The organism is Fusibacillus kribbianus, assembly GCF_030053595.1.
Lineage (GTDB): Bacteria > Bacillota > Clostridia > Lachnospirales > Lachnospiraceae > Lientehia > Lientehia kribbiana.
The window spans coordinates 1-44,560 of the sequence record NZ_JASGBQ010000024.1 but is presented as its reverse complement, the minus strand read 5'-3'; the positions used below and the strand labels follow the sequence as shown (position 1 = coordinate 44,560).

Sequence of the window (44,560 nt, the reverse complement as noted above, 5' to 3'; positions counted from 1 at the left end):
AGGCACTATCAGCAACCTCAATAAAAAGGCATATGAGCATATCGAAACTTGGCGTACACGCCCATTGGTCGGCAGCTATCCGTATGTCTATGTGGATGGCGTCTATCTGAAACGCAGTTGGGGTGGTGAAATCCAAAATGTTTCTATCCTTGTTGCCATTGGAGTCAGCAACGATGGCTGCCGTGAAATCATCGGTGCAGCTGAAGGGATGAAAGAAGACAAGGAGAGCTGGCGATCCTTCTTTGTATGGCTGAAAGAGCGAGGCTTAACTGTAGTCCGCCTGATCATCGGAGATAAAAATCTCGGAATGCTTGAAACCATACCAGAAGTATTTCCGGATGCCCATTATCAACGCTGTACTGTCCATTTTTACCGGAACATTTTCTCTGTTACTCCACGTAATAAGATGAAGGCTGTAGCCATGATGTTAAAGGCCATTCATGCCCAGGAGAGCAAGGAAGCAGCACGTGAGAAGGCACGACAGGTTGCTGAAAAACTGAAGGAAATGAAGCTTAGTTCTGCTGCCAAAAAGCTACAGGATGGCATTGAAGAAACTCTAACCTACATGGACTTTCCAACACAGCACTGGACCAGAATCCGGACCAATAATACCATTGAACGGCTGAATCGAGAGATCAAACGCCGAACCAAAGCAATCGGCGCTTTTCCTGACGGCCAAAGTGCTCTGATGCTCGTATGTGCCAGACTGCGCCATGTAGCCGGAACCCAATGGGGAACCAGACGTTACATGAATATGGATCACCTTTCCAAACCAGAGGATGACCTGCTGTCTGATATCATAGCCGGTTAACTGCCATCTGCTGAACGGCAGAAATTAAATTTGCGAAAAACTATTGACACTATCGTTTGTCAACAGGTCCACTTTGAAACGGTCTCACAAAATAACGATGAACCCTTTCAATAGGAAAAGGTGGGTTCATTTGAACCCACCCCTCAAACGTGCATAAATACTAGCATTTTGGAACTCTTAGAAATCCATTTCCTTAATTAGACTAAACTTTCGGACTCGTATATTACCTTTTCTTTGAATTATTTCATCCTCTGCCTTTTCTATGTTGTTACTTTACTCTTCATAATACGTTTAATAATATTCTTAAATCGATGCATCCAATAACCTTTTGGCCAAATCAACTATTTTTTCATTTTCTACGCTTTCTGCCTTTTCAATAAAGTCACCTGCAGAAGAACATTCTTTATTTTGTATAAATTCCAGCACCTCATCATCCATCGGGCAAATATAAACCCTTTCATCCTCATTTGGTTTTTCCTGCATTTCTTTAAAAATACATATTTCTTGTGCAAAATCTTCAAAACCAAATGCCTGTAACTGTTTAATCAATTGTTCCGAATCACTATAGACATCTTCGATATACAAATACCCTTTCAAAAGAAGAATGTCTTGCAAGCCTGGAGATAAAGGCGCATTAAGAATGATTTTTGCACCCGGTCTCATATTGACGAAATTAACATAGATTGATTTTGCAATCTTCTGAGTATCTACGTCAAAATATTTGTATACTGTCTTATCACCATTATAAGAAAAAACAATTGTATTACATCCATCCTCTGAAACACCTGCAACCTCTTTCATTTTCTGTTTAACTTCATCATAGCATCTCTGTCCCAAATTTCTAACGTGTTTCAATTCGCCATCAGACATATGCGCCAATTCAGAAAAAGTATTAATTCCTGCTCTTTTCAAACAATTATATGCCCTAACAGATAATTCTAGTTCATCTAAATCATAATCAATATTTTCTTTAATATCTTCTTTAGTAGTTATTGAAACACCATATCTCTTCATAATTTTTTCTATATAGAAGCTTCGATTCTGTCTATTTTCAACAAGTGAAACTATTTCCTCAATCAATAGGTCAGATAATCTTGATGAATAAAAGTCATCGTATTTTTCAAGAAGAATCTTATACATATTTCTTCCAGTCAGACTTTTTGAACGTGAAGGATGCCGTAATTTTCTAAATGCTTTAGCCTCAACCTCCGACACTTGTTCACAAGTTAAGCTTAAAATACTCGCAACTTCTTCAACAGTTTTTTCTTCTAAATTATTAATTCCAACTCTCAAATTAATAACTTTTTGCTCTCTATCCGTCAAAGTTTCTAAAACACTATACATTATGCCTTCACCATATTTTAAGGCATCATTGACAACTATTATTCCGGTTTCTTCATACATTTTTAGCAACAGATTTATATATGGCGTAATGTCAATCTTAACAATCTTATCTGAATAAAATGCAATACATTGCTTCTTCTCCATTTTTGTCCCTCCCGTTGTCTTAGTCCACAAATTTAATATTACCACTCTGTTACTTGCATATTTAACACCTCTTTCTGCTATAATAACGCCACTGACCCGTCTACTGTTCCTCTTAGTTTCTCTACTTCTTCTTTATATTTATAAAACTCTTCTTTAGTTATTATTATTCCTTTATCTCCAATTTCAGTGTCACTATATGATGCTCTTATCATACAATCAAAATAATCAGATGGAAGAGAATTAATATTAATATGCGGATTTCTTTTTTTAAAAGATTCTAATGCTGAATCATAAAAATACCATTTACGAAATACAGGCTCACCTTTTTTGTAATCAAATTCACATGATAATTTTGCTAGTTGTTTACCAGTTTCATGTTCAAACCAACACCAAATGTTATTACATCTTGGATTTCTTTTTGATATTGTCAATATTGGTTGACACATTTGTCTCAAAGATATCACTGACTATGCAGCCAGGTCCAAAGATTGATAGTATCTCTGGCGCTTGATGCTCGGAGGAAGCCCACCGTTAGCAGAGCAGATCCTCCTGTTATTCCAGTAACTGATGAAATATCTCCAAATGAGAACCTTCAGTTCCTCTGTGGTCACAGTTTCCGTATTGTAGCGGTCATAGAGAAGCTCACTTTTCATTCTGGCCCACATGCTTTCGCATCGGGCATTATCGTGACACCTGCCACCAGCACTGTTCATGCTTTGAATAATGCCGTATTTTGCTAGAGCCTTACGATAGGCTTCACTGGTATATTGTGTTCCTCTGTCAGAGTGTACAATAGCCCCTCGCAGATCAGGGTATGCCAGATAGGCATTATCCAGGGTATGCTCACACAAAGTTGCTTTCATGTTGGTTTCCATTGCCAGGCCAAGGACACTGGAATCAAAGCAGTCAAAGATAGCTGAAACATATAGTTTTCCATCTTTAGCCTTGATTTCTGTGATGTCAGTTACACATTTTTCAAGTGGCTTATCGGATTTGAAATCTCGCTTCAGAAGATCATCTGACTTACGAGCTTCCCGATCAGCTTTGGTAATACCATTCGGCTTACGCTTTGGTCGATGACTAAGACCTATTTCATCCATGACCCTGTAGACGGTTCGCTCACTAGGAATTTTGAGTCCTTCCGGTTTCTTAAGGAGAAGTGCCTGATACATGCGAATACGCCCATAGGTATCATTGTATTCATCCTCCGTATGGATTGCTCTTATAGCATCAGCGAGGTCCTGATATTTCCAGGGCCGGTCTTTATTAGCAAGATATTTGTAGAACCCCTGGCGGCTGACACCAAGCATCCGGCAATAGAATGAGAGTTTTCCCTTAATCGCGCCGTCTTCTGTTTTTATGGCAATGAACGTCATTCTTTGGTTTTTGCCGACTTCCGACGGCTGGCTGCGAAAAAAGCACTTGCTTCCTCGAGAAATTCATTTTCCTCTTTGAGACGCCGGATTTCTTTATCCTGATCCTTGACGCGTTTGCGGAGCATAGCAAGTTCCTCAGCGAGGCTCATTGCACTTTCTGGAGTATGTGCACCGTTGCCAATATCCAATGTGCCGGCTCTAACTGCTTTTAGCCATGTATGGATGGTTCCTTCTGGAATACCTAATTCTTTGGCTGTCTTAGCACCGCCGATTTCTCTGGCAAGTTTGACAGCCTGGACCTTATATTCGTGGTCGTATTTACGTTGGGTACGCGACATTGAGAGTTCCTCCTTATTCTCTATATTATACATGAATTCTTTGAGAATAAGGTGTCAACTTTATTTATACAACATCACTCTTTTAAGACATAATCCTTAATCTCCTTATAAGTCGCCTTACTCTCCGCACTCGTCACATCAAGCTCATCCAATTCTAACTCCACCTCAACATAATCGTCCGCTTTCCGTTGGGACAAGAGAACAACAGTCTCCACATGACTAGTCCATGCAAACATATCTACCGGCCACGCCTCCTCGGCCCGATATCCCCGCTTCACCAGATACTTAAGGTCCCTGGCCAGAGTCTCCGGATTGCAGGAAATGTAGACGATCTTTTCCGGTGCCAGCTTCACCACAGAGGAAAGGAAGGCCTCGTCGCTTCCCGCCCGGGGCGGATCCATAAACACCACGTCGGCATGCCCGCCCTGCTCTGCCATCTCCACCATGAATTTTCCGGCATCGTTCTGATAAAAGCGGATGTTTTTGACTCCGTTCCGTTTGGCGTTGGCAACGGCATCACGGACGGCATCGGGATTCAGCTCCACGCCAATGACCTCTCCGGCTTTGTCTCTGGCGGTCAGGCCGATCGTTCCGATCCCGCAGTAGGCATCGATGACCCTCTCTGTCCCGCGAAGCTTCGCCAGTTCCATGGCCTTCCCATAAAGGCGCTCCGTCTGAACAGGATTCACCTGATAAAAGGATTTCGGAGAAATGCGGAAGATCTTGCCGCAAAGAGTATCTTCAATATACCCTTTTCCATAGAGGACGATCTCCCGGTCGCCCAGCACCATGCTTGTCCTCCTGTCATTGACATTCAGCACAACCGAGGTGATCTCCGGATGAAGCTGACGGAGAGCCTTCACAAAATTGTTTTTGGACGGAAAGACCGGTGATGCAGTCACCAGTACCACCAACACCTGGCCGGAGGCAAAACCCCGGCGGATCAGAACATGGCGGAGAAGGCCATAGCCACTGTCCTCATCAAAAATCCGGATCTTAAAGGACTTCAAAAGGCCGCGGATATCACGGATAATGGCATCGGAAATTTCGTCCTCAATCATGCAGCTATCAACCGACACGACCCGGTGGCTGTTCTTTTCATAGACCCCGGAAATAATGGCGCCGTCCCGGCGTCTGTCAAAAACCGCATGAACCTTGTTTCTGTAATGATAAGGGTTCTCCATACCTATAATCGGGCGCACCGGGCACAGGTCTTTCAGAAGCTGATTGACAAGCTTCTGTTTTTTCTTTAACTGCTCTTCGTAGGAAAGGCCCTGATAGTCACAGCCTCCGCACTTTTTGGAGACCGGGCACAGCGTTGTCCCGGGAACCGCTGCAGAGCGCTCTTGTCGGACTTCCTTTCCCGTTTTTTGTCTCAGCTCTGTTTTCCCCGTCGGGTTCTGTCTCCCGCCTTTCCGGCCTCCGCCCCGCTCCGCCGCAAACTTTTTCTCGTCTTTATTTTTCATCGCACACCTGGAAGATATAAAATTTTAAATAATAAGAGTCCTCTGCTGCCCAGAGGATCGGATGGTCCGGAGCCTGGGTCCTGTATTCCACCTGACGGAGCCGTTTGTGAACATTGCGCGCCGCCTGACCGATGGTCTGGGTGAACAGTTCATAATCCATAAAATGGGAGCAGGAGCAGGTTGCCAGATAGCCTCCGTCCTTAATGAGCTTCATGGCCCGCAGATTGATCTCCCGATAACCCTTCACTGCATTTTTGATGGAGTTTCTGGATTTGGTGAAGGCCGGCGGATCCAGGATCACCACATCAAACTTCTCTCCCTTTCTCTCCAGCTCCGGCAAGAGTTCAAACACGTCGGCGCAAACAAAATCCACCCTGTCCTCCAGATGATTCAGCGCCGCATTCTCCCGTGCCTGGGCCACTCCCAGCTCAGAAGCGTCCACCCCCGTCACATGGGCCGCCCCGGCCAGTCCCGCATTTAAGGCAAAGGAGCCGGTATGGGTAAAGCAGTCCAGCACCCGTGCGCCGGAACACAGCTTCCAGATTGCTTTCCGATTGTATTTCTGATCCAGGAAAAATCCGGTTTTCTGTCCCTCTTTCACATCAACCATATAGTGGACCCCGTTCTCCTCGATCTCCACCTTGGTGTCAAAGGGATCGCCGATAAAGCCCTTCGTCCGCTCCATTCCTTCCTGCTCACGGACTTTTGCGTCACTTCTTTCATAGACGCCGCGGATCCGAATGCCGTCCTCTGCCATGAGGGCCTTCAGTTCCTCAATGATCAGTCCTTTAAACCGGTCGATTCCAAGGGCAAGGGACTGTACCACCAGCACATCGGAAAACTTGTCCACCACGATTCCGGGCAGAAAATCCGCCTCTCCGAAAATCACACGACAGCTTCCGGTATCCACAACCTTCTTCCGGTATTCCCAGGCATTTTTCACCCGCATACGAATAAACGCTTCATCCACCTGAGCATCCTTGTTTCTTGTCATCATACGGACGATCAGCTTCGATTTTCTGTTAATAAAGCCCCTTCCGAGGGGATAACCGTCAAAATCGTGAACCTCCACGATATCTCCGTCCTCAAAGGTTCCGACAATACTTGCCACCTCATTATCGTAGATCCAGGGGCCTCCCGCCTTCAGCGAACGGCCCTCTCCCTTTTTCAATGTTAAAATTCCGTTTCCCATTTCGTTCCTCCCGGTTCTCTTACAATCCTTCCCCATCAAAGGCAGGAATAAAGCTCTCCTCGGCGGTCTCTCCCTCCTGAATGAAGCCATGTTCCACACCGATGGAAATAGCATGATCGATCAGTCTCTCATATTCCCGTTTTGTTACCCGGCGGTTGAGCTCCGGCCAGTCCCGCACGTGGGGAAGCGGCGTATACTGATTCATCAGACTCAGATACACCCGGTTTCCATACGTCCTGTAAACATAATCCACCACTGCTCTGGCATTCTTCAGATGACCCGGAAGCAGAAGATGACGGACGATCACGCCCTTTTTCATCATTCCCGTGTCATCGAACACTGCCTCGCCGGTCTGACGCACCATCTCCTCCAGGGCAGCCTTAGCCACCTCCGGATAATCGGCTGCCCGCGAATACCTCGCTGCCGCCTCCGAATCCATATATTTAAAATCTGTCAGGTAAATATCCACAATTCCTTTCAGAGTCTGCAGGGTTTCCACCTTTTCATAACCGCTGCAATTATACACAATAGGAATACAAAGCCCCTGCTGCCTGGCCATTTCCACTGCCCGGATGATCTCCGGAGTATAATGAGTCGGCGTCACCAGATTAATGTTGGCCGCCTCCTTCGCCTGCAGCTCCAGAAATATTTCTGAAAGCCGCTCCACAGAGATCCATCTGCCTGACTCTGCATGAGCAATATGATAATTCTGGCAGTACACACAGCGAAGCGGACAACCGCTGAAAAACACTGCACCGGAGCCCTTTTCCCCGGAGATGCATGGTTCCTCCCACATATGAAGTGCTGCCCTTGCAGCATAAACCCCATTTTCCCCCGCGGTTTTGCAGACACCGGTCTGCCCCGCGCTCCTGTCTGCGCCGCAATTTCGCGGACAAAGCCTGCAGCCTTCCATTTTCATCCCTCTTTTCCAGCTTTTATTATACTGGAAAGCCGATGGGTTTACAATGGAAAAGTACCTGCAGACTCTGCCGAACTGCAGCCCCGTCCGTGTGTTCAAAGGTCATTCCGGACGTTGGACAACAGCTGCAAATCGCAGAAAAAAGCTCATCCGGAGAAATCGTCCCGGTACCAAGGGCTTTATGCTCATCCCGTTTCCCATTGTTGTCATGGAGATGAAGATGACCGATCTTCCCGGCCAGTCCTGTCAGCCATTCCGCGGGGGTCTGGACGGAATATGTATTTACATGGCCCACATCCACACAGGCTGTAAAATATGGGCAGTCCGCTTTATCGAGGATCTCCGCCACAACCTCCCAATGAAGATCCAGCACATTTTCCAGATGTACCGCTATGGTTCCATCACATTGTTCCAGAAACTCCTGCCAAAACTCTGCTGCCTTGTCCGGCCATCCTATCTCGTAGCAGGTATCCGGATTAAATCCGCTGTGAAAAATAATTCTTTCAGCGTGAAGATCCTTAGCGCAGGCGTATGCCTGACGAAATCTGGTCATGGTCGCCTGCCGGATCAGCGTATCAAAGCTCCCCGGATTCAGATCCAGAAAGGGCCCATGAACAGAGACCGGCCGCCCGGTCAGATATGATCCCAGCCGCTCCCGATACGCAGTCAGCGCAGCCTGTCCATGATCCAGATTATCTCCTATTCCAAATTCGATCGTCTCAATCCCCAGTCCCGGTGTTTCGTCCAGAATCTCCTTAAACTCCTGATCCGGAAACAAATGGGAAATGTAAACTGTATTCATAAATTTTTCCCTCACGACTTCTTTGGTTTTTCGCGGCTCAACATAGATATCCAGAAGAATCAGCGACACGCTGTCCTTATACTGTTCCAGAAGCTCCAGCGCCTCCAGGCCGTTATCCGCTTCCAGGATCTGATATTCCACGGACAGGATCTCGCTTAAGATCTCCCGATTGAGTTCATTATCTTCCACAATAAGGATCTGTTTCTTCTGTACCATGATACTTTTTCTCCGATCTTCCAACTATTTCCGTTAATTTTTCCTGCGCAAAAGGCTGTCACCTGTTTTATTTCCCTGCTTTTTTCCGCCTCTTGAATTGATACATATTCTGATCTGCGGTTTCTTTGACTGTCAGAATGTCGTCCCCTGCCGTAAACGACGCGGAACCGATAGAAACATAGGGAAGATAATTCTGCATTTTCCTTCTGCTGTTCAATTCATTTATCAGTTTTCTGTAATCTGCTTCTGCATCCGCATTTTCCTTTAATAAAACACAGAACTCATCCCCGTCGATCCGGTAACAAAATCCGTCTTTTGAATAGGCTTTTTTAATGGACGCTGCAATCTCTTTCAGACATTGATCTCCAATTAAGTGACCATAATTATCATTTATTTTCTTAAAATCATCAATATCAAACACAATCAGGGTTCCGTTTTGTGATAATGCATCTGTCTTGTTCAGATAACTGTTCTGGTTCAACAGGCCGGTAAGTCCATCCAATTGCTGCCACATTCCGTTGCAATATGTTAAGAAAAGAATTGCCAGGAGCGAGACACACAGCCATGTTACATGGGCAAGAAAAATCGGAACTGCCGGCGTCAAACCAAATCCCAGATAGTTTGCAATGATATTGAGCCATCACAGGGACACCGGCCCTTTATCCATCGCAACGGTAACTACCTCCAGAACAGAAATCACAATAATCAATACGAAAGACCGGATAAACCACTGTTTTCTCTGTTTATTTACTGTCTCATTATATTTTGTAAGAATACACATGATTCCCAGCACAAAGACATCAATGATTGTGATAATTAAAAAATAATAATCCATTGGCTCCTACTCTCAATTCTGTTCTCTTCCGGCATTCAAAAATGCTACCGTTTCCACATGCACCCCCTGGGGGAACATGTCCACCGGCTGCACCCGCTCCAGCCGGTATCCCTCCCGGCATAAATATTTGAGATCCCTGGCAAGAGTCGAGGAGTCGCAGGACACGTAAACGATCTTTTCCGGATTCATTTTGACCATGGTGCACAGCAGCGTCTCATCGCAGCCTTTCCGGGGTGGATCTACCACAATGACATCGGCCGAAGCGCCCTCGTGGTTCTCATACCATTCCGGCAGCACCTCCTCCGCCTTCCCCACAAAGAACTCTACATTGGAAATCTCATTTAATGCCGCATTTTCCCTGGCATTCTCAATGGCCGCCGGAACGATCTCCACGCCGTAGACCTGCTTTGCCCTCTTTGCGAGAAACAGAGAAATGGTACCGATGCCGCAATACAGATCCCACACAGTTTCCTGCCCGGTAAGGCCGGCAAATTCCAGAGCCTTTCCGTAAAGCCGCTCCGTCTGCACCGGATTCACCTGATAGAAGGACTGGGGAGAGATCCGATAGGTCAGATCCCCGATCCGGTCAGTGATATAGGGGCTGCCCGCCAGATACACCATTTTATTGCCCAGGATCACGTTGGTCTTTTCCCGGTTAATGTTGAGGGAAACGGATGTCATCCCCTCAATCTTCATCAGCTCCTCCGCCAGCCGCCTGCTGTTTGGAAGATTGTTTCCATTGATGACCAGACAGACCATGATCTGCCCTGTATGATAGCCCACGCGGATCAGCGCGTGGCGGACAAGCCCTCTGTGCATCTCCTCCTCATAAGGCTCGATCCCGTACTCCTCCATAAAGGAGCGGATCGTTTCCAGAATCTTCCGGTTCACAGGTGCCCCCAGAAGGCAGTCCTCCGCCTCAATGATCGAATGGGTCCGCCCCGCATAAAATCCGTAAATGATCCTGCCGTCTTTGGATCGTCCAAAGGGAAACTGTCCCTTATTCCGGTAACGGAACGGCCCCCGGATCGTAGGATCTGCCATTTCTCCGTTTCCATACGGTGCAGTCTCCTCCATGCCGATAATGGGCTCCATGGGAAGCGTTTCCGGCTGAAAGCCGCCGATCCGCACCAGGTGGTTTCTCACCTTATCTGCTTTAAAGGCAAGCTGCCGTTCGTAGGACATGGCCTGAAGCTGACAGCCGCCGCAGGGCGCAGCCACCGGACAGCCCGGCTTTACCCGGAAGGGCGACGGTTCCAGGATCTCAACAAGGCGGCCGTAACCGTAGGTTTTCTTTACCTTGACCGCCTTTCCCCGGATCCGGTCTCCGATCACAGCGTCTTTAACAAAAAGGGTATAGCCATCAACTCTGCCTATCCCCTCGCCCTGCTCGCTCATATCTTCAATGGTCATTTCAAATATCTGATTTTTTTCCAAGCTCGTTACTCCCTTTACTCTGCACATTTCTGCCGCACAGGCTGCCCTACAGCTCCGTCGTCATCCTCACATTGGAATCCAGAAGCCGGTTGAAGCCCAGCCAGTCGTGATTGCCCGCATTGCTGTCAAACAGCTCCGTCAGGGTCTGCATCTTTGCATCTGTATTGTCAGCGAAGTTTAACGCCACCGCCTCCGCAAGGGCCGGCTTCTTCGGCGAACCGTATTCAAATTCTCCGTGATGGGCCAGAATGCAGTGCTTAAGCTCCGCTGCCGTCTTTGCAGGGAAGCCGGGGATCCGCCGGATCTTCTCATCCACCATCAGCGTTCCGATGACGATGTGGCCCAGAAGCTGGCCCTCATCGGTATAGGCATTTTCCGGAAAATCCGAAAGCTCCCTGGTCTTTCCGATATCATGGAACAGGGCGGCAGCGATCAGAAGATCCCGCTTCAGGATCGGATAATGCACGCAGTAAAAATCACAGAGCTTCACCACACTGAGGGTGTGCTCCAGAAGTCCTCCCACAAAGCCGTGATGAACAGTTTTTGCCGCCGAATGGCTGCGGAATTCCTTCACAAACTCTGTATCATTCACAAAAAAGCTCTCAGCCAGTGTTCTCAGCTTTTCATTTTTAATACTCTTCACAAAGCCCAGCAGCTCTCCGTACATCTGGCCGATGTCCTTGGAGGATACCGGCAGATAATCGGCAGGATTGTATTCTCCCTCCGATGCCACCCGGAGGCGCCGGATGTTGATCTGGAGCGCTCCCTGAAAGCTGGTAACGTCCCCGTCAATTTTAATATAGGACAGTGCCTCAAAATGATCGATTCCGGCGGACAGATCCCAGATCTTTGCATCCACCGTACCGGTCTTATCCTGCAGCGTGAGAGAATAATAGGTCTTTCCCATTTTCGTCTTGGCAATCTGCTTGGTCTTGCACAGATAAACCTCAGAAACCCGTTCACCCTCACGCAGAATTTCAATATATTTCATGTCTCTCTCCTTCTGTCTTCCCCGGTCAGTCCCGGCTACCTGGCTCCCAGCTTCACCGGAATTTCCATCTTTGTATAGCCGTCCCGGCCCTTTCGCTGCACATATATCATAACGACCGACTCCGGAACCTTTCCTTCCAGGAAGGATTCGATCGTATTCATATTGCGGATCTCTGTATCGTCGATTCCAACCACGATATCTCCGCTCTGAAGGCCGGACTCGTAGGCCGCTCCCTCAAGAACCACCTCCGCCACGTAGACTCCTCTGGGAATCTGTTTTTTTGCACTGATCTCCTCGGTGACCTCCTGGCCGATGATTCCCAGATATGCCAGCCTGGATCCGTTGGACAGCCGCTCAATACTGCTCTTCAGATCAGAGATCCCGATGGCCGCCGTATTCGTTCCCGTCGTCTTCGAAGTGATCATGCCCACGATCTGCCCCTTGGTATTGATCACAAAACCAGTGGCCTGACTGTCCGTGGACACATCTGTATAAAGCATGCGGACCTCCATATCCTCCCGCGGAACACCGGAACGGACATAAGTGATCATGCCGTAGACAAAGGAGCCCACGTAACCCTTGGGGCTTCCCACCAGGATCACAGGCTGTCCCGCCCTCGCCTCAAAGGAATTTCCGAGGGGAACAACTTCGATCTTTTCCCTGGTTTCCTGATCCACGCTGGCCAGGGGAACGCTGACAATGGCAATTCCCGTCCGCTCATCCACAGATTTTACCGAAGCCTCCGTACGGCTTCCGTTGCAGAAGGTTACCTGCACTGCCATTTCATTGTTCCGGGCCTGATAACCGGTCAGGATCAATATCTCATAAGAACTGATATTCCAGATAACGCCGGAGGCTTTTCCCTCCGTCTCAATGGGATTGTCAAACAGATCCATGGTCTGCGTGATGGTGGTCACTGTCACGATTCCCCGGTTGGCCTGGGAAGCGATCTCTCCAAGAGCCTGATACAGGCTTTCATAATCCGCGATTCCCCACTGATACGACTCCACCGCCGATTCCACAACTTCCTTGATATCTTCCTTCGTCTCCGTTTCCGGCTCCGTTTCGGGCGGCGTTTCCCTCGTCGGAGCTTCCGTTGTCTCCTCGTCACGTGGAAGATGGATGGCCGTCTCCGGCTCCTCCTTTTCAAACCATTTCTCCGCATGAGGCTTTAAACACACAAAAACCACACAGGAAACTGCGCCGAACACCACTGCGCCGACGATCAGCATCACAATGCGCCGGATCCAGTTTCTCCTGATCTCTGCGCGCCCCAGCACCCGTTCCCGCACGAAAACCGGCGGATTATCCTCCTCAGAAAAAGCCTCCGATTCGGACCCGTGCTCTTCCTCCCGGGACTGCTCCTGTCCCCGAAGCTCTTCGTTCTCCTTATGATGTTCCTGATTGTGATGTTCCTGATTGTGATTTCCCGAATCCTTTCGATTCCTGTTTTCCAGATCTGCCATACAACTTCTCCCTGATAACAGACGACAACACAACTGCATGGGCCATTTGCCCGATTGTATTCATTATACGTGATATCCCCCTTATTTTAAAGTATTTTCATAAATTTTTTCAAAAGACACCGGTATCAGTGTCGGCGGGGCAGCACGGTACCCTCTGTACACTCACGCCAAATTCTGGTATACTAACAGTCGAGGAGAATTGCTTATGAACAAAAAAGTTTTGCACACACTGGAATTTGAAAAAATACAGGAAAAGCTTACGGATTATGCCTCCAGCCTGCCGGGAAAGGAGCTTTGCCGGAAGCTGGAGCCCATGACCCATATAGACGATATCCGTCTGGCCCAGCGGGAAACCACCGATGCCCTGACCAGGACCTTTCACAATGGTTCTCTGTCCTTTTCCGGTGTCCGCGATATCCGCGGCTCCGTAAAACGGCTTCAGATCGGCGGCATTCTCAGCATGTCCGAGCTTCTGAATCTGAGCAGCCTTCTGACTGCCGCAGCCAGAGTCAAGTCCTACGGGCGAAGCTCGGCGGCTGACGGTTCCGGCGATGATGTCTTCACTGATTCCCTGACGGAAGCCTTCAGCCTGTTGGAGCCGCTGACTCCGCTGAATCAGGAGATCATGCGGTGTATCGTTTCCGAGGAGGAGATGAGCGATGAGGCCAGCCCCGGACTGAAACGTGTGCGCCGCGCCATGCGCCTTGCCGGTGACAAGATCCACAGTCAGCTGAACTCCCTGCTCAACACCAATCGTTCCTACCTTCAGGATGCGATCATTACCGTGCGGGACGGCCGCTACTGTCTGCCGGTAAAGGCCGAGTATAAGGGGCAGGTGCCCGGTATGATCCACGATCAGTCAGCCTCCGGTTCCACCTATTTTGTGGAACCCATGGCCGTCATCCGCCTGAACAACGAGCTCCGGGAGCTGGAGGGCGAGGAGCGCAAGGAGATCGAAGCCGTGCTTGCCTCCTTAAGCGCCATGGCAGCGGAGCAGACGGTTTATCTGGAATCCAATTACGAGCTTCTCGGACGGCTTGATTTCATTTTCGCCAGAGCCGCCCTTTCAGCCCATTATCAGGGCACAGAGCCTGTTTTTAACGAAAACGGTTATATCCATATCAAGGACGCAAGACATCCGCTGCTGGATGCCAAAAAGGTGGTTCCCATCACGGTGACCCTGGGAAGGGATTTCGATCTTCTGATCGTCACCGGGCCCAACACCGGCGGCAAAACAGTCTCCTTAAAGACCGTCGGCCTCTTTACCATTATGGGCCAGTGCGGGCTCCACATTCCCGCCTTCGAGGGCTCGGAGCTTGCTGTCTTTGAAGAGGTCTTTGCCGACATCGGCGATGAACAGAGCATCGAGCAGAGCCTCAGTACCTTCTCTGCCCATATGACCAACATTGTCTCCATTCTGGAAAAAGCCGACCAGAGATCCCTGGTTCTTTTTGACGAGCTCTGCGCCGGAACGGACCCCACCGAAGGGGCTGCTCTCGCCATTTCGATCCTGACCTTCCTTCACAATATGCAGGTACGGACCATGGCAACGACCCATTACAGCGAGCTGAAGGTGTTTGCCCTCTCCGCGGACGGCGTGGAAAATGCCAGCTGCGAATTTAATGTGGAAACGCTGCGGCCCACCTACCGGCTGCTCATCGGCATTCCCGGAAAGAGCAATGCCTTTGCCATTGCCGGAAAGCTGGGGCTTCCCGAATTTATCGTGGAGGATGCAAGAAAACGGATCGGCAGTGAGGACGCCGCCTTCGAGGATCTTCTATCCGATCTGGAAAAGAGCCGGCTGGAGCTGGAAAGGGAACGGCTGGAGCTGGAAAGCTATAAGGCTGAGGCCGCCATGCTCCGTGATAAGCTGGCCGGCAAGCAGACCCGATTGGACGAAAACAGAGAAAAGATCCTGGCAAGGGCCAACGAAGAGGCCCGCCGCATTCTTTCCGACGCCAAAACGACGGCCGACGAGACCATACGCAACATCAACCGTCTGGCTTCCCAGTCCGGTGCAGGCAAAGAACTGGAAAAGGAACGGAAGAAGCTGCGCGACCATCTGAACAAGGTCAATAATGATATGGCTGTCAAGGCACAAAAGCCGAAAAAGGATTACCGTCCCGAGGACTTCAAGATCGGGGATTCCGTCCGCGTCCTTTCCATGAATCTGAACGGAACCGTCAGCACCAGGCCCAATGCAAAGGGTGATCTGTACGTACAGATGGGGATTCTCCGGTCCCAGGTCAACATCCGGGATCTGGAGCTTCTGAATGAGGATACCATTTCCACCCCTGCCGGAAGCTTCGGCGGCGCAGGGAACGGCAAAAAGAACCGTTCCTCCGGCAAAAAGGGTGGTGCAGAAAACAGCGGCTGGACTTCAGGCGGCGGATATGGAACCATGACCAAATCCTTCTCGATCTCCCCGGAGATCAACCTCATCGGGAAGACCACGGACGAGGCCATTCCCGAGCTGGACAAATATCTTGACGATGCCTATCTGGCCCATCTTCCCCAGGTCCGTGTCATTCACGGCCGCGGTACAGGCGCACTGAAAAAAGCCGTGCACCAGTTTCTCAGAAACTGCCGGCATGTGGCCTCCTACCGGCTTGGAGAGTTTGGGGAAGGCGGCACCGGCGTTACCATTGTAGAGTTTACTCAGGACAAATAGGAGGGACATCATGGCAGCGAAACAGAAAATACTGATTGTAGACGATGATGAGAATATTGCGGAGCTTATCTCTCTCTATCTTTTAAAGGAATGCTACGAAACGCAGATCGTTCATGACGGGGAATCTGCACTTCAGGCCTTTCCCGTCTTTCAGCCGGATCTCATTCTGCTGGATCTGATGCTTCCCGGCATCGACGGCTACCAGGTCTGCCGGGAGCTTCGCAAGGACACCTCCGTCCCCATTATCATGCTCTCGGCCAAGGGCGAGGTGTTCGACAAGGTGTTGGGACTGGAGCTCGGCGCCGACGATTATATCATCAAGCCCTTTGATTCCAAGGAGCTGGTGGCCAGAGTCAAGGCTGTGCTCCGACGGACGGCAGCTGCCGCCCCTGCTTCCCCCGCGATTCCCGAACAGCACGGCCAGTACGTGGAATATCCCGACCTGATCGTAAACCTGACCAACTATTCTGTCATCTGCATGGGGCGTTCTGTGGAAATGCCTCCCAAGGAGCTGGAACTTCTTTATTTCCTGGCCTCCTCTCCCAACCAGGTGTTTACCAGAGAACAGCTTCTGGATCACATCTGGGGCTATGAATACGCCGGGGACACAAGGACCGTGGACGTCCATATCAAACGGCTCCGGGAGAAGCTGGACGACCATCCTGCATGGCAGCTTTCCACCGTATGGGGAATCGGCTATAAATTTGAGGTAAAACGATGAGAGTTTCTCTTTATGTAAAGGTTCTGTTCGGCTATCTGGTCTTCGGAGTTCTCGGCTTCATAACCATTGCCTTTTTTTCATCCAATATGACCCTCCGTTATCTGGAAAGCGACAGAGCCGACCAGCTCTACAATGAGGCAAGTGTCATTGCCTCCACCTGCCGGCAGCAGTATTCCGGCTCCGTGATCGACATCGAATCCCTGAGTCCTCAGCTTGCCTCCATCGCCTCCCATTTCGATGCAGACATCTGGATCGTGGAACAGCAGGGAAAAATCGTGTACCGGAGCGACAATGAGCCCACAGACACCGTGATCGAAGAATTTGACCCCTCTGAGCAGGGACGGGGCCGTTATGTCATCGGCCATTACTACCATATGTTTGAAAATTCAGTACTGACCGTCACTGCTCCCATTTCCGCCAACTTCAATACGTATGGATATGTGGTCGTCCATCAGTCTCTGGACGGAATCTATTCTGTGCGGGATCAGATCCTGAATATCATTTACACGACCTTCCTGATCATTTTTCTTCTTTCTCTGATCATCCTCTGGATCTTCCGCACCTATATTTTCCATCCGATCCGGGAGATCACCGCAGCCGCCAATGAGTACGCCGCCGGAAATCTGAAATACGAGCTGACTCTCCATTCGGAGGATGAGATCGGCTATCTGGCTGACACTCTGAAATTTATGGCTCACGAACTCAGCAACAAGGAGGAGGACCAGAGGAAATTCATTTCCAATGTGTCCCACGATTTCCGTTCTCCGCTGACCTCCATCAAAGGCTATCTGGAGGCCATGATCGACGGTACCATTCCTCCGGAGCTCCACGAAAAATACATGAAGCTGGTCATTTCCGAAACAGAACGGCTGACCAAGCTGACTGCCAGTACCCTGGCCCTTCAGACACTGGACTCCAAAGGCAATATGCTGGATATGACCACCTTCGATATCAATCAGATCATCCGCAATACCGTAGCCACCTTTGAGGGCATCTGCAAACCGAAAAAGCTGACCTTTGACCTGCTTTTCGGCGAGCGCGCCTTTTACGTTCAGGCGGACATGGGCAAGATCCAGCAGGTGCTGTATAATCTGATCGACAATGCCATAAAATTTTCAAAGCCCGCGTCTACCATCTGGATCGAGACCTATGAGCGCCATGAAAAGATCTTCGTTTCCGTCAAGGACAGCGGAATCGGTATTCCAAAGGAAAGCCAGAAAAAGATCTGGAACCGGTTTTATAAATCCGATTCCTCCCGTGGAAGGGATAAGACCGGCACCGGTCTGGGCCTTTCCATCACCAAGGAGATCATCGCTGCCCACAACGAAAACATTGACGTGATCAGCACGGAAGGCATCGGAACAGAATTTATCTTCACCCTGCAGAAGGCCCCCACCCACCGGAGCTAGGATGCCGCAAAACCGATATCGGCTGATCAAAATACCCGCGAAAAAGCCGGCCATGGAATTCCGTACGAATCCATGTCCGGCTCGTTTTATTTACCACTCAAAGCTTCTCGGCTTCCCTGTAAGCTGCATATGGGAAAAACTGTTCTGGCGCAGTGCCTCATAGAGCACCACCGCCACCGAATTTGCCAGGTTCAGAGAGCGGATCTCATTTAACATGGGGATTCGGATGGCCGTCTCCGGGTGATCCTTTAAAATCTCCTCCGGGATACCGGCGCTTTCCTTTCCAAACATGATATAGGCACCCGGCTCATAGGAAACCTCCGTGTACACGTGAGGTCCCTTTGTGGTTGCCATGTACATTTTTTTCACCGCCTCAGGATTCTTCTCGAGAAAATCCTGATAACAGTCATACACCGTCACATCCAGACTGTCCCAGTAATCCAGCCCCGCCCGCTTCACGGCCTTTTCATTGATCTTAAAGCCCAGCGGTTCAATGAGGTGAAGACGACTTCCGGTGGCCACACAGGTCCGGCCGATATTGCCGGTGTTGGCCGGCATCTCCGGCTCCAGAAGCACAATATTCATCGGAGCAGGTGTCATTTCTGTGCCTCCAGCTCTTTTACAAACCGGGAAACTCTTCCCAGGGCTTCCTTGAGTGCTTCCAGAGAGTAGGCATAGGAGATCCGGATAAAGCCCTCTCCGCAGGCACCGAAGGCGCTTCCAGGCACAACTGCCACCTTTTCTTTTTTCAGAAGCGTCTCTGCAAACTCCTCAGAGCTCATTCCGAATTTCTTGATGTTGGGGAACACATAGAAGGCCCCCTTGGGTTCGAAGCAGGAAAGTCCCATTTCCCGCAGGGAAGCGAGCACAAACCTTCTTCTCTGATCGTAGGATTCTCTCATCATCGCTACATCGGCATCGCCATTTCTCATAGCCTCCACCGCTGCATACTGGCTGGTGGTCGGCGCACACATGATGGCATACTGATGAATCTTCAGCATCTGCTCCAGAATCAGTCTGGGAGCAGCCGTGTAGCCCAGTCTCCATCCGGTCATGGCGTAGGCCTTGGAAAAGCCGTTGATGAGTACCGTTCGCTCCCTCATACCAGGAAGAGCCGCAATGGTCACATGATCTCCGCTGTAGGTGAGCTCCGAATAGATCTCATCGGTGATGACCAGCAGATCCTTCTCGATGACCACCTTCGCAATGGCCTCCAGATCCTCCTTCTCCATGATCGCTCCGGTGGGATTGTTGGGGAAGGGAAGAATCAACACCTTTGTTTTTGGTGTGATGCTGGCCAGAAGCTCTTCGGCAGTCAGACGGAATTCATTCTCCTCCTTTAACTCGATCACGACCGGTACCGCATCCGCCAGTACGGCGCAGGGATAATAAGATACATAGCAGGGAGTAGGGATCAGCACCTCATCCCCGGGATTGATCATGGCACGCAGCGCCAGGTCAATGGCTTCGCTGCCGCCCACTGTCACCATCACTTCATGGTCCGGATCATATTCCACCTGACAGCGGCGCTTTAAATAAGCTGCGATCTCATATTTCAGTTCCTTTAATCCGGCATTGGAGGTATAGAAGGTCCGGCCCTTTTCCAGAGAGTAGATTCCCTCTTCCCTCACATGCCAGGGAGTGTCAAAATCCGGCTCGCCAACGCCCAGGGAAATGGCGTCCGGCATCTCACTTACAATATCAAAGAATTTCCGGATGCCGGAAGGCTCCAGACTCACTGCTTTATCTGATAAGGGATTTCTCATGGTGTCACCAACATCCTTTCATCTGTATTCTTCTGCTCCAGTATGGTTCCGTGGTCTTTATACTTCTTCAGCACAAAATGGGTCGCTGTGCTGAGTACCGATTCCAGAGGAGACAGCTTTCCGGACACAAACTGCGCCACATCCTTCATGGTCTTCCCCTCCAGGATCACCATAAAGTCAAAATCTCCGGAGATCAGATATACGGCATGGACCTCATCGTACTTGTAGATCCGCTCCGCAATGCTGTCGAAGCCCATTCCCCGCTGGGGCGCAACCTTCACCTCAATGAGGGCCGTCACCTTCTCGTCTGTCACCTTATCCCAGTTGATCAGTGTATGGTAACCGCAGATGATCCCCTCCGCCTCCATGGCGGCAATCTCGTTTACCACAGAAACCTCATCCTCGCCCAGCATGACTGCCAGGTCCTTCACATCGATTCTGCTGTTCTTCTCTATGGAAGCCAAAATTTTCTTTCTCATTTTTCTTTTCCTTTCCCTCTATTTTATACCGAGCTTTTCGATTTCATCCGCTCCGGGCCGGTTCAAATACCGGCAGTTTTCTCCGTTCAGGATAATGCGGTCATTGGAGTCTGTGATCTTGCCGATGAACGCAGCGGGAATCCCCGCCTCCTCAAACCGGCAAAGCAGGTCGTTCCCATTGTCTGCCGTGAAAAGTGTACAGCCTCCTGACAGAAGCTCATACGGATTCAGCTCCAGCACCTCGCAGACTTCAATGGTCTCCTGCCGCACCGGAATTTTTTTCAGCCAGACCGTAAGTCCCACCTGATGTTCCTTCGCCATATTCCACAGCGCTGTAAAAATGCCGCCTTCCCTCACTTCCTGCATGGCTGTTTCACCATGCCGCCGCGCGACTGCGGCCTCCGGACTTGCCTTCAGATATTCCCGAAAGCTTTTTGCCGTATCCAGCAGATCCTGGGGAAGGGTCTTTCGAAGGCGCGGCTCCTCAAGCTCCACCGCCCGTACGGTACCCTCCAGCGCTATGAATCCTGTCATGACAATATCCTGTCCTGGTTTCATACATATCCCTCAAAATTCTTGCTTTCTTTTTCTGGACAAAAGAGGCCTCCGTCCCCTCAAAGGGACGTGGCCTCTACAGTATATCATACTTTTTTTAAGTTTGCATCAGGATTCTTTATCAGATTCCGTTTCTAGGAAGCTGTCCCTGTACCGGGATCAGCTGCAGGATCCGTCGGTGCAGGATCTGTCGCCGGAGCCTCTGTCGGCGCCGCAGGATCCGTCGGTGCATTGGGATCTGCCGGTGCATTGGGATCAGTCGGTGCATTGGGATCAACAGCCGGCGCATCCGGTCCTCTCACGACCTTTCTGGCAGAAGCCCTGTACTTATCGGTGTGAAGCTTGATCTTATCCACAAGAGCACCGTCTACCCACACTTCCTTGTAGGCTTCCGCAACAAGGGCCGGATAGGAGGTTGCCTGAACCACCTTTTCCGTGCCGGGTGCCATGTTCGGATCGACGGTCACCTCGTCGGGCAGGTAGGACTCGCTGATCGTCACACCGTAAAACTTAAGCGTCCGGTTGGACGGTCTTGTCTCCAGACCCCAGATGGTATAGGTGGTGCTGCTCCTGCTGGCAGAACCTTCAATATAAATAGGGAAATCAAAATCGTTGGTCAGCTCCAAGTCCTTGGAACCGCCGTCGTTGACGGTGGCATCCAGGCCGTAATCGGTGTAACCCACAGTCATGGAATGGTTGAAACGCTTGGATACATGGACCTCCGCCCGAAGAGCCGCATTGTAAAGAGTCGTGGCCAGCTGGCAGATGCCTCCGCCGTATTCCATCACATATCCGCCGTCCTGGTATGCGATCTGTTCAGTATAACCGTTCTCCGCAGAGAAGGGAGAAAGGGCAGCATGCATGGACCAGCTCTCTCCCGGCATGATCAGGGTGCCGCTGGTAAGCTCCATACCTCTGCTCAGGTTCTTGAACTTTTCAGTGCTGGCACTGCTGTTTACCGTGAAGCTTCCCAGCTTATCCTGAACCATGGACAGAAGCTCTGTCGTCCGCTCAGGCTGGGTAATCTCCGCCACTGCCGCCACCGTGGCATCCTCCTTATTCCAGCTTCCCAGTGCCTTCATGATGGCGGTTACAGTCGCATCCTTATTTACCTTGATACCGGTCTTGCTCTGACTCACAGAAAATCCGTCTCCGCTATGGGTCAGTTCTGCATTCACCGGCTCCACAGCCAGATCCGCCGTCTTTTCCGTAATAAAGTCCGTCACAGAATTTTTATCAAAGGCCAGCTTCAGATCATATTTTTTGTTGGTGACCTGAAGATCCTTTTCTGCCTTGTAACGGACGATGAGGTTTCCGCTCTTTCCGAGCGATACCGCCTCCATCACGCTTTCAGCAAGGCCCTGAGTTCCGAGACCGAGCTCCGACATCTCCACGACAATAGGCTCCACATCATCGGCGCCCTCAAGAGTCAGGGTAAACTTCTTCTTTCCAAGCTCCTCCACTCTGGAAAGCACAGACTCAAGAGCCTGCTCCGCTGTCATCCCGCTGACATCGATATTCTCAATGTATACTCCGTCGGCAATGACCGCATCCGCAGGCAGCGGGCTTATTTCCATTGCCTTCTTTAAATCAGCCTGAGGATCCTCCGCCTCCTGCGCAGAAAGCGCATCCAGCGTATCAAGGGTCACAACCCCCTCGGAAGCATCTGTCTCTGCGGCTGATCCTTCCGTTTCTCCGGTCGCAAACGCCATCCCCGGCATCATCACAACTGCCAGAAGCGCAAGCGTCAGCACCCACGCACATTTTTTCTTCATATTCGGTTCCTTTCCTCAATCAAACAGGAATTATAATCTCCCATCATGTTCTATTTATTGTAACATAACTTTCAGGAATTTCAAGTGCCGTCACAGAATCTTAAAAGTATCACAATAAAATTCATATTTTCAACATGTCTGTCTTTACAGTACTGCGCTGAGCACCACGGGTACCACCATGGCCAGAACAAGAACAATGACCACTGCGGCTGCAAAAACGCGCTTTGTTTTCTTATTTCTCATATTTATCATAATCATTTCCTCTCTTTCCGACTGGTTTCCTCCGGGTGAGACATTTAACCTGTGCATTCCCCGTCAGCGGATCCCTCTCTTCATAATCAAACAGCCAGTATTCTTCCTCTTCTGTAAAAGGCGGAAGAAAGACCTCTACATGCTTCGTCCTCATAAGACTGCCGGCACTCTCCCCGGGGAATTCCGCAAACAGCCGTTCCCGGATCCCGTCCCGATACTCTTCATCCGGCAGGGCAAACTCCGGCCGCCGTTTTGCGTGTTCTCTCAGATAATAATCAAGAGTCAGGATCTGGCGGAACCGGTCCGGATTCAACGTGGTATGCTCCGCAGCGAAATCCAGAAGGAACTGATAGAGAGCCGCCCGAACATGCTTCTTTTTTCCCATTCCCCGCGCTGTATACTCCCGTCCCAGCGCCTCATACATAAGAAAGGCTCTGCCGAAACAGGGAAGCAGGGCTTCCATGGAATGCAGGAACTGGCGGCTGTTATAATAGATTTCCACCATATCCTCCACCTGCTTGAGCCGGATCACGTCTTCATGAGACAGCCAGGGTGTCTCAAGGACCTCAAAGGGAGCCTCTGCCTGATACAGAATATGATACTGCCCGGCCTCATCATACATGGGAGACCCCTTTAATACCTTCAAAAAGCCAAGCTGAAGCTCATTCGGCCTCAGGTCGTAGACATCATCAAAGGATCTTCCAAAGCTCTCATAATCCTCATAGGGAAGACCGGCGATCAGATCCAGATGACAGCAGACATTCCGCTTCTTCTCAAGTCTCAGAACTACTCTTCTCAGCTTTTCCGGATCCGTTTTCCGGCGAATGGTTTCCAATGTTCTTTCGTTGGTGGACTGGACACCGATCTCCAGCCGGATAAGACCCGGCCTCATGGTCTCCAGCAGGGACAGTTCTTCCTCATCCAGAACATCCGCCGCAATCTCAAAATGAAAATTGGTTACGCCGTTGTCATGATCCCTGAGAAAGGTCCAGATCTCCATGGCATGGGATTTTTTACAGTTAAAGGTCCGGTCCACAAGCTTCACCTGCGGTACCTGCTGCTCCAGGAAAAAGGATAATTCCCGCTTCACCAGCTCCATGGGCCGGAAACGGAGGGTTTTGTCCACAGAGGACAGGCAGTAGCTGCAGGAAAAAGGACAGCCTCTGCTGGTCTCATAATACAGGATCCTGTTTTGAAATTCCTCCATATTCTCATACACGAAGGGAAGCTCGGCCATATCTGCAAAGGGCGCCGGCGGTGTGATCTCCACCCCTCCGTCTTCTCTGCGGTAGGCGCATCCGTCGGGATAACCGGCCGGCCTGAACGGTACGGCTGACCTGCTCTCTTCTGCTGCCGCACGAAAGCCCAGAAGAAGGGCCGGAAAGCTTCGTTCTCCCTCACCGTATAGGATCCCGTCGGCTTCCGGGATCTCCGAAAGCCTTGCTTCGCAGTCAAAGGACACCTCCGGTCCGCCCAGCCAGATGGGAGTCTGCGGGCAGAGCCGCTTCAGATTCTTTACCAGGGTCTTTACATATTCTATATTCCAGATATAACAGGAAAAGCAGAGAATATCCGCCTTCTTCATATAAATATCGTCCAGGATCTCTGCAGCCCGGTGGTTGATGGTATATTCTGCCAGCTCAACCCTCACATCTGCAGCCGCTCCCCGGCGGCACAGTTCTCTTTCAGCACAGGCCCGCAGGCTGTATACAGCCAGATTGGAATGGATATATTTTGCATTGATCGCCACCAGCAGGCATGTTAAAGGCTTTTTTTCCATGATCACAAATCTCTTTCTCTTCGTCTTTCCCTCTCAATTATAATGATTCGTTTTTTATCCGTCAACACCCGGAAACAGGCAAAAAAAGAGAGCCGGCGCCCTCAGCCTCCGGTATGCTCTGCAGCATACCTTATGCCAAAGCGTCGGCCCCTCACCGGCTCTGCCGGTTTTGATCTCATCCCTCGATCGCGATATATCCCTTTTTCTCAACAGCAGCCGGATCCTTCTTTGCCACGGACAGCTTCAGGATTCCGTCTCCTCAGCTGTCTCCGGTACCGCTTCCGGGTGAATTGCCGTAACAGTCACTACCACTGCTTCCGGATCTGTGGTCAGGTCGATGTCCTTATCCGCAGCGATATCCAGATCCTTTACTCTGATTGCATCGCCGATCCTCATCTCTCCCACATCGATCCGAACCTTATCCACAAGCGCTGCCGGCAAAGCCTTGTATGCGATCTCGCTCAGGTTCAGCTGAAGTACACCTTCCGCCAGCTTTTCATGATTGAGAAGAATCACCTCTGCCACAGAGTGTACCTTCTCATTGCTTACCAGCGCCTGAAAATCAATTTCATCGATTCTTCCGGCATTGGGATTGTATGCCACATCCTTGATCAGTGCATCATAAGGTGTTCCGTCCACCTCCAGCATGATCTGGCTTCCCTTGCCGTCCGTTTTCAGAAGCCGTTCCACATCCTTCTTCTGCATTTTGATCGGAATGGAAGTTTCAATTTCCCGTCCGATGACATTGCCGATGACGTAACCCTCTCTTCTGAGTTTCTTTGCTTTGACGTCCATGCTTCTTTTTTCAGCTTTTAAAGTATTCATTTTATCTTTTCCTCCAAAAATCTGATTTGCTTAGCAGCCTTCCACAAAGAGGTTTTGTTAAGTAGTGTTGTTTTGAACTTCGGTTGTCCCTTATGTTCTATTCGTAATATAACGCTTATTATTATCACTGTCAAGAGGCGAGTGCTAATTTTTTGTGAACTTTTTGTGTTCACTTTTTGTTACAAACCTGAGATTTTCTGATATACTGAAGCTGAGATACAATTTAAGAATATTTCCGGGAGGATCTTCCATGCACATCCTTACTTCACTGATTCTTGATGATATGAAGCCCGCTCTGGGCGTCACCGAACCGGCTGCCATCGCCCTGGCGGTTTCCTATACCCGAAAATACCTGGGCGGCAGCGTCAAGGCCCTAACGATCGCCCTCAATTCCGGAATGTACAAAAACGCTTTTACCTGCGGTGTACCCGGTGTTTCCGACACGGGGATCCTGATCAGTGCTGCTCTCGGTCTCGTAGCCGGTCAGCCGGAAAAAGGACTGGAGGTTCTGTCCGGCATCACCGGTGAGGAGCGAAAAGCCGCAAAAGATCTGGTCTCAAAAGGGCTGATCCGTGCAAAGCTTGCCTCCATAAGCTCTGATATTTCCATAATAGCTACCCTGGAAACAGAAGAAGGCTGGTGTGAGGCTGCCATTCTGCATTCCCACACCAACCTGCAGTACGTGAAGGTAAACGGAACGCTTGTCTATGGACTGGAACCGGATGAGGACGGTGATCATTCCCGAATTGAGGCCTCCGCCGGCTCCCCCACTGATACCTTCGCAGGCGCAGAGAAAGCCTGCCTCCATCCCATTCACCGCTTTTCCCTGGAAGAGCTCCTTCACTATACAGAGACGGTTCCCGCAGAAGAACTGGCACCGCTTTTAGCTGCTTACCAGGTCAATCTGGAGCTGTTTTCCTTCTCCATGGCCTCGGACCGGACAGTCATTGCCAGGACGCTCCTTTCAGGCAACGGAGGGACTGTCCTTTCCGATGACGAGAAGGCGACTGCCCAGCTTCTCAGCGGAGGCGCCATTGAGGGCCGCGTTCTCGGCCTGGACCGCCCTGCCATGAGCATCACCGGCAGCGGTGCCCACGGAATCATCTGCACCATGCCTCTTTACGCCGTTCAAAAGTGCGAGGGTCTCAGCGAGGAGCTTCTCCTTCGCGCCACCGCACTCAGCTATCTGATCACCATGTATATCAAGGAATATTCCGGCCGCCTGTCCGCCTTCTGCGGCTGCGGCATTGCAGCCGGTACCGGTATGGCCTGCGCCGTGGCCTGGATGAAGGCCCGGGGCTCCGGCAAAGAAGCTGCCGGCTGTCAGGACACTGCCGCCCTTCTCACCCGCGTCATCAACAATATGTCAGCAGGGATCACCGGTATGATCTGCGACGGAGGAAATCATGGCTGCACCATGAAGAGCATCGTCGCCGTTGACGCCGCCTGGCGTGCCGTCGATCTGGCCCTCTCCGGCATTTCCATTGAGCCGGAGCACGGAATCTGTGCCCGCAGGCCTGAGGACACCATGCGGCAGATGGGGCTGATCGCAGACCCCGGTATGAAAGAAACGGAACGAACGATTCTGGATATCATGACCGCCAAGGCAGAGCGAAGCTGATCTTCTGCTTCGGATAAAAAGACAGGCCACCTGAGAATCCATACCTCGTTTTCTCAGATGTCCTGTCTTTATTAATTCTGTTTTGCGCTTACGCAAGCACGATCTTTTCTGCAATATCCTTATTCATACGTGCCATATCTGCATCGTCGATCATGATATCGCCGCCTCTTGCATTGTCCTTCATGTGATCCGGACGGCGTCCGCCGCAGAGCACGTTGGTGATGCCGGGCTGCTGCTTCGTCCAGGCAATGACCAGATTGCCCACATGGCAGTCATATTTTTCACACAGATCCTTCCAGCCATCCAGAAGATCCAACGGCTTTCCGATATTTTCAGGCAGGAACCAGGGGCTCTCCTCCCGGATATTTCCCTTTTCCACCTGGGTTCCCCGCTGATACCGTCCGGTCAGGAGGCCCTTCTCCAGCACGGAGTAGGTCTGGATCGCAATGTTGTTCTTGATGCAGAACGGAACGATCTCCGCCTCGATCGCCCGGTCAAGAAGAGAATATTTCTGCTGGATAATATCCAGCTCACCCCACTTCACATATTCCTCCAGGTGCCACATGCTCACATTGGCCGCACCGATGGCGAGGATCTTGCCCTCCCGCTTCAGATCCATCAGAGCAGACATGGTCTCCTCAATGGTGGTCATCACAGGCGGCTCTGCCTGGGAGTGGGTGTAATATACGTCGATGTAATCGGTCCCGAGACGCCGCAGGCTGTATTCCACCTCTTCCCGGATGGTGCTTCTGTCCAGTGCCTTGTAAATGGGCACGCCGTACATATCCACTTTACGGCGGGAACCACGGACATCATGCCACCAGTTTCCGCACTTGGTACAGATCACCACGTCCTCACGGTTCATCCTCTTGAGCGCACGCCCTACGATTTCCTCGCTTCTGCCCAGACCGTAGATCGGTGCAGTATCCAGGGTATTGATCCCTGCATCCAGCATCTCCACGATGGTCTCCTCTGCAAGTCCCTCGTCAAACTCGCCCCACCACTGGCCGCCGCCCATGGCAAAGGTTCCAAGTCCGATAACGGAACCGCTTACATTTGATTTTCCGAATTTACGTTTCTCCATGACTCCTTCTCCCTGTATCATTTAATAAAAAAGTCTATCTGGTTCAGATATGTCTGGCGCAGATATCCTCCAGACAGCACTTATCGCAAAAAGGCTTCGTCCTGGCCGTGCACACATCCCTTCCGTGGTACACCAGCCGGTGACAGAAATCACTTCCCTCCTCGGGAGGAATGATCTTCCACAGGGCCATTTCCACCTTTTTCGGCTCCTTTATGCCGTCTACCAGCCCGATCCGGTTGGTCAGACGGATGCAGTGCGTGTCTGTGACAATGGCAGGCTTCCCAAACACATCTCCCATGATCAGATTGGCGCTTTTGCGTCCAACTCCCGGAAGCTTTAAGAGAGCCTCAAAATCATCCGGCACCCTTCCGCCGTACTGCTCCTTCAGGATCTTCATGCAGGCGCTGATATCCCTGGCCTTGCTCCTTCCCAGTCCGCAGGGCCGCACGATCCGCTCAATGTCGTCCACATCGGCCTCTGCAAGTGCGTCCACACTTGGATATTCTGCATACAGCTTTTCCACGACCACATTGACTCTGGCGTCCGTACACTGGGCTGCCAGCCGCACGCTGACCAGAAGCTTCCATGCCTCGTCATAATCCAGGGTGCACCCGGCGTCGGGATATTCCTTCTTTAATCTGTCAATAACCTGAAGGGCCAGTTCCTTTTTTGTCATCTGTCATTTCCTTCCTTATCCTGTGCTTTCCCATTATTTTATCACAACCATCGGTTGTTTGCAATTCTCATTGACCCGGTCTGCGTTTCGGAGCATAATAGAGATATTACAGCTTTCAGGGAGGATCTTATCATGAACCATATAAAATATATGATCATCGGAGCCGGAGGCACCGGCGGAGCACTGGGCTTCTATCTGACCGTGGCCGGAAAGGACGTGACTCTGATCGCAAGAGGCGCCCATCTGGACGCCATACGGGAAAACGGTCTTTTTCTCGAAACCGGACACGGCGGCTTTTCTGTGCCCGCCGAAGCCTGCACCATGGAAGAATACAGCGCCCGTGTCGAAAAGGACGCCGGGGAATGCCCCGACATTATTTTCGTCTGTGTCAAGGGCTATTCCCTGGATGAGACTGTCCCCTTCATCCGTCAGACAGCCGGACCGAACACCATTGTGATTCCCCTTCTCAACATTTACGGCACCGGGAAACGGCTTCAGGCGCTTTTACCCGAACTGACTGTCACCGACGGCTGTATTTACATTGCTTCGGAGATCAAACAGCCCGGCTGTCTTCTCATGTCCGGCGATATCTTCCGGGTGGTCTTTGGTCTCCGTAAAGATACGGACTCCCGGACGCGCACCGTTTCCATGCCCGTCTTGAAGCTGGTGGAAGCGGATCTTTCCGACGCGGGGATCCTTCCCATTCTCTCGGACCAGGTCGAGCGGGATACCCTCCGGAAATTTTCCTTTGTCTCCCCCATGGCTGCCGTCGGAGCCTCCTACGACGTATCCGCCTCCGCCATGCAGCCGGATGGCCCCCTGCGCCAGACCTTCATTTCTCTGGTGGAGGAAGTCAAAGCCCTCTCCGACGCCATGGAAATCCCTCTGCCGGAGGATATTGTCTCCATCAATCTGAAGATCATGGATGACCTGGCTCCCACAGCCACCGCCTCCATGCAGCGGGACATCAAAAAAGGGCACCAGTCTGAAGTGGACGGCCTTGTGTATGAGGTGGTCCGTCTGGGAAACCAGTACCAGGTGCCCATGCCGGTTTACGGAGAACTGGCAGATAAGCTGGGATTTTAAGCCAACCTTTCTTTCGGTTGTTTATTTCTTCACTGCTTCCAGATCCCTGTGGGCCTTCTTCAGCATTTCCCGGATGGGAAGCTGATACGGGCACCGCTTCTCGCAGGCGCCGCACTCGATGCAGGCGTCAGCCTTGACCGGCTGCAGATCGTACCGGTCCTTGGACCAGCCGGCCAGATCATAGCGGCGCAGATATCCGGCAAACAAAAAGACACTGGAGATATTGATGCCTACTGTACAGGGCGCACAATAATTGCAGCGGCGGCAGAACTGAGTTCCCAGCTCCTTCACAATGGCTGCCGCTTTCTCCTTTTCTTCCCCGGTGAGAGGAGAAGGATCGTTGGCTGCGGCTGTATTTTCCGCTACCTCCTCTACCGACGCCATGCCGGGGATCGCCACGGTCACATTGGGATTAGCGAGAATATAGCGGACTGCCAGGCTGCCGTCCTCAATATTTCCGCCTGCCATGGGCTTCATGGCAATAAAGCCGATGTTTTTCTCCTGACATGCGCGGATGTATTCCTCGCCCTGATTCTCCACGATATTGTAGGGAAACATGATCGTCTCCACCCAGGGAAGGGAAAGTGCCATTTCAAACACCTTTGGAGAATGAGCCGTCACGCCGATATGGCCGATCTTTCCGGCCTCCTTCGCCTCCATAAGTACCTCCAGCGCACCGCCGGGCGCCATCACGGTCTCCAGCTGCGCTTCATTTGGATTATGTACCTGATAAAGATCGATGTAATCCGTCTTCAGATTTTTAAGGCTGATGTCGATATCCTTTTCCATCTCCGCCTTTGTTCTGGCCATGCTCTTGGTTGCCAGAATAAATTTATCCCGGATCCCAAGAAGGCCCTCACCCAGAAGTGCCTCGCTGACTGTATAAGCCCTGGCCGTGTCAATATAATTGACCCCCGCCTCCATGAGCCGTTCCAGAATTTTTCTTGTTCCGGCTGCGTCGATCCGCTGCAGCGGAAGGCCCCCCAGTCCGAGCCTGGAAACCATAAGGCCGGTTTTCCCTAATTCACGATATTCCATAAAAATTCCTCCTGTCCCGTACCGATACAAAACCGACCGGTGCATTCTTCCTCCTGTCAGATTCCGAAAATGCCGCCGGCCGGCTGTTCTTTTATTTATTTGGCTGCCTTGATTCTCGTCAGCGCACGTCTGAGCGCCATCTCGGCTCTCGTCACATCCACGCCCTCCTGATGAGCCTGGATCCGTTTCTCTGCACGTTCCTTCGCCTGCTCGGCACGATCCACATCGATTTCCTCCGGCCACTCTGCCGCCTCTGCAAGAACCGTGACCCGGTCCTTCAGGATTTCTGCAAAGCCGCCGTGAAGAGCCGCCTTCCGCTTCTCACCGTCCGGAAGATGGATGGTGAGGATCCCAGGATTCAGGATACAGGTGGTGGGTACATGCTTCTTATAGACACCGATGGCGCCTTCTCTGGTGTTCATCTCCACCATTTCCACGTCGCCCTTATAAAAGACCCTGTCGGGAGTGATTACCTGAAGTTCAAATGTTTTTTCAGAAGCCATCTAAACACCCCCTATTTTACGCGGGCCAGTACGTCGTCAATGTTTCCTGCATTGAGGAAATAGCTCTCGGGAATATCATCGTACTTGCCTTCGATGATCTCCTTAAAGCCCTGGATGGTCTCAGAAACGGGCACATAACGTCCTTCCAGTCCGGTAAACTGTCCGGCCACGAAGAAAGGCTGCGACAGGAATCTCTGTACCTTTCTTGCTCTGGACACGATCAGCTTCTCCTCCTCGGAAAGCTCGTCCATACCAAGAATGGCGATGATATCCTGCAGCTCGTTGTACTTCTGAAGGATCTCCTGTACGCCTCGCGCCACCTTGTAATGCTCCTCGCCGACGATTCTGGGGTCCAGAATACGGGAGGTGGATTCCAGCGGATCCACGGCCGGGTAAATACCAAGCTCCACGATGGAACGGGAAAGTACCGTCGTCGCATCCAGATGAGCGAAGGTGGTGGCCGGTGCCGGGTCAGTCAGGTCATCGGCAGGCACGTAAACAGCCTGAACCGAAGTGATGGAACCGCTCTTGGTGGAGGTGATACGCTCCTGAAGAGCGCCCATCTCCGTCTGCAGCGTGGGCTGATAGCCTACTGCCGAGGGCATACGTCCCAGAAGTGCGGACACCTCGGAGCCTGCCTGGGTGAAACGGAAAATGTTGTCAATGAAAAGCAGCACGTCCTTGCCGCCCTTGTCACGGAAATACTCTGCCATGGTAAGGCCGGTAAGACCGACTCTCATTCTTGCTCCCGGCGGCTCGTTCATCTGTCCGAATACCATGGTGGTCTTATTGATAACGCCGGACTCTGTCATTTCATGGTAAAGGTCGTTGCCCTCACGGGTACGCTCGCCTACACCAGTAAATACGGAATATCCGCCGTGCTCTGTTGCAATGTTTCGGATCAGCTCCTGGATCAGTACGGTCTTTCCTACGCCTGCACCGCCGAAAAGGCCGATCTTTCCGCCCTTCTGATAGGGGCAGAGAAGGTCAACGACCTTGATTCCGGTTTCCAGGATCTCTGTATCTGTTGCCTGCTCCTCGAAGGAAGGGGCTTTCCTGTGAATGGGAAGCTTCTCCTCGGTAACAGGAGCTTCTTTATTGTCAATGGGCTCGCCCAGGACATTGAAGATTCTGCCCAGGGTATTTTCTCCGACCGGAACGGTGATGGGTGCGCCCGTAGCCACCGCTTCCATGCCGCGGACCAGTCCGTCGGTAGGGCCCATGGCGATACATCTTACGGTATCATCGCCCAGATGCTGGGATACCTCCACCGTCAGCTCTGTTCCGTCGTTCCGCTTGATCTTAACTGCCTCGTAGATGTCGGGGAGCTTTCCTTCGCTGAACTTAATATCCAGAACGGCACTGATGATCTGGGTGATTCTGCCGGTATTCGTCTCTGGCATTCCTTGCTCACTCCTTTTGCTTTTATCGTTGCGGACAGCAGCACGCAGCCTGAGCTGCCGTTTCTGCCGTCCCTATCTTATTCTGACTGCTAATTCAAAGCCTCTGCGCCTGCAATGATCTCCGTCAGCTCCTGAGTAATGGAGGACTGTCTTGCCCGGTTGTACTGCAGTGACAGCTTGTCGATCATTTCCTCCGCGTTGCTGGTTGCAGAATCCATTGCCTGCATTCTGGCGCCGTTTTCGCTGGCGATGGACTCCAGCATGCCGCCGTAGATCAGATTATATACATAACCGGGAATCAGTGCATCCAGTACCTCTTCCTCGTCGCCGTCGTAATTCATGGGGCATTCCCGCTCTCCGGCCGCCTCGCTGCCAGCTTTTATCTCTTCCTCGGAAAGCTCCACAGGAAGCAGCTTGATCAGCTTCGGCTCATGGCTCACCGTATTCTTGAAGGAGGTATAGGCCAGATAGATCTCGCCCACTTCTCCGTTCTGGTAAGCCTCCAGAACCTTCCTTCCGATAGCTGCCGCGTCGGCATAGGTCGGCTCCTCGATCACGTCGGAATAATCTGCCGCAAGCTCATAGTTTCTTCTGGTGAGGGCATCCCGCCCTTTTCGTCCGATGGAATAAAGCTTCGCATCCTCCGCTTCGATGCCGCCCATGACGGCCTTCACGATATTGGAGTTGTAGCCGCCCGCCAGACCTCTATTGGAGGTAATGGCGATGACTGCCTTCTTTTCCGAAGCTCCCTTTATGAGATAGCGGTGGCGCACATTCTGAGTATGGGCCAGGATGGAGCAGACGGTAGAGTAGGTCATGTCAAAGTAAGGCCTCGTATTCTCCGCCTTCGCTCTGGACTTCTGCAGCTTTACCGTAGACACCAGCTTCATGGCATTGGTGATCTGCTGCGTGCTCTGGATGCTGGCCTTTCTTCTCTTGATTTCGCGCATTGTCGCCATAGAATCACCTCAACTCAAACTGTCCCTTAAACTCGGAAACAGCTGCCGCAAGCTTCTCCTCCAGTTCCTCGGAAAGAACCTTCTCGCTACGGATTTTCTCCGGAATCTCCGGATATTTCGTATCGATAAACTCGAACAGCTCCTTCTCAAAACGAAGGACTTCAGTCACAGGAATATCCAGCAGATATTTCTTGGTGGCGGCATAAATGATAATTACCTGATACTCCACGCCCATGGGCTGATACTGGGGCTGCTTGAGAACCTCACGGATCCTCTCGCCCTGTGCCAGCTTCTCCTTGGTGTCCGCATCAAGCTCGGAGCCGAACTGGGAGAAGGCTGCCAGCTCACGGAACTGGGCCAGCTCCACACGGATGGGAGCAGAGATCTTCTTGATGGCCTTGATCTGTGCAGCGCCGCCCACCCGGGATACGGAAAGGCCTGCATTGATGGCGGGACGGAAGCCGGAGTTGAACATCTCGGTTTCCAGATAGATCTGGCCGTCGGTAATGGAAATAACGTTTGTCGGAATATAAGCCGATACGTCTCCTGCCTGGGTCTCTATGATGGGGAGGGCCGTTAAGGAACCGCCGCCCAGCTCATCGGAAAGCCTTGCAGCTCTCTCAAGAAGTCTGGAATGCAGGTAGAACACGTCACCGGGGTATGCTTCACGTCCCGGCGGTCTTCTCAGGAGCAGAGAAAGCGTACGGTATGCGGTGGCATGCTTGGACAAATCGTCGTATACCACCAGGACGTCCTTTCCTTCCTCCATCCATTCCTCGCCGATGGCGCAGCCCGCATAGGGGGCGATATACTGAAGGGGAGCCATCTCGCTGGCTGTAGCAGCCACAACGGTAGTGTAATCCATGGCGTTATGCTCTTCCAGAGTCTTAACGATGCCTGCGACTGTGGAAGCCTTCTGGCCGATGGCCACATAGATGCAGTAAACGCCTTTTCCCTTCTGATTGATAATGGTATCAATGGCGAGAGCCGTCTTTCCTGTCTGTCTGTCGCCGATAATCAGCTCACGCTGGCCTCTTCCGATGGGCACCATGGCGTCAATGGCCTTGATACCGGTCTGAAGCGGGGTATCCACTGATTTTCTTGTGATGACGCCGGGCGCCACACGTTCGATCTGACGGAATTTTTCCGTATGAATGGGGCCTTTGCCGTCGATGGGCTGACCCAGGGCATTGACTACACGCCCCAGCATCGCGTCGCCTACCGGCACCTCAACCACTCTGCCGGTGGTCTTCACCGTATCGCCCTCAGCAATGCTTCTCTGGCTGCCCAGAAGCACGGCACCTACATTGTCCTCCTCCAGATTGAGGACCATGCCGTAGACCTCTCCCGGAAATTCCAGAAGCTCGCCCTGCATTGCTTTTTCAAGGCCGTGAATACGCGCGATACCGTCTGCCACCTGGATAACCGTGCCCACATCGGACACTTCCAGCCGGGAGGCATATCTCTCAATCTGCTCTTTAATGACAGAGCTGATCTCTTCCGGTCTTAAATTCATGGAGCTTTCGCACCTTCCTTCTAAATTATTAACTCAGCTGAATTTTCATTAATTCCTTTTTCATTTCATAGAGCCTGGTTTTGATACTGCTGTCCACGACCCGGTCACCGATCCGGATCACCAGTCCGCCGATGAGACTTTCATCCACGGTGTACTCCGTCTCCAGGGACTCGTAGACAGTGGTTGCAAGAAGCCTGGCTTCAATCTGCTTCTTCTGTGCATCGGAAAGCTCCACCGCCGAAGTCACGTGGGCAAGTCCGATCTTTTTATACTCTTTCACCTTGGCGATGAAGTAGGAAAAAATCGCCTCCAGCTCGCTCTGACGCCCCTTTTCGATGACGATCCGCAAAAAGCCCATCATCTCCGGCGACAGCCTGTCCGCAAAGACATTCTCCACGACCTGCAGCTTTTCTTCCTTTAAAATATTCGGGTGATTGATCAGCCTGACAAGCTCCGGATTCTCCGAAAGCACCCGGCCGACAGCCTCTGTCTCCTCAAAAAGCCCGTCCACCTTTCCCGTGTCCAGAGCTGTCTCAAAGAGGGCTTCACCGTATGTTTTCGCAATCAGCTTTGCCATGTCTCATCACCTATTTCCTTTAACGTCCTCTCAATGAGCTCGTCCTGAACCTTTCCGTCAATGGACGCCGCCACAGCCTTGCCGGCCATCATGGACGCAATGGTAATCATCTCCTGCTTCATCTCGTCAAGAGCCTTCTTCTTCTCAAGCTCTGCCTCGCGGCCGGCTCTCTCAATGATGCGTGCGGATTCCGCCTTTGCCTCCTCCAGGATCTCTTCCTCTCTCTTCAGAGCCTTCTTCCTGGCTTCGGAAAGGATCGCTTCCGCTTCCTTATCGATATCCTTAAGCTTTGCCTCGTACTCCGTCTTTAACCCGGCTGCCGTTTCCTTATCCTTCGCGGCAGTGTCAAGGTCCGTCCGGATCCGTTCGGTACGCTTCTCCAGCATGGCTCTCGCCGGATTAAAAAGCAGATAGGACAAAGCAAAGAACAGGATAAATACATTGACGCCGGTAAAAAGCGCATCGTGAATCAGCTGAACGTCAAGTCCCAGGATTCTGTCATAGCTCTCGCCGGCAGCCACCAGCAAATTTCCTGCTGCCAAAATCGCTTCCAATGTTCCGCCTCCTTTCTTCCTTTTCTGTCAGGATCTATTTTTAGAAAGGCTTTACGAACATCAGAATGAATGCGACTACCAGACCGTAAAGACCGGTGGTCTCGGCAACAGCCTGTCCAAGAAGCATGGTCGTGGTAATATCCCCCTTTGCCCCGGGGTTGCGGCCTACTGCTGCAGCAGCATGTCCTGCTGCGATACCCTGACCAACACCAGGTCCGATACCGGCGATCATTGCCAGACCTGCACCGATTGCTGAGCAAGCATAAATTAAATCCTGTCCTGAAATTCCCATAGTAAATCCTCCTTCATATTTTGGTTCCTGTAACCTTTTGTTGATTTTCTACATTTTGTCGTCCACGTATACCATGGTCAGCATACAGAACACGTATGTCTGGATACACCCGGAAAACAGATCCAGATACGCATGCAGAAATGCCGGAATACCCAGCTTTGCAATGAAAATCGGTATGATTCCATACCACAGCGCCATTATGATGGTTCCGGCCAGCATATTGGCGAACAGACGCAATGACAATGAAATCGGTGTCGCGATCTCGCCGATCAGATTGATCGGAAAAAACAGCGGGATCGGCTCAAACAGCGCCTTGAAGTGTCCCATCTTCTGACATTTGATTCCGTTATACTGGATCATGCAGAAGGTAATGAGGCCCAGACAGAGGGTCACGCCGTAATCTGCCGTCGGTCCGCGGAGCCCCAGAAGGCCCGACAGATTGCAGATCAGAATAAACAGAAACAGCGTCCCGATATAATTCAGGAATTTTTTCGGCTGCTTCATATTGGTCGTAACCATTTTCCCAAGCATCTCCACGATCAGCTCCACCACATTCTGGAAGCCGGTGGGTACTTCCTTGGCCTTCTTCATGCAGCGATTGGCCGCAATGGCAAAGATCAGGATCACAATCGTTACGATCACCATGGCAACGTGAGTTGTCGTCAGCCACACGCTGTGTCCGAACAGCTTATAATTTACCAATCCATGTATGGCAAAATCCGCTTCACATAAAATCATTCTCATGCTCTCACCCCTTTCTTGTTAAAGTAGGTTGTGGAGCGGCTGCAATGCGCAGCCGCATTTATATCCTTCAGTCCCCGGAAGATTCACGGTCCGAATCCGCGTCCTTTCCGAAATGACAGAAAGCCTTGTGTACAAAGGGCCTCATATATACCCCCAGCTTCAGGGTAAAAAGGCCGGCCAGGATCGCCATCATGTTGAACCAGCCCGATTTCCAGGCCAGGACAAGCACGACTGCCCCCACGGCAACTCTGATCAGATACGCCCGAAAGGCATGGTTTTTCGCTGATTTCTCCTCCATCATATCGACAGAGGTCTCAAGCGTCACACTCATATGGAAAAAATATGCCGCCGCCATAAGAATTCCCAGAAGAAATCCGGACAGCACACCTCCCGAAAGCCCCCAGAAAATAAGAACCACAACGGTTCCCAAAAGCCCCCACAGTCCGATGCCGACAAGCACCTCGCGCACCACCTGACCGGTATATTTAATCATCCTTATCCCCCTCATCTCCCGGCGAAACTGCCTTCTTTGCCAGAAGATATGCGCTTCTGGCGCCGGCCAGAACCCCCAGAATCAAAAGGGGCAGTGTAAAGCAGGTGGAAAATTTTTTATCCAGCCACATTCCCAGCGCCACACAAAGGACGACCGGCGTCAGCATGGTAATTCCCAGCTGGCTCACCAGCGACAGACAGCGGACAAGCTCCCTGTGTTTTCTTTTCAAAAAACTCCTCCTTACACCTTGACCTCAAGCTTTCGCCCCGTGGCCTTATAAGGCTTAAGCTCCACGCCCGCCGACCGGAGCATCCGTTTGGAAGCCCGCACGGCAGCTGTATCGCCATACTTATCATCTGCATAAATGATGGTTTTAATTCCACATTGAATGATCGCCTTGGCGCATTCGTTGCAGGGAAAAAGAGTTACATAGATTTTACTGCCCTCCAGGCTTCCGCCCCTGTAGTTCAGGATGGCGTTCAGCTCGCTGTGGGTACTGTAAAAATACTTGGTCTCATAAGGGTCGTCCCCCTCCCGCTCCCACGGGAATGTATCGTCGGGACATCCCTTGGGGAATCCGTTGTACCCCATGGACAGGATCTTGTTGTCCTGGCTCACGATACAGGCTCCCACCTGTGTGCTGGGATCCTTGGAGCGCATGGCTGAAAGCTCCGCCACGCCCATAAAATACTCATCCCACGAAATATAATCCTGTCTTTTTCCTGACATTTCTGCCTCGCTTTCTTCCTGAAAAGACTCTCCCGGCAGGATCAATCCTCGATCTGGCTGATCCGTCTTGCATGACGCTCATCCCCGGAGAACGGCGTATTCAGGAATGTGTCGGTGATCTTGACCGCCAGCCCGGCCCCAAGCACCCGCGCTCCCATGGCCAGAATATTAGCATCATTGTGGAGCCTTGTGGCTTCTGCGGAAAAGCAGTCGGAGCAGAGTGCCGCGCGCACTCCCTTTATTTTATTGGCTGCGATGGAAATGCCGATCCCGGTCCCGCAGATCAGGATTCCCTTTTCGCATTCCCCGTCAGCCACTGCATGTCCCACCAGCTTGGCGTATACCGGATAATCCACAGCTTCTGTCCCGAAGCATCCGAAATCCTTATATTCCAGATGGTTTTTCTCCAGATAGGCGATAATCTCCTGCTTCAGTTCATATCCGCCATGGTCACAGCCCAATGCTATCATTGTCTTCTTCCTCCTTGAAAATAATTTCTGCTGCCACCTTCACCAGAAGGTCAATATGTTCATAGCATGCCCCATAATCCGCAAGACTGCCGCCGAGAGGTTCCTCAATGTCTCCCTCCTGGCCGGTGAATTCCCGCAGAGTAAAGATATTCGGCATTTCAGGGAACCGCTGCTTCACTTCCTGCTTTTCGCTTCTTGTCATGGTAAGCACCAGGGTTCCCGGTACAAAATCTGTTTTTTCCAGAGCCGTCGCCTCCTGGGAAAGAAGTGTCAGCTGATGGCTCTTTAAAATGGCCACCGCTTTCTGGTTGATGGGCTCCGGAAACAGCACCACCAGCCCTCTGGAGGCCACCTGGATCTCCCGCTCCCCGCGGATATCCTCAAATACGGCTGCCGCCATATTGCTGAGACAGGTATTATCCCTGCAGACAAAAATGACCTTTTTGACTCTTGCCATCTGCTTCACCCGCCTTTCTGTCCGTCAGACTTCCTTCTCTTCGCCGCACTGAACGACCCTCTGTCCTGCCGCCTTTAACAGGCGGTTCATAATGGCGCCGCTCAGGGCGTACCCGTCAAAGCTTTCCGAATAAATGCAGTCCACCTGCTCCTCGTCGAAGGCCCGAAGCACATCGTAAAGATTGTGCGCCACCGTCTCCGGATTTTCCCTTGAGCCTGCACACTTCTTCACCGGCGCATAGTATCTGTCCCGGGACTCCTCGGTACAGATGACTCCTGCCCTGAGGCCTGCCGCCTCTGCCTCTGCAAGAGCCTTCTCAATGGCCCTGCAGGCCGTCTCCACCGGTCCGCGAAACACGGTAAGCTCCGCCTTCGGCGCATAGTGGCGGTATTTCATCCCAGGCGCCTTTGGTCTTACATCCGGCGAAAGGCCGCCGAGGCTGGCTTTGTCCACAGCCACCGGCCCGATCACCTGCTCCAGCATGGCCTTTGTGATATACCCCGGCCGCAGGATCGTCGCCGTCCCCTCCGAAACATCGATGATCGTGGATTCCAGACCGATTCCCACCTCGCCGCCATCGACGATCATATCGATCCTTCCGTCCATGTCCTCCAGCACATGAGCCGCCTTTGTGGGACTCGGCCGTCCGGAGGTATTGGCACTGGGCGCTGCAATGGGAACTCCCGCTGCCCGGATGATGGCCCTCGCCACCGGATGCTCCGGCATCCGCACCGCCACGGTATCAAGACCGCCGGTCGTTCCGTGAGGCACCAGGTCTGTTTTTTTGAAGACCATGGTCATAGGACCCGGCCAGAAGGCTTCGGCAAGGGCAGCTGCCTCCGGTGGGATCTCCGACACCAGCGGATAAAGCTCCTCCATGGATGTGATATGAAGGATCAGCGGATTGTCCGAAGGACGTCCCTTCGCCGCATAGATCTTGGCAGCTGCCTCCGCACAAAGGCCATTGGCCCCAAGGCCGTATACCGTCTCCGTGGGAAAAGCCACAAGTCCCCCCTCGGCAAGCACTCTTCCCGCCTCGGCGATGGCCGCCTCATCCATATGAAGTTCGTCTATTTTAACCAGTTTTGTATTCATCATAACTTTAAGTATAGCATTATTGAGACAAAATGGAAAGAGACAGTTTGTAAAAGTTGTTTGAAATTATCTGGCGCTCAGATAGCTCAGGATCCCCTTTGCCAGCGCCTCCGCCACCTGGTCCTGATACGCGTCATCCTTCAGCCGTTCCGCCTCCTCCCAGTTGCTCAAAAAGCCGCACTCGGCGATCACGATGGGGCAGGAAACATGAAGCAGCATATAATACTCTCCATTTGCCTTGGGCGCCCGTTTTTTCTCGCTGCTTATGGTCTCATTAAACACGTTCTGGATCGCTTCCGCCAGCTTTTTTCCTTCCTCGGAATCCTTATAGTAAAAGACCTGCGCTCCCCGGACACCGCCGTCCCGGTAGCTGTTCTGGTGGATGCTGACCACAAAATCCGCGCCGCTCTCCTCGATCAGATTGCACCTTCTGTTTAAATCCGCCCGCTTCTTGTTCCCATCGGTGGATTTATAAAGGCCGTTCTCATCCTTTCGCGTCAGCACCACCTCCACCCCCTCAGCCTCCAGAAGCGCCTTCGTCTTCAGAGTGACCGACAGGTTGATGTCCTTTTCCAGTACTTTGTTGATACCGATCTTTCCCGGGTCATCTCCCCCATGGCCGGCGTCCAGTACCACCACCGGCGCCGTCTGGCCGGACACCTGGGCGCTTTCCTGCCACAGATGGGCCGCCGGGCCCGATAGGAGAAAGGCGGCCAGCAGAAGTCCCACCCCCATGATAAACTCCACACATTTTTTCAAAGGAATCTCTCCGGTTATTCCGTCATTTACAGTATATGTATTTGTTTCAATAAATAGAAAAGGAGGCTTCACCGTCTCCTGAAATCATAATTTCAGGACAGTGCAGCCTCCCGTGCGTTACTTTTTCACAGGATAAAGCTCCTCCACCACTTTTCCCTTCTCCAGCCGAAGGACTCTCTGATTCCTGCTCCCCCGGAACATGAGCGTCAGATCCTTCTCCGCCTCCACGAACCGACCATCCACCAGCACATCGATGCAGGAAAGCATCTCATCCGTCACCTCCGTATGCACCCGCCCTCCGGAAATCATGTCCACATCAATGAGATACCCGGAATAACACCAGATGTCCTTTTGAGGAAATACCTCCCGCACTCTTTTTAAAAGCTTCACCAGCTCCCGCTGGTTCTCCGGTTCAAAGGGCTCGCCGCCGAGAAGGGTAAGTCCCTGAATATAATCCGGCGCAAGAAGCGAAAGGACCTGTTGTTCCGTTTCCTTTGTATAGGGCTGTCCATAGTCAAAATCCCAGGTGTCCGGGTTGAAGCAGCCCTTACAGTGATTCCGGCAGCCCGATACAAACAGCGTCACCCGCACGCCGGGGCCGTCTGCAATGTCACATTCCTTGATATTTCCATAGTACATAATCCGTATCCCTCTTATCATAATATACCTGTACGGATTATTATAGCTTATCCGGCCGGCAAAAGCAAGGAATGTTACAGCATCTCCCCGGTCACGGCATTGACCCTCCCTATGATTCCATTATAATAGACCTCTTCCTTCTTTTCTCCATTCTCTTCTTCTGACCATCTGATATTTCCGTGGGCGACCCACACCGGCAGGATCTCATTTTCAGTATACAGAAAAGAGTCTTTCCAAGTATTCAACAGTTTGTAACAAATTGTAAACTTATTGTCGTACCTTTTCCCGGTACACTTTCTATGTTCATCTCTCCGTGATGAAATTCCAGGATCTGTCTGCAGATGGCCAGGCCCAGGCCGATCCCGTCCCTTCCCGTCCTAGACCGGTCCACCTTGTAAAAAGGCCGGCAGATCTTCCCGATCTCTTCCTCCGGAATTCCCTTTCCGAAGTCCCGAATAGAAATAAAGCCCGGCCTCAGCCCGATCTCAATTTTCTGGCCCGGCCGGGAGGCCTTTGCCCCGTTATCCAGCAGATTCTGAAACAGGCTGGTCAGAAGGTCCGTATCCCCGGACATCCGAAAATTCTCTTTTTCCTTCCACACAAAGGTAATCTCCGGCCATTTCCTCGCCACGGTCTTCCTGCTCTCCTCCAGAAGCTGTCCCACACTGCAATCCTCCACCTGAATGGAATTATTCTGGTAAAGGCCGGACAGCTCCATCATTTTTGCGGAAAGGTTTTTCAGATAGTTCGCCTGGTCATAAATGGTCTGGAGGGCCATTTTTCCGGTGTCTTCATCGATCTCCACGTGAAGAAGCATGTCGGTATAGCCGAGAACAGAGGTCATCGGGGAACGGATCTCGTGAGACAGGCTGCCGATCAGAAGCTTCTGTTGTTAATTGACCTCCTCCAGCTTTTCCTCCCGCTCCCGGATCCCCATCTTCATAATGGCAAAGGCCCTGGAAATATCGCCCAGCTCATCCTTCCCTCCGGTTTCGATGGTCCCGTCATAATTGCCTCTGCTCACCTCGTAGGCCGCCTGCTCCAGCGCCTTCAGGGGCCGCAGCAAAAACTTCATAAAAGCTGCGCTCACCAGCATGAGCAGGATCAGAAACAGGATCCAGATCGCAGCGAAGGTTCTCAAGAGTCCCCACATATCCTCGTAGACCACCGTCACATCCCGGAACCGGAACAGGTACGCATCCGCACTGACCCACGGCTCCCCGGCAGCCAGTACCAGGATTTTTGCGCCGCCGATGGTATGGATCCCAAAATCGATCTTCCCCTCCGCCGCCTGCCCTGCAAAGGTCTCATATTCCACCCCGAACCGGGGAGAATGGTCGCAGATGATCTCCGAAGCATTCTACAGAATACAATCCTCAAACAGATCATTTTCAAAGATCTCTCCGAGGATCCGTTTATTGTACATTTCCGGCCTTTCCGCCTCTCCCGCGCTGATCTCATAGACCTCCCGCAAAATGTACTCCATTCCCTCGAAGGAGGTGATCTCCTCCTCCGTCAGTCTGGAAAGCTGTCGGTCCAGATACCGGTTCCCCAGCCGGAAGCAGCAAAATGCGCCGCAGACCAGCAGCGCACCGCAGACAACCAGCATGATTTTATGATACAGCTTCATTTCATACCCTCCAGACGATACCCAATCCGCGAGACGGTCCGGATCAGATCCGGGCATTCCAGTTTTTTTCTGAGCCTGCCGATGTGCACATCCACGGTACGGGTCTCCCCCATAAAGGTCTCTCCCCATACCTCCTTCAAAAGCTGTTCCCTGGTAAACGTCATCTTCGGATTTTTGGCAAACAACACCAACAGTTCATATTCCATGGGCTTTAAGAAGATCTCCTGCTTTCCCTTCCATACCGTTCTCCGGTCCAGATCAATTTTTATCTCCCCTGCTGTCAGAACCGTTTCCCTTCTCCCGTTTCTTGCCAGCACCTTTTCCACCCGCACAAGAAGCTCCAGAATTTCAAAGTGCTTCACAATATAATCCTCGGCGCCGCTTTTTAACCCGGCCACCTTCAAATTGATTTCCAGAAGATTTGCGATCGCAGAATCATCCTCCACGATCAGAATCCGGCTGCTCATCCGTCTGTCCCTCCCGATTCTTTTCGTGTCAGTGCACAAAGCCCGGAACACTGACGTTACTTTATTATAACATGACAGGGAGTGTTGCAGAATGACCTAAAATCTGAACGATTGTAGGTCAGGAGCAACGCTCCTTCGTTTTTAGCTCAGAAACCCCGGCTCAGATATCATTTTGGGATATCTCGGCCGGGGTTTGGC

General features: G+C 51.5%; 49 protein-coding genes. 6 read left to right on the top strand and 43 right to left on the bottom strand.

Annotated elements, in window-relative coordinates; all coding sequences use genetic code 11:
- Positions 1–811: IS256 family transposase (locus QJ036_RS11515; protein WP_283231525.1), on the top strand; the 811-nt coding region annotated here is incomplete at its 5' end.
- 303 nt (positions 812–1,114) lie between these two features.
- On the opposite strand, the gene QJ036_RS11510 is transcribed toward QJ036_RS11515, so the two are convergent.
- The 13 genes from QJ036_RS11510 to QJ036_RS11450 all read right to left on the bottom strand — a co-directional run bounded on the left by QJ036_RS11510 (position 1,115) and on the right by QJ036_RS11450 (position 13,337).
- Positions 1,115–2,299, bottom strand: coding sequence for a DNA-directed RNA polymerase subunit alpha C-terminal domain-containing protein (locus QJ036_RS11510; RefSeq protein ID WP_283231524.1), 1,185 nt, complete (start codon positions 2,297–2,299; stop codon positions 1,115–1,117).
- 77 nt (positions 2,300–2,376) lie between these two features.
- Entirely contained in the window at positions 2,377–2,763 is a 387-nt protein-coding gene (locus QJ036_RS11505) for a hypothetical protein (RefSeq protein ID WP_283231523.1), read from the bottom strand.
- 3 nt (positions 2,764–2,766) lie between these two features.
- Positions 2,767–3,675, bottom strand: coding sequence for an IS3 family transposase (locus tag QJ036_RS11500; RefSeq protein ID WP_283231522.1), 909 nt, complete (start codon positions 3,673–3,675; stop codon positions 2,767–2,769).
- A complete protein-coding gene (locus QJ036_RS11495; RefSeq protein ID WP_283231521.1) occupies positions 3,672–4,013 on the bottom strand; it encodes a transposase in 342 nt (113 codons plus the stop codon). Before QJ036_RS11495 ends, QJ036_RS11500 begins: the two co-directional genes overlap by 4 nt.
- A gap of 74 nt (positions 4,014–4,087) precedes the next feature.
- Positions 4,088–5,479, bottom strand: a complete 1,392-nt coding sequence (gene rlmD, locus QJ036_RS11490; protein ID WP_283231520.1) for a 23S rRNA (uracil(1939)-C(5))-methyltransferase RlmD — start codon at positions 5,477–5,479, stop codon at positions 4,088–4,090.
- Entirely contained in the window at positions 5,469–6,671 is a 1,203-nt protein-coding gene (locus tag QJ036_RS11485; protein WP_283231519.1) for a class I SAM-dependent rRNA methyltransferase, read from the bottom strand. Before QJ036_RS11485 ends, rlmD (QJ036_RS11490) begins: the two co-directional genes overlap by 11 nt.
- A 19-nt stretch (positions 6,672–6,690) precedes the next feature.
- A complete protein-coding gene (locus tag QJ036_RS11480) occupies positions 6,691–7,584 on the bottom strand; it encodes a radical SAM protein (RefSeq protein WP_283231518.1) in 894 nt (297 codons plus the stop codon).
- A gap of 25 nt (positions 7,585–7,609) precedes the next feature.
- Positions 7,610–8,608 carry a TIM barrel protein gene (locus QJ036_RS11475; RefSeq protein ID WP_283231517.1) on the bottom strand — a complete coding sequence of 333 codons (999 nt, stop codon included), beginning with the start codon at positions 8,606–8,608 and terminating at the stop codon, positions 7,610–7,612.
- Positions 8,609–8,675: 67 nt separating this feature from the next.
- Entirely contained in the window at positions 8,676–9,110 is a 435-nt protein-coding gene (locus tag QJ036_RS11470; protein WP_283231516.1) for a GGDEF domain-containing protein, read from the bottom strand.
- Between the two features lie 138 nt (positions 9,111–9,248).
- Positions 9,249–9,443, bottom strand: a complete 195-nt coding sequence (locus QJ036_RS11465; protein WP_283231515.1) for a hypothetical protein — start codon at positions 9,441–9,443, stop codon at positions 9,249–9,251.
- Between the two features lie 12 nt (positions 9,444–9,455).
- Positions 9,456–10,880 (bottom strand): 23S rRNA (uracil(1939)-C(5))-methyltransferase RlmD, encoded by a 1,425-nt coding sequence (gene rlmD / locus QJ036_RS11460; RefSeq protein WP_283231514.1) that lies wholly within the window; start codon positions 10,878–10,880, stop codon positions 9,456–9,458.
- A gap of 46 nt (positions 10,881–10,926) precedes the next feature.
- Positions 10,927–11,871: a 3'-5' exoribonuclease YhaM family protein gene (locus QJ036_RS11455; RefSeq protein WP_283231513.1), complete on the bottom strand. Its 945-nt coding sequence runs from the start codon at positions 11,869–11,871 to the stop codon at positions 10,927–10,929.
- Between the two features lie 35 nt (positions 11,872–11,906).
- Positions 11,907–13,337 (bottom strand): S1C family serine protease, encoded by a 1,431-nt coding sequence (locus QJ036_RS11450; RefSeq protein ID WP_283231512.1) that lies wholly within the window; start codon positions 13,335–13,337, stop codon positions 11,907–11,909.
- 205 nt (positions 13,338–13,542) lie between these two features.
- Between QJ036_RS11450 and QJ036_RS11445 the strand changes: the two genes are divergently transcribed.
- Genes QJ036_RS11445 through QJ036_RS11435 form a run of 3 tightly spaced genes read left to right on the top strand, consistent with a single transcriptional unit; the run spans position 13,543 to position 18,138 of the window.
- Complete coding sequence (locus QJ036_RS11445) at positions 13,543–16,008, top strand: endonuclease MutS2 (protein ID WP_283231511.1); 2,466 nt, start codon at positions 13,543–13,545, stop codon at positions 16,006–16,008.
- A 10-nt stretch (positions 16,009–16,018) separates the two neighbouring features.
- Entirely contained in the window at positions 16,019–16,729 is a 711-nt protein-coding gene (locus tag QJ036_RS11440; RefSeq protein WP_283231510.1) for a response regulator transcription factor, read from the top strand.
- Positions 16,726–18,138: a sensor histidine kinase gene (locus QJ036_RS11435; RefSeq protein WP_283231509.1), complete on the top strand. Its 1,413-nt coding sequence runs from the start codon at positions 16,726–16,728 to the stop codon at positions 18,136–18,138. Before QJ036_RS11440 ends, QJ036_RS11435 begins: the two co-directional genes overlap by 4 nt.
- Before the next feature lie 90 nt (positions 18,139–18,228).
- On the opposite strand, the gene QJ036_RS11430 is transcribed toward QJ036_RS11435, so the two are convergent.
- The 7 genes from QJ036_RS11430 to QJ036_RS11400 form a co-directional block, all read right to left on the bottom strand.
- Positions 18,229–18,738: a tRNA (cytidine(34)-2'-O)-methyltransferase gene (locus QJ036_RS11430; RefSeq protein WP_331487540.1), complete on the bottom strand. Its 510-nt coding sequence runs from the start codon at positions 18,736–18,738 to the stop codon at positions 18,229–18,231.
- Positions 18,735–19,904 (bottom strand): aminotransferase class I/II-fold pyridoxal phosphate-dependent enzyme, encoded by a 1,170-nt coding sequence (locus QJ036_RS11425; protein WP_283231508.1) that lies wholly within the window; start codon positions 19,902–19,904, stop codon positions 18,735–18,737. The genes QJ036_RS11430 and QJ036_RS11425 overlap by 4 nt, the downstream gene beginning before the upstream one ends.
- Complete coding sequence (locus QJ036_RS11420) at positions 19,901–20,383, bottom strand: Lrp/AsnC family transcriptional regulator (RefSeq protein ID WP_283231507.1); 483 nt, start codon at positions 20,381–20,383, stop codon at positions 19,901–19,903. Before QJ036_RS11420 ends, QJ036_RS11425 begins: the two co-directional genes overlap by 4 nt.
- 18 nt (positions 20,384–20,401) lie before the next feature.
- Positions 20,402–20,941 (bottom strand): AIR synthase-related protein, encoded by a 540-nt coding sequence (locus QJ036_RS11415; RefSeq protein WP_283231506.1) that lies wholly within the window; start codon positions 20,939–20,941, stop codon positions 20,402–20,404.
- 131 nt (positions 20,942–21,072) lie between these two features.
- Positions 21,073–22,713 carry a VanW family protein gene (locus QJ036_RS11410; protein ID WP_283231505.1) on the bottom strand — a complete coding sequence of 547 codons (1,641 nt, stop codon included), beginning with the start codon at positions 22,711–22,713 and terminating at the stop codon, positions 21,073–21,075.
- Positions 22,714–22,945: 232 nt separating this feature from the next.
- Entirely contained in the window at positions 22,946–24,745 is a 1,800-nt protein-coding gene (locus QJ036_RS11405) for a B12-binding domain-containing radical SAM protein (protein WP_283231504.1), read from the bottom strand.
- A gap of 243 nt (positions 24,746–24,988) precedes the next feature.
- Positions 24,989–25,570 carry a 50S ribosomal protein L25 gene (locus QJ036_RS11400; protein ID WP_283231503.1) on the bottom strand — a complete coding sequence of 194 codons (582 nt, stop codon included), beginning with the start codon at positions 25,568–25,570 and terminating at the stop codon, positions 24,989–24,991.
- Between the two features lie 250 nt (positions 25,571–25,820).
- On the opposite strand from QJ036_RS11400, the gene QJ036_RS11395 reads away from it, so the two are divergent.
- Positions 25,821–27,191: an L-cysteine desulfidase family protein gene (locus QJ036_RS11395; RefSeq protein WP_283231502.1), complete on the top strand. Its 1,371-nt coding sequence runs from the start codon at positions 25,821–25,823 to the stop codon at positions 27,189–27,191.
- An 88-nt stretch (positions 27,192–27,279) separates the two neighbouring features.
- Here the strand turns inward: QJ036_RS11395 and QJ036_RS11390 are convergent, their stop codons facing one another.
- Together QJ036_RS11390 and QJ036_RS11385 are read right to left on the bottom strand one after the other, a co-directional pair.
- Positions 27,280–28,275: an aldo/keto reductase gene (locus tag QJ036_RS11390; RefSeq protein WP_283231501.1), complete on the bottom strand. Its 996-nt coding sequence runs from the start codon at positions 28,273–28,275 to the stop codon at positions 27,280–27,282.
- Positions 28,276–28,318: 43 nt separating this feature from the next.
- Positions 28,319–28,951, bottom strand: coding sequence for an endonuclease III domain-containing protein (locus QJ036_RS11385; protein ID WP_283231500.1), 633 nt, complete (start codon positions 28,949–28,951; stop codon positions 28,319–28,321).
- 132 nt (positions 28,952–29,083) lie between these two features.
- Here QJ036_RS11385 and QJ036_RS11380 point away from each other — a divergent pair, with 132 nt between their 5' ends.
- Positions 29,084–30,037: a ketopantoate reductase family protein gene (locus QJ036_RS11380; RefSeq protein ID WP_331487539.1), complete on the top strand. Its 954-nt coding sequence runs from the start codon at positions 29,084–29,086 to the stop codon at positions 30,035–30,037.
- A gap of 21 nt (positions 30,038–30,058) precedes the next feature.
- Here QJ036_RS11380 and QJ036_RS11375 read toward each other — a convergent pair whose 3' ends face one another.
- From QJ036_RS11375 to QJ036_RS11275, 21 genes are all read right to left on the bottom strand, one after another.
- Positions 30,059–31,075: an aldo/keto reductase gene (locus QJ036_RS11375; RefSeq protein WP_283231499.1), complete on the bottom strand. Its 1,017-nt coding sequence runs from the start codon at positions 31,073–31,075 to the stop codon at positions 30,059–30,061.
- A 95-nt stretch (positions 31,076–31,170) separates the two neighbouring features.
- The gene (gene atpC, locus QJ036_RS11370; RefSeq protein ID WP_283231498.1) at positions 31,171–31,578 is read right to left on the bottom strand and encodes an ATP synthase F1 subunit epsilon; all 408 of its coding nucleotides are present in this window, start codon (positions 31,576–31,578) and stop codon (positions 31,171–31,173) included.
- Between the two features lie 11 nt (positions 31,579–31,589).
- Positions 31,590–32,981, bottom strand: coding sequence for a F0F1 ATP synthase subunit beta (atpD, locus tag QJ036_RS11365; RefSeq protein WP_283231497.1), 1,392 nt, complete (start codon positions 32,979–32,981; stop codon positions 31,590–31,592).
- A gap of 89 nt (positions 32,982–33,070) precedes the next feature.
- On the bottom strand, positions 33,071–33,940 hold the full coding sequence (gene atpG / locus QJ036_RS11360; RefSeq protein ID WP_283231496.1) for an ATP synthase F1 subunit gamma: 870 nt from the start codon (positions 33,938–33,940) through the stop codon (positions 33,071–33,073).
- 4 nt (positions 33,941–33,944) lie between these two features.
- Positions 33,945–35,456 (bottom strand): F0F1 ATP synthase subunit alpha, encoded by a 1,512-nt coding sequence (atpA, locus tag QJ036_RS11355; RefSeq protein WP_283231495.1) that lies wholly within the window; start codon positions 35,454–35,456, stop codon positions 33,945–33,947.
- A 28-nt stretch (positions 35,457–35,484) separates the two neighbouring features.
- Positions 35,485–36,033, bottom strand: coding sequence for an ATP synthase F1 subunit delta (atpH, locus tag QJ036_RS11350; protein WP_283231494.1), 549 nt, complete (start codon positions 36,031–36,033; stop codon positions 35,485–35,487).
- Entirely contained in the window at positions 36,021–36,578 is a 558-nt protein-coding gene (gene atpF, locus QJ036_RS11345) for a F0F1 ATP synthase subunit B (RefSeq protein WP_283231529.1), read from the bottom strand. Before atpF ends, atpH begins: the two co-directional genes overlap by 13 nt.
- Before the next feature lie 49 nt (positions 36,579–36,627).
- A complete protein-coding gene (gene atpE / locus QJ036_RS11340; RefSeq protein WP_283231493.1) occupies positions 36,628–36,879 on the bottom strand; it encodes an ATP synthase F0 subunit C in 252 nt (83 codons plus the stop codon).
- 48 nt (positions 36,880–36,927) lie between these two features.
- Positions 36,928–37,623: a F0F1 ATP synthase subunit A gene (atpB, locus tag QJ036_RS11335; protein ID WP_331487537.1), complete on the bottom strand. Its 696-nt coding sequence runs from the start codon at positions 37,621–37,623 to the stop codon at positions 36,928–36,930.
- A gap of 67 nt (positions 37,624–37,690) precedes the next feature.
- Positions 37,691–38,116 carry an ATP synthase subunit I gene (locus QJ036_RS11330; RefSeq protein WP_283231492.1) on the bottom strand — a complete coding sequence of 142 codons (426 nt, stop codon included), beginning with the start codon at positions 38,114–38,116 and terminating at the stop codon, positions 37,691–37,693.
- Positions 38,109–38,345, bottom strand: a complete 237-nt coding sequence (locus QJ036_RS11325; protein WP_283231491.1) for an AtpZ/AtpI family protein — start codon at positions 38,343–38,345, stop codon at positions 38,109–38,111. Before QJ036_RS11325 ends, QJ036_RS11330 begins: the two co-directional genes overlap by 8 nt.
- Before the next feature lie 11 nt (positions 38,346–38,356).
- Positions 38,357–38,845, bottom strand: a complete 489-nt coding sequence (locus tag QJ036_RS11320; RefSeq protein WP_283231490.1) for a deoxycytidylate deaminase — start codon at positions 38,843–38,845, stop codon at positions 38,357–38,359.
- Between the two features lie 41 nt (positions 38,846–38,886).
- A complete protein-coding gene (gene rpiB / locus QJ036_RS11315) occupies positions 38,887–39,315 on the bottom strand; it encodes a ribose 5-phosphate isomerase B (RefSeq protein ID WP_283231489.1) in 429 nt (142 codons plus the stop codon).
- Positions 39,296–39,772, bottom strand: a complete 477-nt coding sequence (locus tag QJ036_RS11310; RefSeq protein ID WP_283231488.1) for an arsenate reductase/protein-tyrosine-phosphatase family protein — start codon at positions 39,770–39,772, stop codon at positions 39,296–39,298. The genes rpiB and QJ036_RS11310 overlap by 20 nt, the downstream gene beginning before the upstream one ends.
- Before the next feature lie 24 nt (positions 39,773–39,796).
- Entirely contained in the window at positions 39,797–40,867 is a 1,071-nt protein-coding gene (locus tag QJ036_RS11305; RefSeq protein WP_283231527.1) for an L-threonylcarbamoyladenylate synthase, read from the bottom strand.
- A 66-nt stretch (positions 40,868–40,933) separates the two neighbouring features.
- Positions 40,934–41,626 carry an N-acetylmuramoyl-L-alanine amidase gene (locus QJ036_RS11300; RefSeq protein ID WP_283231487.1) on the bottom strand — a complete coding sequence of 231 codons (693 nt, stop codon included), beginning with the start codon at positions 41,624–41,626 and terminating at the stop codon, positions 40,934–40,936.
- A 117-nt stretch (positions 41,627–41,743) separates the two neighbouring features.
- The gene (gene nrdG / locus QJ036_RS11295) at positions 41,744–42,265 is read right to left on the bottom strand and encodes an anaerobic ribonucleoside-triphosphate reductase activating protein (RefSeq protein WP_283231486.1); all 522 of its coding nucleotides are present in this window, start codon (positions 42,263–42,265) and stop codon (positions 41,744–41,746) included.
- 241 nt (positions 42,266–42,506) lie between these two features.
- Positions 42,507–43,142, bottom strand: coding sequence for a sensor histidine kinase (locus QJ036_RS11290; RefSeq protein WP_331487541.1), 636 nt, complete (start codon positions 43,140–43,142; stop codon positions 42,507–42,509).
- 15 nt (positions 43,143–43,157) lie between these two features.
- Positions 43,158–43,583 carry a HAMP domain-containing protein gene (locus tag QJ036_RS11285; protein WP_283231485.1) on the bottom strand — a complete coding sequence of 142 codons (426 nt, stop codon included), beginning with the start codon at positions 43,581–43,583 and terminating at the stop codon, positions 43,158–43,160.
- 42 nt (positions 43,584–43,625) lie between these two features.
- Positions 43,626–43,895 carry a hypothetical protein gene (locus tag QJ036_RS11280; protein ID WP_283231484.1) on the bottom strand — a complete coding sequence of 90 codons (270 nt, stop codon included), beginning with the start codon at positions 43,893–43,895 and terminating at the stop codon, positions 43,626–43,628.
- Positions 43,892–44,362 (bottom strand): winged helix-turn-helix domain-containing protein, encoded by a 471-nt coding sequence (locus QJ036_RS11275; protein WP_283231483.1) that lies wholly within the window; start codon positions 44,360–44,362, stop codon positions 43,892–43,894. The genes QJ036_RS11280 and QJ036_RS11275 overlap by 4 nt, the downstream gene beginning before the upstream one ends.
- Between the last annotated feature and the right edge of the window lie 198 nt (positions 44,363–44,560).

What these genes read in the sequence shown, in the direction of transcription:
- QJ036_RS11510 (WP_283231524.1), bottom strand. Translation starts at nt 2,299, where the DNA reads ATGGAGAAGAAGCAATGTATTGCATTTTATTCAGATAAGATTGTTAAG.
- QJ036_RS11500 (WP_283231522.1), bottom strand. Translation starts at nt 3,675, where the DNA reads ATGACGTTCATTGCCATAAAAACAGAAGACGGCGCGATTAAGGGAAAA.
- QJ036_RS11495 (WP_283231521.1), bottom strand. Translation starts at nt 4,013, where the DNA reads ATGTCGCGTACCCAACGTAAATACGACCACGAATATAAGGTCCAGGCT.
- rlmD (WP_283231520.1), bottom strand. Translation starts at nt 5,479, where the DNA reads ATGAAAAATAAAGACGAGAAAAAGTTTGCGGCGGAGCGGGGCGGAGGC.
- QJ036_RS11485 (WP_283231519.1), bottom strand. Translation starts at nt 6,671, where the DNA reads ATGGGAAACGGAATTTTAACATTGAAAAAGGGAGAGGGCCGTTCGCTG.
- QJ036_RS11480 (WP_283231518.1), bottom strand. Translation starts at nt 7,584, where the DNA reads ATGGAAGGCTGCAGGCTTTGTCCGCGAAATTGCGGCGCAGACAGGAGC.
- QJ036_RS11475 (WP_283231517.1), bottom strand. Translation starts at nt 8,608, where the DNA reads ATGGTACAGAAGAAACAGATCCTTATTGTGGAAGATAATGAACTCAAT.
- QJ036_RS11465 (WP_283231515.1), bottom strand. Translation starts at nt 9,443, where the DNA reads ATGGATTATTATTTTTTAATTATCACAATCATTGATGTCTTTGTGCTG.
- QJ036_RS11455 (WP_283231513.1), bottom strand. Translation starts at nt 11,871, where the DNA reads ATGAAATATATTGAAATTCTGCGTGAGGGTGAACGGGTTTCTGAGGTT.
- QJ036_RS11450 (WP_283231512.1), bottom strand. Translation starts at nt 13,337, where the DNA reads ATGGCAGATCTGGAAAACAGGAATCGAAAGGATTCGGGAAATCACAAT.
- QJ036_RS11445 (WP_283231511.1), top strand. Translation starts at nt 13,543, where the DNA reads ATGAACAAAAAAGTTTTGCACACACTGGAATTTGAAAAAATACAGGAA.
- QJ036_RS11440 (WP_283231510.1), top strand. Translation starts at nt 16,019, where the DNA reads ATGGCAGCGAAACAGAAAATACTGATTGTAGACGATGATGAGAATATT.
- QJ036_RS11435 (WP_283231509.1), top strand. Translation starts at nt 16,726, where the DNA reads ATGAGAGTTTCTCTTTATGTAAAGGTTCTGTTCGGCTATCTGGTCTTC.
- QJ036_RS11430 (WP_331487540.1), bottom strand. Translation starts at nt 18,738, where the DNA reads ATGACACCTGCTCCGATGAATATTGTGCTTCTGGAGCCGGAGATGCCG.
- QJ036_RS11425 (WP_283231508.1), bottom strand. Translation starts at nt 19,904, where the DNA reads ATGAGAAATCCCTTATCAGATAAAGCAGTGAGTCTGGAGCCTTCCGGC.
- QJ036_RS11420 (WP_283231507.1), bottom strand. Translation starts at nt 20,383, where the DNA reads ATGAGAAAGAAAATTTTGGCTTCCATAGAGAAGAACAGCAGAATCGAT.
- QJ036_RS11415 (WP_283231506.1), bottom strand. Translation starts at nt 20,941, where the DNA reads ATGAAACCAGGACAGGATATTGTCATGACAGGATTCATAGCGCTGGAG.
- QJ036_RS11410 (WP_283231505.1), bottom strand. Translation starts at nt 22,713, where the DNA reads ATGAAGAAAAAATGTGCGTGGGTGCTGACGCTTGCGCTTCTGGCAGTT.
- QJ036_RS11405 (WP_283231504.1), bottom strand. Translation starts at nt 24,745, where the DNA reads ATGGAAAAAAAGCCTTTAACATGCCTGCTGGTGGCGATCAATGCAAAA.
- QJ036_RS11400 (WP_283231503.1), bottom strand. Translation starts at nt 25,570, where the DNA reads ATGAATACTTTAAAAGCTGAAAAAAGAAGCATGGACGTCAAAGCAAAG.
- QJ036_RS11395 (WP_283231502.1), top strand. Translation starts at nt 25,821, where the DNA reads ATGCACATCCTTACTTCACTGATTCTTGATGATATGAAGCCCGCTCTG.
- QJ036_RS11390 (WP_283231501.1), bottom strand. Translation starts at nt 28,275, where the DNA reads ATGGAGAAACGTAAATTCGGAAAATCAAATGTAAGCGGTTCCGTTATC.
- QJ036_RS11385 (WP_283231500.1), bottom strand. Translation starts at nt 28,951, where the DNA reads ATGACAAAAAAGGAACTGGCCCTTCAGGTTATTGACAGATTAAAGAAG.
- QJ036_RS11380 (WP_331487539.1), top strand. Translation starts at nt 29,084, where the DNA reads ATGAACCATATAAAATATATGATCATCGGAGCCGGAGGCACCGGCGGA.
- QJ036_RS11375 (WP_283231499.1), bottom strand. Translation starts at nt 31,075, where the DNA reads ATGGAATATCGTGAATTAGGGAAAACCGGCCTTATGGTTTCCAGGCTC.
- atpC (WP_283231498.1), bottom strand. Translation starts at nt 31,578, where the DNA reads ATGGCTTCTGAAAAAACATTTGAACTTCAGGTAATCACTCCCGACAGG.
- atpD (WP_283231497.1), bottom strand. Translation starts at nt 32,981, where the DNA reads ATGCCAGAGACGAATACCGGCAGAATCACCCAGATCATCAGTGCCGTT.
- atpG (WP_283231496.1), bottom strand. Translation starts at nt 33,940, where the DNA reads ATGGCGACAATGCGCGAAATCAAGAGAAGAAAGGCCAGCATCCAGAGC.
- atpA (WP_283231495.1), bottom strand. Translation starts at nt 35,456, where the DNA reads ATGAATTTAAGACCGGAAGAGATCAGCTCTGTCATTAAAGAGCAGATT.
- atpH (WP_283231494.1), bottom strand. Translation starts at nt 36,033, where the DNA reads ATGGCAAAGCTGATTGCGAAAACATACGGTGAAGCCCTCTTTGAGACA.
- atpE (WP_283231493.1), bottom strand. Translation starts at nt 36,879, where the DNA reads ATGGGAATTTCAGGACAGGATTTAATTTATGCTTGCTCAGCAATCGGT.
- atpB (WP_331487537.1), bottom strand. Translation starts at nt 37,623, where the DNA reads ATGAGAATGATTTTATGTGAAGCGGATTTTGCCATACATGGATTGGTA.
- QJ036_RS11330 (WP_283231492.1), bottom strand. Translation starts at nt 38,116, where the DNA reads ATGATTAAATATACCGGTCAGGTGGTGCGCGAGGTGCTTGTCGGCATC.
- QJ036_RS11320 (WP_283231490.1), bottom strand. Translation starts at nt 38,845, where the DNA reads ATGTCAGGAAAAAGACAGGATTATATTTCGTGGGATGAGTATTTTATG.
- rpiB (WP_283231489.1), bottom strand. Translation starts at nt 39,315, where the DNA reads ATGATAGCATTGGGCTGTGACCATGGCGGATATGAACTGAAGCAGGAG.
- QJ036_RS11310 (WP_283231488.1), bottom strand. Translation starts at nt 39,772, where the DNA reads ATGGCAAGAGTCAAAAAGGTCATTTTTGTCTGCAGGGATAATACCTGT.
- QJ036_RS11305 (WP_283231527.1), bottom strand. Translation starts at nt 40,867, where the DNA reads ATGAATACAAAACTGGTTAAAATAGACGAACTTCATATGGATGAGGCG.
- nrdG (WP_283231486.1), bottom strand. Translation starts at nt 42,265, where the DNA reads ATGTACTATGGAAATATCAAGGAATGTGACATTGCAGACGGCCCCGGC.
- QJ036_RS11280 (WP_283231484.1), bottom strand. Translation starts at nt 43,895, where the DNA reads ATGAAGCTGTATCATAAAATCATGCTGGTTGTCTGCGGTGCGCTGCTG.
- QJ036_RS11275 (WP_283231483.1), bottom strand. Translation starts at nt 44,362, where the DNA reads ATGAGCAGCCGGATTCTGATCGTGGAGGATGATTCTGCGATCGCAAAT.